The sequence below is a fragment of the Dyadobacter sp. CY347 genome, assembly GCF_021502655.1.
Lineage (GTDB): Bacteria > Bacteroidota > Bacteroidia > Cytophagales > Spirosomataceae > Dyadobacter.
In genome coordinates, this window is the sequence record NZ_JAKFFT010000002.1 from 403700 (window position 1) to 461370 (window position 57671).

The 57671-nt window shown below is 45.8% G+C and carries 44 protein-coding genes (2 of these 44 running past the window's edge); 13 read left to right on the forward strand and 31 right to left on the reverse strand.

The features are described 5' to 3' along the window. The 3 genes in view from L0659_RS02510 to L0659_RS02520 are tightly spaced (at most 2 nt apart) and all read right to left on the reverse strand, a layout consistent with a single transcriptional unit that may run on beyond the window. Positions 1 to 1141 carry the 5' portion of a HAMP domain-containing sensor histidine kinase gene (locus L0659_RS02510; RefSeq protein WP_235125232.1) on the reverse strand. The gene continues 227 nt to the left of window position 1, outside the view, so the window shows 1141 of its 1368 coding nt (coding positions 1-1141); its start codon is at positions 1139 to 1141; the stop codon falls past the left edge of the window. A 2-nt stretch (positions 1142 to 1143) separates the two neighbouring features. Continuing rightward, positions 1144 to 1830 (reverse strand): response regulator transcription factor, encoded by a 687-nt coding sequence (locus tag L0659_RS02515; RefSeq protein WP_235124015.1) that lies wholly within the window; start codon positions 1828 to 1830, stop codon positions 1144 to 1146. Further along, positions 1827 to 2867: an App1 family protein gene (locus tag L0659_RS02520; protein ID WP_235124016.1), complete on the reverse strand. Its 1041-nt coding sequence runs from the start codon at positions 2865 to 2867 to the stop codon at positions 1827 to 1829. Before L0659_RS02520 ends, L0659_RS02515 begins: the two co-directional genes overlap by 4 nt. A gap of 45 nt (positions 2868 to 2912) precedes the next feature. Between L0659_RS02520 and L0659_RS02525 the strand changes: the two genes are divergently transcribed. The 3 genes from L0659_RS02525 to L0659_RS02535 all read left to right on the forward strand — a co-directional run bounded on the left by L0659_RS02525 (position 2913) and on the right by L0659_RS02535 (position 6361). Then, positions 2913 to 3788, forward strand: coding sequence for a diacylglycerol kinase family protein (locus tag L0659_RS02525; RefSeq protein ID WP_235124017.1), 876 nt, complete (start codon positions 2913 to 2915; stop codon positions 3786 to 3788). A 112-nt stretch (positions 3789 to 3900) separates the two neighbouring features. Continuing rightward, positions 3901 to 5013 (forward strand): S9 family peptidase, encoded by a 1113-nt coding sequence (locus tag L0659_RS02530; protein ID WP_235124018.1) that lies wholly within the window; start codon positions 3901 to 3903, stop codon positions 5011 to 5013. A 13-nt stretch (positions 5014 to 5026) separates the two neighbouring features. Further along, positions 5027 to 6361, forward strand: a complete 1335-nt coding sequence (locus L0659_RS02535; RefSeq protein ID WP_235124019.1) for a GntP family permease — start codon at positions 5027 to 5029, stop codon at positions 6359 to 6361. A gap of 227 nt (positions 6362 to 6588) precedes the next feature. On the opposite strand, the gene sucC is transcribed toward L0659_RS02535, so the two are convergent. Then, entirely contained in the window at positions 6589 to 7812 is a 1224-nt protein-coding gene (gene sucC, locus L0659_RS02540; protein WP_026628290.1) for an ADP-forming succinate--CoA ligase subunit beta, read from the reverse strand. An 88-nt stretch (positions 7813 to 7900) separates the two neighbouring features. On the opposite strand from sucC, the gene L0659_RS02545 reads away from it, so the two are divergent. Next, on the forward strand, positions 7901 to 8563 hold the full coding sequence (locus L0659_RS02545) for an ABC transporter ATP-binding protein (RefSeq protein WP_235124020.1): 663 nt from the start codon (positions 7901 to 7903) through the stop codon (positions 8561 to 8563). Between the two features lie 79 nt (positions 8564 to 8642). On the opposite strand, the gene groL is transcribed toward L0659_RS02545, so the two are convergent. Both groL and groES read right to left on the reverse strand, forming a co-directional pair. Beyond that, a complete protein-coding gene (gene groL, locus L0659_RS02550) occupies positions 8643 to 10274 on the reverse strand; it encodes a chaperonin GroEL (protein ID WP_235124022.1) in 1632 nt (543 codons plus the stop codon). Between the two features lie 56 nt (positions 10275 to 10330). Then, positions 10331 to 10627: a co-chaperone GroES gene (gene groES, locus L0659_RS02555; protein WP_235124023.1), complete on the reverse strand. Its 297-nt coding sequence runs from the start codon at positions 10625 to 10627 to the stop codon at positions 10331 to 10333. A 230-nt stretch (positions 10628 to 10857) separates the two neighbouring features. Here groES and L0659_RS02560 point away from each other — a divergent pair, with 230 nt between their 5' ends. Then, complete coding sequence (locus tag L0659_RS02560; protein WP_235124024.1) at positions 10858 to 11565, forward strand: hypothetical protein; 708 nt, start codon at positions 10858 to 10860, stop codon at positions 11563 to 11565. A 69-nt stretch (positions 11566 to 11634) separates the two neighbouring features. Here the strand turns inward: L0659_RS02560 and secG are convergent, their stop codons facing one another. From secG to L0659_RS02590, 6 genes are all read right to left on the reverse strand, one after another. Further along, positions 11635 to 12033: a preprotein translocase subunit SecG gene (secG, locus tag L0659_RS02565; protein WP_235124025.1), complete on the reverse strand. Its 399-nt coding sequence runs from the start codon at positions 12031 to 12033 to the stop codon at positions 11635 to 11637. A 92-nt stretch (positions 12034 to 12125) separates the two neighbouring features. Beyond that, a complete protein-coding gene (locus L0659_RS02570; RefSeq protein WP_235124026.1) occupies positions 12126 to 12782 on the reverse strand; it encodes a hypothetical protein in 657 nt (218 codons plus the stop codon). Between the two features lie 52 nt (positions 12783 to 12834). Further along, positions 12835 to 13395, reverse strand: coding sequence for an LptE family protein (locus tag L0659_RS02575; RefSeq protein WP_235124027.1), 561 nt, complete (start codon positions 13393 to 13395; stop codon positions 12835 to 12837). Continuing rightward, positions 13379 to 14683, reverse strand: coding sequence for a sigma-54-dependent Fis family transcriptional regulator (locus L0659_RS02580; RefSeq protein WP_235124028.1), 1305 nt, complete (start codon positions 14681 to 14683; stop codon positions 13379 to 13381). The genes L0659_RS02575 and L0659_RS02580 overlap by 17 nt, the downstream gene beginning before the upstream one ends. Continuing rightward, positions 14680 to 16164 carry a tRNA (N6-isopentenyl adenosine(37)-C2)-methylthiotransferase MiaB gene (gene miaB / locus L0659_RS02585; RefSeq protein WP_235124029.1) on the reverse strand — a complete coding sequence of 495 codons (1485 nt, stop codon included), beginning with the start codon at positions 16162 to 16164 and terminating at the stop codon, positions 14680 to 14682. The genes L0659_RS02580 and miaB overlap by 4 nt, the downstream gene beginning before the upstream one ends. A 137-nt stretch (positions 16165 to 16301) precedes the next feature. Beyond that, entirely contained in the window at positions 16302 to 18788 is a 2487-nt protein-coding gene (locus tag L0659_RS02590) for a BamA/TamA family outer membrane protein (protein WP_235124031.1), read from the reverse strand. Here L0659_RS02590 and L0659_RS02595 point away from each other — a divergent pair. Then, positions 18788 to 19552 carry an RNA methyltransferase gene (locus L0659_RS02595; protein ID WP_235124033.1) on the forward strand — a complete coding sequence of 255 codons (765 nt, stop codon included), beginning with the start codon at positions 18788 to 18790 and terminating at the stop codon, positions 19550 to 19552. The genes L0659_RS02590 and L0659_RS02595 overlap by 1 nt on opposite strands. A 35-nt stretch (positions 19553 to 19587) precedes the next feature. On the opposite strand, the gene L0659_RS02600 is transcribed toward L0659_RS02595, so the two are convergent. The 7 genes from L0659_RS02600 to L0659_RS02630 form a co-directional block, all read right to left on the reverse strand. After that, positions 19588 to 20376 (reverse strand): queuosine precursor transporter, encoded by a 789-nt coding sequence (locus L0659_RS02600; RefSeq protein WP_235124035.1) that lies wholly within the window; start codon positions 20374 to 20376, stop codon positions 19588 to 19590. 48 nt (positions 20377 to 20424) lie between these two features. Continuing rightward, complete coding sequence (locus L0659_RS02605) at positions 20425 to 21669, reverse strand: pyridoxal phosphate-dependent aminotransferase (protein ID WP_304488757.1); 1245 nt, start codon at positions 21667 to 21669, stop codon at positions 20425 to 20427. A 122-nt stretch (positions 21670 to 21791) separates the two neighbouring features. Beyond that, positions 21792 to 22697 (reverse strand): BT_3987 domain-containing protein, encoded by a 906-nt coding sequence (locus L0659_RS02610; protein ID WP_235124037.1) that lies wholly within the window; start codon positions 22695 to 22697, stop codon positions 21792 to 21794. 10 nt (positions 22698 to 22707) lie between these two features. Further along, positions 22708 to 24282 carry a SusD/RagB family nutrient-binding outer membrane lipoprotein gene (locus L0659_RS02615; RefSeq protein ID WP_235124039.1) on the reverse strand — a complete coding sequence of 525 codons (1575 nt, stop codon included), beginning with the start codon at positions 24280 to 24282 and terminating at the stop codon, positions 22708 to 22710. A gap of 10 nt (positions 24283 to 24292) precedes the next feature. After that, on the reverse strand, positions 24293 to 27448 hold the full coding sequence (locus tag L0659_RS02620; protein ID WP_235124041.1) for a SusC/RagA family TonB-linked outer membrane protein: 3156 nt from the start codon (positions 27446 to 27448) through the stop codon (positions 24293 to 24295). Positions 27449 to 27684: 236 nt separating this feature from the next. Further along, positions 27685 to 29148, reverse strand: coding sequence for a SusD/RagB family nutrient-binding outer membrane lipoprotein (locus L0659_RS02625; RefSeq protein ID WP_235124043.1), 1464 nt, complete (start codon positions 29146 to 29148; stop codon positions 27685 to 27687). Positions 29149 to 29156: 8 nt separating this feature from the next. Beyond that, the gene (locus L0659_RS02630; RefSeq protein ID WP_235124044.1) at positions 29157 to 32435 is read right to left on the reverse strand and encodes a SusC/RagA family TonB-linked outer membrane protein; all 3279 of its coding nucleotides are present in this window, start codon (positions 32433 to 32435) and stop codon (positions 29157 to 29159) included. Positions 32436 to 32866: 431 nt separating this feature from the next. On the opposite strand from L0659_RS02630, the gene L0659_RS02635 reads away from it, so the two are divergent. Next, positions 32867 to 34195, forward strand: a complete 1329-nt coding sequence (locus tag L0659_RS02635; RefSeq protein WP_235124045.1) for an amidohydrolase — start codon at positions 32867 to 32869, stop codon at positions 34193 to 34195. A 7-nt stretch (positions 34196 to 34202) separates the two neighbouring features. On the opposite strand, the gene L0659_RS02640 is transcribed toward L0659_RS02635, so the two are convergent. The 8 genes from L0659_RS02640 to L0659_RS02675 all read right to left on the reverse strand — a co-directional run bounded on the left by L0659_RS02640 (position 34203) and on the right by L0659_RS02675 (position 42184). Next, positions 34203 to 35003 (reverse strand): SDR family oxidoreductase, encoded by an 801-nt coding sequence (locus L0659_RS02640; RefSeq protein WP_235124046.1) that lies wholly within the window; start codon positions 35001 to 35003, stop codon positions 34203 to 34205. A 6-nt stretch (positions 35004 to 35009) separates the two neighbouring features. Beyond that, positions 35010 to 35936: an LD-carboxypeptidase gene (locus L0659_RS02645; RefSeq protein ID WP_235124047.1), complete on the reverse strand. Its 927-nt coding sequence runs from the start codon at positions 35934 to 35936 to the stop codon at positions 35010 to 35012. A gap of 14 nt (positions 35937 to 35950) precedes the next feature. Further along, complete coding sequence (locus L0659_RS02650; RefSeq protein WP_235124048.1) at positions 35951 to 36229, reverse strand: Txe/YoeB family addiction module toxin; 279 nt, start codon at positions 36227 to 36229, stop codon at positions 35951 to 35953. After that, complete coding sequence (locus L0659_RS02655) at positions 36205 to 36528, reverse strand: DUF2683 family protein (RefSeq protein ID WP_235124049.1); 324 nt, start codon at positions 36526 to 36528, stop codon at positions 36205 to 36207. The genes L0659_RS02650 and L0659_RS02655 overlap by 25 nt, the downstream gene beginning before the upstream one ends. 25 nt (positions 36529 to 36553) lie before the next feature. Further along, positions 36554 to 36880 (reverse strand): DUF721 domain-containing protein, encoded by a 327-nt coding sequence (locus tag L0659_RS02660; protein WP_235124050.1) that lies wholly within the window; start codon positions 36878 to 36880, stop codon positions 36554 to 36556. A gap of 36 nt (positions 36881 to 36916) precedes the next feature. Further along, a complete protein-coding gene (locus tag L0659_RS02665) occupies positions 36917 to 39928 on the reverse strand; it encodes a glycoside hydrolase family 3 N-terminal domain-containing protein (RefSeq protein WP_235124052.1) in 3012 nt (1003 codons plus the stop codon). 98 nt (positions 39929 to 40026) lie between these two features. Continuing rightward, the gene (gene chrA, locus L0659_RS02670; RefSeq protein ID WP_235125234.1) at positions 40027 to 41169 is read right to left on the reverse strand and encodes a chromate efflux transporter; all 1143 of its coding nucleotides are present in this window, start codon (positions 41167 to 41169) and stop codon (positions 40027 to 40029) included. Positions 41170 to 41227: 58 nt separating this feature from the next. Beyond that, a complete protein-coding gene (locus tag L0659_RS02675; RefSeq protein ID WP_235124053.1) occupies positions 41228 to 42184 on the reverse strand; it encodes an isopenicillin N synthase family oxygenase in 957 nt (318 codons plus the stop codon). A 145-nt stretch (positions 42185 to 42329) separates the two neighbouring features. On the opposite strand from L0659_RS02675, the gene L0659_RS02680 reads away from it, so the two are divergent. The 4 genes from L0659_RS02680 to L0659_RS02695 all read left to right on the forward strand — a co-directional run bounded on the left by L0659_RS02680 (position 42330) and on the right by L0659_RS02695 (position 49731). Continuing rightward, positions 42330 to 42920, forward strand: coding sequence for an RNA polymerase sigma factor (locus L0659_RS02680; RefSeq protein WP_235124054.1), 591 nt, complete (start codon positions 42330 to 42332; stop codon positions 42918 to 42920). An 87-nt stretch (positions 42921 to 43007) separates the two neighbouring features. Next, positions 43008 to 44132, forward strand: coding sequence for a FecR domain-containing protein (locus tag L0659_RS02685; protein WP_235124055.1), 1125 nt, complete (start codon positions 43008 to 43010; stop codon positions 44130 to 44132). Positions 44133 to 44313: 181 nt separating this feature from the next. Next, positions 44314 to 47814 carry a TonB-dependent receptor gene (locus L0659_RS02690; protein WP_235124056.1) on the forward strand — a complete coding sequence of 1167 codons (3501 nt, stop codon included), beginning with the start codon at positions 44314 to 44316 and terminating at the stop codon, positions 47812 to 47814. An 18-nt stretch (positions 47815 to 47832) separates the two neighbouring features. Continuing rightward, on the forward strand, positions 47833 to 49731 hold the full coding sequence (locus tag L0659_RS02695) for a RagB/SusD family nutrient uptake outer membrane protein (RefSeq protein ID WP_235124058.1): 1899 nt from the start codon (positions 47833 to 47835) through the stop codon (positions 49729 to 49731). A 155-nt stretch (positions 49732 to 49886) separates the two neighbouring features. Here L0659_RS02695 and L0659_RS02700 read toward each other — a convergent pair whose 3' ends face one another. The 3 genes from L0659_RS02700 to L0659_RS02710 form a co-directional block, all read right to left on the reverse strand. Next, a complete protein-coding gene (locus L0659_RS02700) occupies positions 49887 to 50741 on the reverse strand; it encodes a sugar phosphate isomerase/epimerase (protein ID WP_235124060.1) in 855 nt (284 codons plus the stop codon). Between the two features lie 168 nt (positions 50742 to 50909). Next, the gene (locus L0659_RS02705; protein ID WP_235124061.1) at positions 50910 to 52286 is read right to left on the reverse strand and encodes a pitrilysin family protein; all 1377 of its coding nucleotides are present in this window, start codon (positions 52284 to 52286) and stop codon (positions 50910 to 50912) included. 40 nt (positions 52287 to 52326) lie between these two features. Then, complete coding sequence (locus tag L0659_RS02710; protein ID WP_235124062.1) at positions 52327 to 53646, reverse strand: pitrilysin family protein; 1320 nt, start codon at positions 53644 to 53646, stop codon at positions 52327 to 52329. A gap of 95 nt (positions 53647 to 53741) precedes the next feature. Between L0659_RS02710 and L0659_RS02715 the strand changes: the two genes are divergently transcribed. After that, positions 53742 to 54539, forward strand: a complete 798-nt coding sequence (locus L0659_RS02715) for an endonuclease/exonuclease/phosphatase family protein (protein WP_235124063.1) — start codon at positions 53742 to 53744, stop codon at positions 54537 to 54539. On the opposite strand, the gene L0659_RS26385 is transcribed toward L0659_RS02715, so the two are convergent. Next, the gene (locus tag L0659_RS26385) at positions 54507 to 56246 is read right to left on the reverse strand and encodes a VRR-NUC domain-containing protein (RefSeq protein WP_235124064.1); all 1740 of its coding nucleotides are present in this window, start codon (positions 56244 to 56246) and stop codon (positions 54507 to 54509) included. The genes L0659_RS02715 and L0659_RS26385 overlap by 33 nt on opposite strands. A 267-nt stretch (positions 56247 to 56513) precedes the next feature. On the opposite strand from L0659_RS26385, the gene L0659_RS02725 reads away from it, so the two are divergent. After that, positions 56514 to 57671: the 5' portion of a phosphoglycerate kinase gene (locus L0659_RS02725; RefSeq protein ID WP_235124065.1), read on the forward strand. The gene runs 33 nt beyond the window's last position; only the first 1158 of its 1191 coding nucleotides appear in the window; the start codon lies at positions 56514 to 56516; its stop codon lies off the right edge, out of view.

Below are 57671 nucleotides of genomic sequence, written 5' to 3' on the forward strand. Positions count from 1 at the left end.
TATCGTCGGACGAGATCAGGATTTTGGCTTGATGATCCGCAGAATATTTACACGCATTATCCAGCAAATTGGAAAAAACTCTTTTTAATAACTCCTCATTTCCTTCGATAACCGTCTGATTTTCATCCTCGGGAATGTTTTCATAATCAATTTCAACATGGTAATCCGGATTGATTGATAACAATTCCTCCTTAGCCGCAAATGCCAGATCTTCAATATGGATAGGGGCCATTTTCAGCTGTCCAGAATGCTCGTAGGAACGCGCCAGGAACAGCAGGTTATTGGTAATGCTTATAAGTCTTTCAGTGTCGGAAAAGAGGTTGGCAAAGACTTCGTCAAGGTCGGGATTGTTTTTGTTAAATCTCTGGCCCAGCTGAATTTCAGATTTGAGGGCCGCTAAGGGCGTTCGCAACTCATGGGAAGCATGGGAAACAAAGCTTTTTTGCTGTTCAAATGCATTGTGAAGCCGTACAAGCACCGTGTTGAAATTAATAGCGAGCTGCGCAATTTCATCTTTGCGATTGCCTTCGTCGAGTTTTTGAGAAAGATTCTGGGCAGTAATGAGCGAAACTTCATGATTGATCCTGCTGATCGGCCGCAATGCATTTCCTGCAAAATAGATTCCCAGCCCAACCGTAACCGCAATGCCGGCCAGAAGTCCCCAGCCGAGTGTTTCGCGCAAATTGGTCAGTTTGCTATGCCCAAAAGTATCATACGCAGAGGCCAGCACAATCAGCGGCTCACTTTGTTCTTCATACAAAAGGCCGATCACTTCGCTCTCGCCTTCATGAAATTCCATATAATCTTTCTGGCGGACTTCATCCAGCAGCGACGCCTTATAAGAGAGAAGCTTGTCATCCACACTCGAATAGATCAGCTCATTATCAGCGTTGAAAATCAGCACTTTCTCGTCCAGCATTTCTGAAAGCGTATTTTGGTCAATGGCTTTCAGCAAATGTTTGTCAATTCCTTTAACCTTTACCAGCAGCCGGCAAGTGGTGCGGGCGCGGCTTTTCAGGCGGTCGTAAAATTCTTCCTGCCGGTAATGTTCGGAAACGCTGTAAATGGTGATTGAAAACAATAGCAAGATCGCCGCCACGAGAAGCGTGAATTGAAAAGCAATGCGATCTTTAATTTTCAATGTCATTCTTCCTTCATAATGTAGCCCATGCCGGGACGTGTGTGAATCAGTTTGGTAGCGAAGTCCTTATCTACTTTTTTGCGTAAGTAATTGATATACACTTCAACAACATTCGTTCCCGGATCGAAATTAAGGTGCCATACGTGTTCGGCAAGATCCATTTTGGAAACAACTCTTCCTCTGTGCAAAAGAAAATATTCCAGTAAGGCGAATTCCTTGGCGGTAAGGTCGATCATGTTGCCGCCGCGGCTTACCTGCTTGGTTCCCAGGTTCATTTCAAGATCTGCGATACGCAGCACTTTGTCCGTAGTTTCCGGATTAATCAGGTCGGAAACGCGCAATGCTGCGTTAATTCTTGCCAGTAACTCCCTGAAATCAAAAGGCTTAACGATATAATCATCCGCTCCGCGTCCCAGGCCTTCCAGTTTATCCTCAATTTCTCCGTAAGCCGTAAGCATAATGATGGGCAGCGAAGGCTTGTAAATCCTGATCTGCTGGCAAACATCGTGACCATTCATTCCGGGCAAATTTACGTCCAGCAACACAAGGTCAAATTTTTTGTCCAGGGCCATTTGCTTTCCGGTAATGCCGTCGTGGGCAATTTCCGCTTCGATATTTTCAGAGGCCAGTCCGCGAAAAATATTCTGGGCAATCCGGCGATCGTCCTCAATAATCAGGATTTTTTTCATTGCAGGAGATCTTTTGATTCGATAATGGGCGCAATGGCCTCAATGGGAGGCTGAAACACAATTCCAGTGTCGAGGGAATGAATAATGGCTTTGTTACTGTGCGCAAAATAACATACATCAATGCCAAGTTCCTGAATGTTTTTCATATTCAAAAGCGTCTCGGGTTTAGCCCTTCGCCTGGTTTGCCGGATGTAAACCGCACGGATGTTGGCCGAAAAGTCCCGGCAGATCTCTTCATAAATTTCCGGATCTTTCTGAGAATCATCCCCCAACAGGATAAATTGCAGCTCGGGATAGAAGTTGATAATGTTATGGATCTTGCGCAGCTTATGGTCATGCGACCCGCCGCCCGTTGTCACGAAATCGTCCAGCCCTGACTTGATCGTCCTGAGCTTCAAAACAGCTTTCGGCAGACCGTTAAGCTCTGCAAAGCGGACGATCATATCATACAGATTCCATTCGCTGCTCGACACATAGAAGAAAATATTGCTGTCCTTATGCGGATGCGTACGGCTTGCGAACGAGAGCAGCTGATAATGTTTGACAACGTCGTCGAACGGCTTTCGCGCCTGTACATTTTTGGATAACAATACAAACAGCTTCCGGAAGGAACGTCGACTGTGAGAGATCAGGAAGGTGTCGTCAATGTCGGAAATGATGCCATAGGAGCTTTTGTACGGCAGAAAAAATTCTTCCTGCGCGCTTCCCTGATATCGTTTTCCATTCAACTCATCGTCAACGGTAACTTCATATTGATGCCAGCCGCTGGGCATCGGCTCCGTAAGCGGCACCTGAAAACGGAAGTATCCATCCGCCTCGGCCGTTGCTTCGGCCGTAATATTGCCCACACTGAGTACAACTTTTAAAAATGGAATGGCCTTAACAGAAAAGAGCTCAATGATCGTCCGGGCGTATCTGAACCCGCTTCTTGTATATTTTCGATCACCTGAGGGATATTTTTTGACGATATGCCCAAACACCACCAGCTCATTTTTATTGGCATATCCACGGTACAATTTTATGTCGCAACGTTTCATAACTATCTTTATCCCCGTACACTTGAAGTCCCTAATTTAGACAATATGTTTTCAGAACGAAAAGTTTTGTTGGTTGTAAATCCCATATCCGGCGATGTGAACAAGGATGTGGTTTTTGAAGAAGTAATTGAAACGGCCGCGGCAAAGGGTTATGATTTACGCATTTATACCACAACCGGCGAGCAAGATCTGGAAACGATCAGGGAAATGGTCGTTAACATTCAGCCTGAGCGTGTGCTGGTTGCAGGTGGTGACGGCACTATTTCGCTGACGGCCGAGGCCGTGCAGGGTTCGGATGTTGTGATGGGCATTATTCCGGTGGGTTCTGCGAATGGACTGGCGATGGATTTCGGTGTCACCGGCTCTATTGCCGAGGCCGTTGAGGTGGCATTTGGTGAAAATATTGTGGGGATTGATGCGGTGTGTATCAATAACGAGATCAGTCTGCATTTGAGTGACATCGGGCTTAATGCATTATTGGTTAAAAATTATGAAAGCAGCGACACGCGCGGGAAATTGGGCTATGCACGTGAAATGCTGAAAACATTAAGCGAACATGAAAATTTTCTGGTCAGAATCACTACCGCCGACGAAGTGATTGAAACAGAAGCGCTTATTGTGATCATTGCCAATGCACAGAAATATGGCACAGGCGTCACCATTAACCCCACCGGAAATATGTCCGACGGTTTTTTTGAGCTTGTTATTGCCAAAAAACTGGATTTCATAGAAACGGCAAAAATCCTCGCCGGAAGCACGGACTTTAATCCGGAAATCATGCGCGTCATCTCCGTTGAGCAGGCGACCATCGAATGTCCTGACAAGGAAGCACATTTCCAGATTGATGGTGAATACAAAGGAATGGTCAGGAAACTGGAAGCGCACATTTTGAAAGGATACATTAAAGTGGCGATTCCTTAATGCCGTTTTAACAGTAACCCGCGCTATGTTCCCTCTTTTGTAAAAATCTATCCACTCTCTTTCCGCCTGGCTGATGAAAGTTGTTTTAATGTGCCTGTTAAGTGTTTTCTGTATGTCTATCACATTGTTTGCGCAGCAAGCCGAGTTGTGCCAGGGCGCTTATTTTACCGAAGCGCAGGGACAGGAGTTTTTGGAAAAACATGCTGTCAAAACCAAACTGGAATGGGAAACACGCGCTGCCGCCATCAGAAAGCAGCTTAGGGAAGGAATGGATTTACAAACGATGCCTCCCAAGCCAACCTCCAAGCCCATCATTCACAGCAGAAAGGAAATGGATGGTTATTCGATCGAAAATGTTGCTTTTGAAAGCATGCCGGGCATTTATGTGACGGGGAATTTATATAAACCATTAAAAAAGCAGACGTCTTACGCAGGCATTCTTTGTCCGCACGGGCATGGTGAAAATCCGCACGGCAGGTTTCGGGAACAAACCCAAAAACGCTGTGCAACGCTCGCACGCATGGGTGCTGTGGTTTTTGTTTTGGATATGGTAGGGCAGGGCGATTCGAAATATTGTGAGCATAAAATGCCGAAAGCGCTCAAATTGCAAACGATTAATGCAGTCAGGGCACTGGATTTTTTAATGGCACAACCAGGCATCGACCCGGAAAGAATTGCAGTTACAGGTGAATCGGGTGGGGGAACGCAGACTTTTCTGCTGGCAGCATTGGATAACCGTGTTAAGGTGACTGCGCCCGTCGTAATGGTTTCAGCTTATTTCTTTGGTGGGTGCGTGTGCGAAAGCGGCCTCCCAATCCATAAAAAAAGTGATTACCAAACCAATAATGTTGAAATAGCCTCACTAACAGCACCGCGCCCGATGCTCCTTGTATCCGACGGTGGCGACTGGACCAAAAACACGCCCAATGTCGAATTTCCTTTCATTCAGAACATTTACGCCTTATATGGCAAGAAAGATCTGGTTGAAAATGTGCATTTGCCTGACGAAAAGCATGATTATGGCCCTTCAAAAAGGAATGCTATGTACGTATTCATGGCCAAACAGCTTGGGCTCGATCTAAAAGCTGTCACCGATTCGCAAGGTAAAATTGACGAAACTCCTTCAAAACTGCTTGAACAAAAAGATCTGGAAGTCTTCAATGCGGCGCATCCACGACCCAAGAATGCAGTGATGGGTGATGAGGCTGTTATGAAATTGCTGTAAAACCAGACATCCGATGATCATATTCATTGTTCTTGCAGCCGTTGTTTTCATTGTATTGAGTTCTACAGTGCTTAAAATGCATCCGCTGGTGGGCTTGCTTTTGGCAGCGATAGGCGTTGGCGTTTTTGCAGGCCTGCCCATTGATAAACTCGCTGAAACGATCGGCAAAGGTTTCGGGGAATTAATGTCGAAAATCGGGTTAATGGTCATTTTGGGCTGTGTGATCGGTGCCATTTTGGATAAATCCGGTGCTGCGATCAAGGTGGCGGATGTGATATTAAAATTGTTCGGTGAAAAACGCCCGGCTTTTGCAATGGCAGTAATCGGCGGCATTGTCGGAATTCCGGTTTTTTGCGATTCGGGATTTATTATTCTGCACAAGCTGAATCAGATCGTTGCAAAACGAACCGGAAAACCATTGGGAACCATTGCATTATCCTTATCAGGTGGACTTTTCGCCACGCATACATTGGTTCCGCCAACACCCGGACCATTATCCGCAGCAGGAAACCTGGGCATTGCAGATTCTGTGGGGTTGGTCATTTTAATAGGCTTGATCGTCTCCATACCAAGTCTTTTCCTCTCAACCTGGTTTGCCGAAAAGTTTGCAAGAAATGTGGCGATTACTGAAAACTCAACCGTCGAGCCGCCAGTGATCATTCACGAAAGCAGATTGCCACCCGCCTGGAAAGCATTCATGCCGATCCTTTTGCCCATAATCCTCATTACGCTGGCATCATTTGCAAGGATTCTGAACTTCCCGGAAATCTGGACAAAATGGCTGGGGTTTTTCGGAAGTCCGTTGATATCATTTCTCCTGGCCATCTTTTTCAGCTATTCCCTTTTCCCCGAATATGCAGCAGAAAGAATGATGGCATGCTTCAAAAGTGGCATCGAACATTGTGGGACAACATTGGTGCTGGTAGGAGCCGGAGGCGCTTTCGGCGCTATTCTGAAAGAAACAACATTAAAAGACATGGTCAGCGAATGGCTCCTGCACAACGAAATGTCCGGTGCGTATTTACTTTTCATCGCCTTCCTGATCGCCGCATTCTTCAAAACAGCACAAGGCTCAACTACATCTGCGATGGTGCTCACAACCAGCATTCTGGCGCCGTTACTAGCATCACTAGGCTTCATCACACCCATCCAAATCACATTAGTAGTCATGGCAGTGGGGAGCGGCGCCATGATCGTTTCGCACACGAATGATGCCTGGTTCTGGGTCGTATCGCAGTTTACGGGGATTTCAGCAAGGGATACTTATCGGACGCACACGATTTTGACGGGGTTGCAGGGGGTGGTAAGTTTTGGAGTGGTGATGTTGTTGTGGGTGTTGTTGGGCTAGGCCAAAACGCCTGTCACCCTGAGCGGACCGGGCCGCCGGGCGGTCGAAGGGCGTTACTCCTAGGTGATAACGCCCCTTCGACTACGCTCAGGGTGACAAGGGAGGTGGAGCGTTACTACCTAGGTGATAGCGCCCCCCTTCGGCCGCCCGGTACGCTCAGGGTGACAGGCGTATAAAAAAAGGAAGCCCGGTAAGGCTTCCTTTTGCAATTTTATTTTACAGTCTTCTTAAACCCCCAGCTCAGCCAGAACCTCAGAAACCTTAGCAGCAGCTTCTTTAAACTCAATCGCCGAAGAAACTTTCAAGCCAGACTCATTAATGATTCTTGCTCCTTCTTCTGCATTCGTTCCTTGCAGACGAACAATGATAGGAACTGGAATTTCTCCGATTGCTTTGTAAGCTTCCACAACCCCAGCTGCAACGCGGTCGCAACGAACGATTCCGCCGAAGATATTGATCAGGATTGCCTTTACATTAGGGTCTTTCAGAATGATACGGAAACCTGCTTCTACGGTGCGTGCGTTTGCGCCACCCCCAACATCCAGGAAGTTAGCCGGCTCGCCGCCTGAAAGCTTGATAAGGTCCATCGTAGCCATAGCAAGACCAGCACCATTCACCATGCAACCTACGTTTCCGTCCAGTTTTACATAGTTCAGGTTATTTGCGCCTGCTTCAACTTCCAAAGGATCCTCTTCGTTCGTATCACGCATTTCTGCCAGTTCTGGGTGACGGTATAATGCATTGTCATCCAAGTCAACTTTCGCGTCAACGGCAAGAATTTTATTGTCAGATGTTTTTAAAACCGGATTGATTTCGAACATCGCTGAATCACTCTCAATGTATGCTTTGTAAAGAGAAGTGATGAATTTCACCATTTCTTTGAACGCATCACCTTCAAGGCCCAAAGCAAAAGCAACTTTACGCGCCTGGAATGGCTGCAAGCCTACTTTTGGATCAATCCACTCTTTCATGATCTTCTCAGGCGTGTGCTCTGCCACTTCTTCAATGTCCATACCGCCTTCGGTGCTGGCCATGATCACATTACAGTTTCTGCCACGGTCAAGGAGGATCGAAAGATAATATTCTTTCGGCTCGCTTGGTCCTGGATAATACACGTCTTCGGCAATAAGCACTTTGTTAACACGCTTTCCATCAGGACCAGTCTGGTGTGTAACCAGCACTTTTCCCAAAATGTTATTGGATATGGTGCGTACATCTTCAACAGATTTCGCAAGGGCAACGCCACGTTGTTCTGTTCCAACGATGCGGCCTTTTCCACGACCACCTGCGTGGATCTGGGATTTTACTACATACCATTTGGTACCAGTCTGCTGGCTAAGCTCACGCGCAACTTCAACTGCCTTGTCCGGAGTGTCGGCTACGAGCCCTTCCTGAATACGCACACCGTATTTTTTAAGAACGCTTTTGCCTTGATATTCGTGAATATTCATGAGTATAAAAGTAAATTGGTATTTTCACGGCAAATTAAGGAATTAATCAAAACGGGCGTAGGTTTCAGTCCAATTATCTTTCTTCGATATGAATTTACTGCGGGCGAGCGGGATCAGGCGCACATATGGTTCTTTACAAGTGTTGAAGGGGATTGATCTGGAAGTGGAGCAGGGTGAGGTTGTTGCGATTGTAGGCCCTTCCGGTGCAGGAAAAAGCACGTTTCTTCATATTTTAGGCACATTAGACAGGCCGGAGCAAGGGCAGGTTTTCATCGAGGATGTCAATGTTTTTACGCAAAAAGAAAAGGACCTGGCCCGTTTCCGCAACGAGAAAATAGGCTTCATTTTTCAATTCCATAACCTGCTTGCGGAGTTTACTGCATTGGAAAATGCCTGTATGCCCGGTTATATCAATGGCACAATGAATGAGAAGGACATTCTGGACAGGGGAAAAGAATTGCTGGATATGCTTGGATTAAAAGACAGGGCGAATCACTTGCCCTCGCAGCTTTCGGGTGGTGAACAGCAGCGTGTTGCCGTCGCAAGGGCACTTTTGAACAAGCCGTCTATTGTGCTCGCCGATGAACCAAGTGGTAACCTGGATTCACATAATGCATTGGAATTGCATCAGTTGTTTTTCAAGCTGCGGGATGAGTTTGGGCAGACATTTGTCATTGTCACGCATAATGAGGATTTGGCAGCAATGGCGGATCGGAGATTAGTGATGCAAGACGGCTTTATGCAATCCTGATCTTAGCATTAAATTTTGCAAAAATAAAAGCCGCCCAGTTTCCTGAGCGGCTTTTACTATATATCCGAAAGGGGATGAATTACATCATTCCGCCCATTCCGCCGCCGTGGCTGTGACCGCCACCTGCAGGAGCTTCTTCTGGCTCGTCAGCGATTACACATTCTGTTGTCAACAACAGACCTGCGATCGATGCTGCGTTTTCAAGCGCAAGACGGGATACTTTTTTCGGGTCAATGATACCAGCTTCCAAAAGGTCTGTGTAAACATTGTCCTTCGCGTTGTAACCGTAAGCGCCAGTTCCTTCTTTCACTTTCGCAACAACTACTGAAGGCTCCTGGCCTGAGTTAGAAACGATTGTTCTCAAAGGAGCTTCCAAAGCCACGCGGATGATATTGATACCCGTTGTTTCGTCTTCGTTGTTTCCAGTGAAGCCTTCCAAAGCAGCAGTTGCACGAATGTAAGCAACACCACCACCAGCTACGATACCTTCTTCAACAGCTGCACGAGTTGCGTGCAATGCATCGTCAACACGGTCTTTTTTCTCTTTCATTTCAACCTCAGTTGCAGCTCCGATGTAAAGGATAGCTACACCACCTGACAATTTAGCAAGGCGTTCCTGAAGTTTTTCGCGATCGTAATCAGAAGTTGTATTTTCGATCTGCGCTTTGATCTGGTTTACACGGCCCTGAATGTCTTCAGAGTTACCTGCACCATTTACCAAAGTTGTGTTGTCTTTGTCGATAATTGCTTTTTCGCAAGATCCAAGATATTCCAAAGTTGCGTTTTCCAATTTGAAACCACGCTCTTCAGAGATAACTGTTCCGCCAGTGATGATCGCGATGTCTTCAAGCATTGCTTTACGACGGTCACCAAAACCAGGAGCTTTTACAGCAGCCACTTTCAAGGCGCCACGGATTTTGTTTACTACCAATGTAGCAAGTGCTTCTCCGTCAACATCTTCTGCTAAAATAAGCAAAGGACGACCCGTTTGAGCAACTGCTTCAAGAACTGGAAGCAATTCTTTCATTGAAGAAACTTTCTTCTCAGAAATCAAGATATATGGACGCTCAAGATCAGCTTCCATTTTCTCAGTATTTGTTACAAAATATGGAGACAGGTAACCACGGTCAAACTGCATACCTTCCACAGTTTTAACTTCTGTTTCCGTTCCGCGTGCTTCTTCAACAGTGATAACACCTTCTTTTCCTACTTTTTCCATCGCCTCAGCAATCATCTGACCGATTTCTTCGTCATGGTTAGCAGAGATTGTTGCAACCTGAGCGATTTCTTTTGAAGTAGAAATTACTTTTTTCTGTGCTTCAAGGTTTTTAGTGATGACAGCAACGGCTTTGTCGATACCACGTTTCAAATCCATTGGATTTGCACCAGCAGCTACGTTTTTAACACCGATTGAGTAAATAGCCTGAGCCAAAACAGTTGCAGTTGTTGTACCATCACCTGCAGAATCAGCAGTTTTAGAAGCAACTTCTTTCACCAACTGAGCACCCATGTTTTCGATAGGGTCTTTCAGATCGATTTCTTTTGCAACCGTCACACCATCTTTTGTGATGCTAGGCGATCCGAATTTTTTATCGATAACTACGTTACGACCACGTGGCCCTAATGTTACTTTAACGGCGTCAGCCAATGTATCAACACCGCGCTTAATTTTATCACGAGCTTCGGTATCGAAGAATATTTTCTTAGACATACTAATTAATCGTTTTGATTTTCTTGATTGAAATTATTTATTGGAATTAATGACAATTAAGCAATGATAGCATAAATGTCAGACTCACGCATGATCAGCACATCTTTGCCTTCATACGCCAATTCAGTCCCTGAATATTTTCCGTATAATACGGTGTCACCTACCTTAACGGTCATCGGCTCGTCTTTTTTACCCGGGCCTACTGCTACTACAGTTCCACGTTGAGGTTTTTCCTTTGCAGTATCAGGGATAATGATACCAAATGCTGTTTTTTCTTCGGCTGGGGCTGGTTCTACAAGAACACGATCAGCCAGAGGTTGTACGTTCACTTGTATTTCTGCTAAAGTTGACATAAATATTAAACGTTTGTTTTTTGATTGTCAGTAATAGATTTGACTGAAACAAGTAAGCACAATCTATGCCAGCAAGTTCTGGCTGACATTTTTTCCGGCAAGTGTGACAAATTTGTACCTAACCCTGCCGTTATATAATTATTAGAAGCAATTATATTGTCATGTTCGGCATAGGAATTGTTTAGCGAATGGAAATGCTTACATTTTATCGGCACCAAATTTAGAATCCCATGACAAACCTCCAAAAAAACTGGTTAACAGAAGGAATTTTCGATTTTGAGTACAAAAAATATGTCTTGCAAGCCTATTTACAGCACATTGACAGCCAGTTCACACTCAATAAGCTTCACCCGCATCTGCCAGATCTGCAATTCCATTTCGATTCCTGCATTCATATCCGCGCCACCAAAAGCGAGATCAAAACCTCTTTTCCGAAAAATGTCACAGGGGTGAACTTGAAGACATGGAAGCTGGAATACGAAGAAACGCATCACGACGATCCTTATCTGGAAGAACTGAATTATATCCTGGATTTTGCCATTCCACGTTTTTCACGCGCTTTGGAGCACGGTGCCGAGCGTTTCAGTGAAGTGGGGGAGAACATTAAAATATCGCCTGTGGGCATTGTGCCGCTAAGGCTGGAAGAAGGTTATCTGCTTTTTTTACACACATTCCAACCGCTGGTCAGTGTGTTTGAATATCAGCTGGCGCTCTATAATGAAATGAGGGAACGCTATTTAAAAACGACTTTCGTGGATACGGTCCGGATTGGGTTGGGAAATACGGTTTCGCAGATCAAAGTTGATCTTACCAGAAAGAACAAATCCCTGCCTAATCCTGCTACTTATATTGTTGAATCAAAATACGATTATCCCTTGCATGAGGCGCTTTTGCCTGTTGCCAAGAAGCTGATTTTAAAGCAAATGAACATTGCTTAATTGAACTTGTCCGAACACAAAAAAGGCTCAAGATGCAAATCATGAGCCTTTTTTAATGTCTTAAATATTTTATTTCGAGCTGTCCGCTGGTGCTGCTGGTGTAGCAGCAGGCGTCGTTGCTTCGCTTCCCGCAGGAGCCGCCGCTCCGGGCGCTGGTGCCGGTGCAATGTTTCCGCCAGGGATTACAGTATTTTGAGCTTTATCGACATTGACACTGTTGATGCCGCCAGTTTGTGCGGTTCCGCCAACGATAATGTATGAAGCCAGGGAAATCAGAATAACAGCGCCTGCAAGTCCCCAGGTGATTTGTTCCAATAAATCGGTTGTCTTTTTAACACCAAACATTTGGGTAGTTCCTGCTCCGCTAAACTCGCTGGAAAGTCCTCCTCCTTTTGAATTTTGTACCAAAACAACCAGGATCAACAGAACAGCGATGATCGCAACTAAGATAATTAAACCCAAATACATGCTTTATAAATATTAATAATGATAAATGACAAATTGATAATGAGCGAATTATTAATGACTGAATGAGTGAATATTTTTGTTACGCCCAATTTTCAGTTCATACGATATAACTCGCTTAATTTTTTCGCAAAGTAATTCCTTTTTTCTGGTTTTTTCAAGATCAATTTTTGGTAGAGGTCAATTGCCTTCTCAATTTTGCCTTGTCGAACCAAAATTTTTGCAAAAGCTTCGGTCTCAATGCTTCCCGCACCGGACTCTGCCACTCTGCCACTCACATCTACGGCGACAGGTTCGAGGTTGTTCTCCTGGCGGATTATGCGCGGGTTCTTTTTCATGAAACCCTCAATGATCTGCTGCTGCCTTTTCTGCTCCTCCGACCTGAGATTGGGGATGACAACCGTTTCCTGCTCCACAATGCTGATCAGGATATCCTCGCCGTTTTGTGGAACCGATTTTTCCTGCGCCTCGATCACTTCATCAATGTTGACCGTCGCGTCGTAACGCTCTGTGTCACTTTCGACTAACTGCTGCAATGCAACGCGGCTCAACGCGTAAGCGGCTGCGCGCGGGCGGGTTTCGTCGAGTTTCTCTGTTCCGGCGATGCTGGACGCTTTTGCCAATAAAGAATAGGAAATCTGGCAGTAAGGAAATGCCTTAATTGTCGCTTCAAGCGCTTCGATCACCTCCGTGCCTGCTGCGTGCGGATGCCTGACCAGATTGCTGAAAGCTTCCTTTTCAATGATGGACATATTGACCTTAAAATTTGGAATAAAAAATGAAGTTATGCAAAAGGATCATTTTCTACCAGTCCGCGGCAGATTTATTGAAGATCTGCTGCACCAGATTTTCCCGGATCGTCGGCAAAAGACGCGCTTCATTTTGGTTAAGCGTTTGATCCTGAGGGAAGTCGGCATAGTAAGTAAAAGACTGGTCAAAATTCTTCGTTTCGTCTTTTGCATTGGTATAACGAACCTGAACGGTGACATTCAAACGGTTCAAACCGGCCTGGTCGTTCGCAGTAGGGGCGGCTGCGAGTACGTCGTAACCTGTGATAGAGCCTTCCAAAACCAGGTCACCGCCGCCGGGCTGGCTGAGTAAGCTCGTATTTCGCTGGAAATATTCCTTTAATTCTTCCGTAAGTCTCTGCGGCAGATCCGAAGGTCCACCGGCCGTTCCCATCGTAAAATTGAGCACGCTGAATGTCTTGATATCAGGCGACAAGTTGGTTCCGGTAAAAGAATAAACGCCGCAGCCCGACATGAAAATGGAGCAATGCAGGACAAAAAAGAGCGTTAGTAACCTTTTGGTGTTCATCGAAACGCGCATTGTGGAAACGCTTTTTATTCTATTCTTCAATGTCATACTGCTTAATTTTTCTGTATAACGTCCGTTCCGATATGCCCAATGCACTTGCCGCGTATTTTCGTTTATTATTGTTTTTCCGTAACGCCTTGATGATCATTTCCTTCTCTTTGTCTTCCAGGGATAAGGATTCTTCCTCGGCCGTTACGTGCATCACGTCTTCAATTTCACTTCTTTCGTCGGAATATCTGTCCAGATCCACCGTGCGCGAAGGCACAGGTGAGAGCAGGCGTGCGGGTTCGAGGGTAGGCGTGTGGGAATGTGTTGCGGGCTCGGCCGTGTTCAGTGAGCTGAAAAGCTCCTGGTGATCTTTCAGGATTTCGCCTCCGTATTTTTCATTTTCCAAAACATTACGGACCAGCTTTTTAAGCTCCGTCATGTCCCGGCGCATATCGAACAGCACCTTATAAAGCAATTCCCGCTCGGAAAACGAACTGCCGGCCGGATCTTCGCCGGAACGTAAAGTGATCAGCGCCTTTCTGCCCGCAGGTTGAACGGGGTTCAGGTAATTGTTTAATGTCTCACGCGAAATTGGCAGTTCTTTATCCGTTTCCAGGATCGTGATCTGCTCGGCAATGTTTTTAAGCTGACGAATGTTTCCGGGAAAAGCATATTGCATCAGCAAAGCACGAGCTTCTGAATCCAATCGCACTGGTTTTGTCCTGTATCTTTCAGAAAAATCATTGGTAAACTTCCTGAAAAGCAGCAAGATATCTTCCTCGCGATCCCGCAACGGCGGAACATAAATGGGCACGGTATTCAGACGATAGTAAAGGTCTTCGCGGAATTTACCATTGTTCACAGCATCCAGCAAATTCACATTAGTCGCCGCTACAACACGCACATTGGTTTTCAGGACTTTGGAAGAACCTACGCGGATATATTCGCCATTCTCCAAAACACGTAAAAGCCTTGCCTGCGTTCCCAGTGGCATTTCTCCGACTTCATCCAGGAAAATCGTTCCTGTATTGGTTGTTTCAAAATATCCTTTTCTTGAATCCAATGCACCTGTAAACGCACCCTTTTCATGCCCGAAAAGCTCCGAATCAATGGTCCCTTCCGGAATTGCACCGCAGTTAATAGCGATAAACGGCCCGTGTTTGCGTGAGCTCAGGCTGTGTATAATTTTGGAAAAAGACTCTTTTCCGCTGCCGCTCTCGCCGGTTATGAGCACGGTAAGGTCGGTGGCAGCAACCTGCACAGCGACGTTGATCGCGTGGTTCAGCCCCGGCGACGTGCCGATAATTCCAAAACGGTTCTTTATTGCTTGTATTTCAGCTGGATTCATGAAACGGGTACTTTTTCAACCGCATAACCGCGAAGCGTCGCAGCGGTTGTGTCTGTAATTAAAACGTCGACATAATCGCCCACTTTGAAATTTTCGCGGGGGAATATGACTCTTTTGTTCTGGTCACTGCGTCCTGTAAAATCGTCCACAGACCTTTTAGAAGTGTTTTCAACCAACACTTTTTGCACTGTGCCGATCAGTTTCTGATTGCGTTCGAGGGAAATTCTTTGTTGTATATCAATGATTTCTGCAAGGCGACGCTGCTTAATGTCGGCCGGAATGTCGTCCGGATATTTCTTGGCTGCAAGCGTTCCGGGACGTTCGGAATAAGCGAACATATAGCCGAAATCAAAACGCACATATTCGAGCAATGACAGCGAATCCAAATGTTCTTCCTCGGTTTCACTGCAAAATCCTGCGATCATATCGTGGGAAATCGCACAATCATCACCCAAAATCCTGCGGATGCTGTCAATTCGTTCAAGATACCAGTCACGGTCATAAGTCCGGTTCATCATTTCCAGCACGCGGCTGTTGCCATGCTGGGCCGGTAAGTGAATGTATTTGCAAATGTTATCGTACTTTTTAATGGTATAAAGCACTTCATCCGTAATGTCTTTGGGATGCGAAGTGCTGAACCTTACCCGCAATTCCGGGCTGATCTGCGCGACCATTTCGAGCAGCTGCGCAAAGTTCACTTGTGTCTGCAATGCACCATTTTCGACATTTGTGGAAATTCCAGTGACGCTATTAGGTCCCTGCCATTTATAGCTGTCCACATTCTGGCCAAGCAGCGTAACTTCTTTATAACCATCATTGAACAGATCCTGTGCTTCCTTCAAAATCGAGAAAGGATCACGACTGCGCTCGCGGCCACGAGTCATAGGCACTACACAAAAGCTGCACATATTGTCACAGCCGCGCATGATGGAAACCAATGCAGTAACACCGTTGGAATTCAAACGGATAGGTGAAATGTCCGCGTAAGTTTCTTCTCTTGATAAAAACACATTGACGGCTTTCTGACCTGTTTCCGCTTCTTCCACCAAACGTGGCAGATCGCGGTAAGCGTCCGGGCCGGTGACAATGTCGACCATTTTTTCTTCATCCAGCAACTTCGCCTTCAAGCGTTCTGCCATACAGCCCAAAACCCCTATTAAGGTGCCTGGTTTTTTCTTTTTTATGACATTAAGCTGCCTTAACCTCGTCCTGACGCGTTGTTCAGCATTATCTCTGATGGCGCAGGTATTTAAAAATATCAAATCCGCATTTTCAACATCGGAAGTGGTGGCAAAACCGGCTTCACGCATGACAGACGCTACGATTTCGCTATCTGCAAAATTCATCTGGCATCCGTAACTTTCTATAAAAAGCCTTTTTTTATTTAATGCTGGCTCGTTTTCTGAAATACGGACGGTTTCACAGGCAACTTTGTCCTCCGCAGTCAATATTTTCAAAGTCTCCGCAATCCTATGTTCCATGGAAGGTATTTTAATGCATATAAATTGAAAAACCTGTCTGCAACAGATGGTTTAATCCAGGTTTCACAAACACAAATATAGAAAGAATTCGCTAAAAACTGACAAACTGTCATACAGCGAAAGAGGAAGGCACAAGATCAGAACGGATAGCCAACGCCCAGGTTAATGTTCAGGAAATTCGACTGGGTCCGGTTAAAAAGTCGGTTAAATTCGAGCTCATGCAAGACAAATCGCTGCAATGCAGGATCATAGACCTTGATCCCGAAATCGAAACGAAGTATAAAAAATGAAAGGTCATAGCGGATACCAAAACCGGTTCCGACGGCTATGTCGCGTAAAAGTTTATCAGGCTCAAACTTCTGCGAGTCCGTTGCAGTATTTCCCAGATTCCAGACATTGCCTGCATCTATAAATAAAGCGTAGTTAATGTCTCCGAAAAATTTAGCCAGAAAACCCCTCCATTCCAGATTTCCTTCCAAAAGCAGTTCGCCCGGAGATTCAATGGTCAGGCCAGTTGCAGTTCTCTTGGGTTCCGAACGTCCTGGTCCTAAGCGGCGTGGCAGCCAGGCGCGAAGGCTGTTTGAGCCGCCGGCAAAGAAATACTTTTCATATGGCGGGACTTTGTTGTCTCCATAACTGTAAATCGCGCCAGTATTTACCCTTGCCACGAATGCGGAACGCCTTCCTGCCGGCCAGTAACGGCGGTAATCAGCATTCCAGCGGATGTATTTATAAAATTGCAGACTGTCTTTGCTGTTCTTGCTGTCGCCAAAAACCCCTCTGATTAATTTTTTCTGATTTGGAAAAATGTTCAAAGACGTTCCCCCTGATTCCAAAGCCACCCGGAAATAATGTGCCTTCTTTTGCGGGCCCATTAATGCATTGGTATTGTAGGTAAAATTGAAATTAATGTCTGATACAAATGACCTTAAAAAGCTGTTATAGAGATTATTCCCCTGACTTTTAAGTGTATCCAGCAAATCCTGAAAGTCCTTGCGGGTATTTTGGGTGTTCAGAATGTTAAGGTCAACGAGCGATAAGTTGAACAATGTTTTATTCGTTGGCTGCCATGAATATGTTGTCGCAATTTTGACATTCGTCCGCGTGTATTCCGGCCTGTTCACATAATTATAACCTAATCCAACCTGCGTACGTGGGTTATAGCTGGCAGTTTGCTTTTGCAGCAGATTTGCGGGCGTTAGTAACCTCGGGAAAGTGAGGGAAGTGTTCAGGCCAATTTCTTCACTGCGATAAATGGAACTGTTGCCCAAAAACCCTGGAACGAGCTCAATCCCGCCGCGCAGGTTGGCCTCAAAATTCTCCAACCCGTTAAACACATTGCGGATCTTGTAAGAAAGATTGGCAAATGGTCCCGGCGCGCCTTGAAGCTGGATCACATTCAAACCAATATCCGTTGAAATCTGGTATTTTTCCAGCGGGATCACCTTGAAATAACTATTAATCCCATGTCCCGTTGAATCCAGGGTGTAAGTGTAATTGACAAACCTGAACTGATCGGTCAGAGAGAGCTGCTGCTGCGTGTCCCGCTCTTTTTGCTGACTGTAAATTGCGCCGGGCCGGACCTGGATTTTACTATCTAAAATTCTGGTAGCGAACCTTTTGTCCGAAAATGTATAATGAATCCCGCGAAAATTAACTGTGTCTTTTTTCACATAAAGTGAATCCGCTGAGCCGGCCGGTGGCAGCACTTCAAAGTGCACCGAATTGATTTTATAGCGATCTCCATTCTTGATCGTTGCCGGCATATCGACCCGAACTTTCACATCCACAGACTTAAAAAAGCTGTCAGTAGGCACATTGGTAATGGTGTCATTAATTAAATAAGAAATATTCTGACGCGAAAAACCGAGATAACCCTGGTTCCGGAGCAATGTTTCGATCCTGATCCGTTCTTCTTCAAATGAATCCCCATCATAGCGCTTTTTGGGAAGCAGTGCCGGATTTTTATTATTTGAATTAATAATGCTGTCCGCCATATTGTTACGCACCTGATATTCAATGTCGCGGATCATTGTTGGGCGTTTTTCCGCGACATAGTAATTCACCCTGATCCTGTTGAATGTCGTATCCGTAGAATGGCTAACGGCGGCTTCAAAAAAACCATTGTTATAAAGATATTTCTGCATTTTTTCAGCATTCTGGACAACCTCGCCCGGAATGAAATACACGGGCGCTTCTCCCAAAACCCGCATCCAGAAATTTCCCTCATCCACTCGCGTCTGCGCTTTTTCGAGCTTTTTGGCATAACGCCGCTGAATCTTTTCGAGCTTGCGCGGAGAATTTTCGTTTAAGCGGGATTCATTTTGATATTTTTGTGTGATTTCAATTACTTTCCGCTGTTTTTCCTCGCGGTTGTAAAACAGCTCACCAAAGCGGTAAAGGCCAACGTAGGGGAAAAAAGGCAAGCCCAGAAGGCGTCTGTTGGGTTTTTGCGGAATTAATGCTTCGAGTTCGGAGTCGTTGATGACCTGGTTTCCTTTAATGGAAGAGTTGCCAAGATAATAGCTCTTGGATTGGGAGTCGGGGCGGCGTGCGCAAGACGATAACCCTACAAAAATCAGGAAGAAATACCAGCTATATGTAATCTTAGAATTGATATTCAATGCTGTCAAAAAATCGTATAAAGTATATTAACTCGCTTAAAATCAAAAAGTACCGGCAACTTCACCAGTCTTTCATTGTGGAAGGGGCCAAGAGTGTGCTGGAATTGCTCGATTCTGATTTTACCATTGAGTTTGTGTTAACAACACAGGAATTTGAACAAAAATACGCAAGTATTTTAAGCAGGCATAACACAATTACAGAAACCGTAACCTTGCAGGAATTGGAAGGACTGGGTTCTTTTCAAACCAATGATTCCTGCCTGGCTGTTGTTAAAACGAAGCAGAATGATTTTTTGTCTCCTGACAAATCAGAATATGTGCTCGTTCTGGACGACGTTCGCGACCCGGGAAATCTGGGTTCAATTATCAGGATTGCCGATTGGTATGGCATCAAAAAGATCATTTGTTCCAATGATACGACAGATGTTTATAATCCGAAAGTGATTGCCGCCAGCAAAGGATCATTTACCAGAGTAAGCCTGTTTTACACAAATTTAACTTCCTACATAACGGAGAACGCTGCTGATAAGCCTGTTATAGGCGCTTTTTTGGGCGGAGAATCACTTTATGATTTCAAGTTTTCGCCAGCAGGCGGCTACATTGTAATGGGCAACGAGTCCAATGGGATCGGGAATGCAGTTGAAAAGTTCGTGACCAATAAGATCACAATTCCCAGGGTAGGAGAGGCCGAATCGTTGAATGTAGGCATTGCTACGGCGATAATGCTCGATAACCTCAGGCGGCAGATTAATATTCCGGCTTGAATTTCGACATGAATGTTGCCACTCAATGCTACTTTTTATTCGTGTGCAGCTTTGTGTGAAAGCGCGTCAGCGTAATCTTTCCCCAAATATTTATCGATAAAATAATGCGCTACGTAAAGAAGGGGCGTGAGCAGGATCGCAACTAATCCTTTGTATAAATAATTGATCGTGCCGACAGAGAAAACCTGGTTCAGGTCCCAATTTCCGAAAACGTAAAAAGCAATGGTGATCACGACAAAACTGTCTATCAGCTGAGAAAACATCGTCGAGCCAGTTGCGCGGAGCCAGATAAACCGGCTTCCCGTTTTCCTTCTTAACCATGAAAAAACAGCCACATCTAGCAACTGGCCTAATAAAAACGCTACGATCGAGCCGATCATTATGCCTAATCCCTGATTGAATATTTTTGAAAATGCATCATTGATGTTAAACACATTGCCGGCTTTGTCGGTGTTGTTGATGTCCAGCCAAAATTGAGCTGGCGGCAATAATGTGGCTATAAGAATTGTGATAAAAGTGTAGGCAATAAAGCAGGCTGTCAGAAACGAAATGCGTTTTACGCCTTTTCTGCCGAAATATTCATTGATAATATCAGAAGTGATAAACACGATCGGCCAGTTAATAACACCAGCCGTCATATTGAAGTCGAGGCGCTGACCGGCTATGAGCAGTTGCGCGGGCGGGATCCCGAGCAATGTTTCCACCGAAAATATTTTACCGCCAATGATCTCGGCGATCAATGCATTGGTTAAAAATATCCCGCAAAGCAGCAAGAACAAACGCTGCCGCTTTGCCTCCTGGACACTGGTATTTTCAATGGTCATTTATCTGGACAATAACTGCTGATAGGGATCGGTTAATGGTCTGCTTACTCAGGCGATTACATCTTCCACGGTCCGGGTAGACAAAATCCGATGGTTTTCAAGGAAAAACTCAATCTTATCCATCGCCTGGTTCAGTTCGTCGATTGTTGGTAAAAACACAATCCGGAAATGGTCGTCGCTGATGTAATTGAAACCGGTTCCCGCCACCACGAGCACTTTCTGGTCGCTTAGCAGGTCGTAAACGAATTGCTCGTCTGTTTTTAGGCCAAACTTTTTAAGATCGATTTTTGGAAAAACATATAATGAACCTTTCGGTTTCACACAAGTTATGCCTGGAATCGAAGTAAGGCGGTCGTAGACCAGGTTCATTTGTTTGTGCAGCCTACCCGTTGGAACAACCAATTCCTTAATGCTTTGGTAACCTCCTAATGCAGTCTGAATGGCATATTGTGTAGGCACGTTGGCGCAAAGTCGCATGCTCGCCAGCAGCAAAATCCCTTCAAGATAGGACTTGGCTTTTTGCTTTGCACCGCTCATGACCATCCATCCGCCACGGAAACCTGCCGATCGGTAATTCTTCGACAGTCCGCCATAACTTACACAAAGCGTGTCGGTCACGAATGTGCCCATCGGGTAATGTACGGCTCCGTCGTAAAGGATCTTGTCATAAATTTCATCGGAAAAAATGATCAGACCGTGTTCTTCTGCAATTTTGGCAATGCGTATTAACACATCCTTTTCGTAAACAGCGCCGGTAGGGTTGTTCGGATTAATGAGGACAATGCCTTTGGTTTTTGAAGTGATTTTCTTTTCAAGATCGTCGAGGTGCGGGTTCCAGTCTGCCTCTTCATCACATACGTAATGCACTGGGGTGCCCCCGCTTAATGCGATGGCCGCTGTCCAAAGCGGATAATCCGGCGATGGAACGAGCACTTCGTCCCCCGGATTCAGCAGCGCCTGCATAGAAAGCAGAATAAGCTCGCTGACACCATTGCCGATAAAAATATCATTTATTTCAACATCCTGAATCCCAATAGTTTGGGTATAATGCATAACTGCCTTTCTGGCCGCAAATAATCCTCTGGAATCTGAATAGCCCTGCGCATTGCGGAGATTCATGATGATATCGTGGACAATCTCATCCGGAGAGTCAAATCCGAATGGGGCTGGATTGCCGATGTTCAGGTTATGGATTTTATAACCCAGGCTTTCCAGTTCCAATGCTTTTTGATACGTAGCGCCACGAATCTCATATTTAAGATTATTCAGGCGCTGGCTTTTTAAAAATTCCATGGATTTCAGATAGGATAACCACCAAAGTTAAAAAAAACGGTTGTAAAAAAAATTAGCTGGCCCGAGACAGACCAGCTAATTTCAAACTATTACGTAATAAGGAAGTGCATTGTCTTCAATTCTTATTTTCTCACCAGGATCTCTTCGGTTACCCGCCATCCGTTGCCACCCATGTAACCATATCTCAAATAGAAGGTTTTGGTTGCAGGGTCGTAGGTGTTGTTTGCTTTTGAAGCATTCGCCCAGGCCGGTGTATATGGAGAAGGCAAAGCAGTGTCAAACTGTGTATAAGGCGCTCCTGCTGCTCCGGCGGCTGGTGTAATGGTTACTTTGTTTGTTTTTGGATCAATGGTCAAATTGGCATTGTAGCCCGAACCCCCCAAATCACCGAGTTCTACTGAAACCGTTGTTGGCGAAACAGTTACCATTGGTTTGTCTTTCGCAACCGCTCTTGGTGCTGTCGGGTGATAAACATATCCCGTTGCTGCGTAAGTCGCGTCGTAAATGTTCTTAGCCTTAACAGCCAGCAGGATCGTTCCGAAGTTGCCGCTAACTACGCCCGTTGAAGCGGATTTGATCTGGATCGGAAGCACATAGCTTTTGGCAAAATCAAACTTCGACGGTTTCAGCTTGATCACAACTTCTGCTCTGCGCTGTCCTTTTGGAATGACAACGGATGCAGGAATGGTATAAAGGTCCGGCGTAATCGCTTCGAATGCTTCTTCCTGCTCTGCATTATACTGCGTTACGGCAGCTGTATCCACGCCCAATGTTACGGTAATGTCCTGCGGTGCAACATCTGCTCCGGAGTAACTGACTTCAACCGGATAGTCGGCTTCCTCAGCCAGATCAAACGACTGAGAATAAAGTGCATAAGTGCTGCCGGAAGGTGATACGAAGCTGGACGGGTTTTTAAACTCAACGACATTCGTCGAGGTGTCCGGATCCAGGTTCATGTCGTCTTTCAGGCAGGATGTAATGGCCACACCAAAGAGGAAAAGGCCAGCTATTTTTATTGAATAGTTCATATCAGATTGTTCAGTTAGGATCCCAGAAGATCAAATCAGTAAATGGGTTAATCACTCTGTAATTTCCAGCGTTGTACGACTGCTCGGAAGTTGGGTAAAGAATTCTGGAAGGAAGCTTGTCGGGACGCGTTGATGTGGACAGCAGCGAAGCAATGTTGTGATAAGCGTCGCCATTTGGCTGTGTCACCGGGTAGCCTGTTCTTCTGAATTCATTGTAACCTTCCTCGGAGTTGATCATATTTACCGCGATCCATTTTTGCGTGATGATCGCTTCCAGGCGTTGCGCTGGTGTTGTAGCCAGCTTAATGTTCACCAGATAGCTGGCTGCATTTGCAACTTTGTAAGCAGCTACGTCAGCTGTTACATTTTTTCCAGCTGCAACCACATTGGTCACATCTTTGTACAGATAAGTGTATGATGCGGCGATACCGGCGTCAAAACTTGCGGCAAAATCGCCTGTGATGAAACCTTTCAATCTTGCTTCTGCCTGTAAGAACTGCGCTTCTGCAAGCAGCATCAGCACTTGTCCCTGGCTTGGGCCTTTCAAAACACCCAGTGCGTTACTAATGCTGGAAGCGCTGCTGAATGTGCCGGTATACCAGGTAGAATAGTTGGTAATGATCGTTGGCGCATCCACTTCGTTTCCAAGCTGGTTTACCGGTGTATTGGTTTCGAAGTTTTTGAAGATCACTTCGCCTCTTCCCGTGTCCTCCAGCTTTTGACCCTTGTAAAATCCGAAAGCGAATTCGGTAGGGATGCGGGAAGAGTTAGAAAGCGTGCCCGTTGTCTGATATCCCCAGGAATTCCAGAGTGGGTTTGGTTTATCTTTCACATAGCCCGGATTTACAATCGCATCGTCCGTGATGAAGCCAAGTGTTTTGTCCAGCGCAGCAAATTTTGTGGTTACAAAAGAAGAAAGTGCAGGCACGCCAGAAACACGGATCAGAATACGAAGCTTTACCGTGTTGGCAAATTTCTTCCATTTTTCCATATCACCGCCAAACATTGGATCGGAAGATGAATTCAGTGCCGTTGGAAATTCTGCCCCATCAATCTTTGCAATCGATTCGTCAAGTTTAGTAATAAGATCCTGATAAATCGTTGCTGCGTCGTCATACTTAGGCGTCAGGTTCGCATTGTTTTGCAAAGCCTCTGTGTAAGGAACGTCACCGAAGGCATCCACTAATTTCTGGAAGTTATAAGCAACCATGATCTGTGCCGCTGCACTGGCATAGGCCTGCGTATCGTCGCCTTCCGTCTGATCGATCACATATTTGTAATCATTCAGGTTGTCATACGCATTGACCCACAGTGCGTTATAGTCGTTCGGGATGATCTGGTAGTTGAACAAATTACCAAAACCTGAAAAACCTCCCGCATTGGCCATGTAGCCACCGAAATGTGCACCATAACCGTTAAACTGGTTCGATACAGAAGCCGTCCCGGTGATAGCAGCGGGCAAAACCAGCAGGGCTTGCACACTTGTTGCCTGGTTCGGGTTGGTATTGATATCGAGATAATCTTTACAAGATGAGAGGACTGTGATTAGCAGTACCAGCATCCAACTGATGTTATATCTTTTCATTATTGTTTAATTAGAATGTTAATGATAATGTGCCACCGAAGTAACGCGCCGGCGGTGTTTGGCCAAGGCTGGTGAAACCGACAGCATTGTTGTCTGCTCCGTTTGAACTATACTCAGGATCGGTGTACAGGTTTGATTTTGGGGCCCATATAAAGAGGTTTCTTCCCTGAACGCTGACGCTGGCACCTTTGATCACTTTTGTTTTTTCAAGCAATCCGGCGGGCAGCTCGTAGCCAATCGATGCCTCACGCAATTTCCAGAAACCTGCCGAGTTCGTAAAATTCCGGCCTATGTCTCTATTTCTGGTTGCATCCGTCCAGAAATCAGCACCACCACTTCTTACAGCAATGTTGGTGTTCTCGACAAATTCACCTTCTGCATTCTCATAAGAGGAATTTGGAATCACAAAACGATCCCTGTTGTACCAGCCCGTACGAACCCCAGCACCGGAAAAGTCAAATCCACCGGAAACTGAATTGTAGATATAATGTCCATTGCGATACTCAAACAGCAGGTTCAGTCTTAACTTTTTGAAGGTAATACCTCCATTTACGCCCAGGATGTGCGGCGGGTTGGTGATGCCAACATCATGGTATGTACCATCTGTCGAAGGATAACCCGTTTTTGCATCAACAATAATTCTTCCCTGATCGTCGCGTCTGTAATCCGTTACCTGAAGAAGCGGGAAAGGCGAGCCTACTTTTGCAATAACCTTGGCAGGAGAACCCGAAGAACCAACGCTCAGCTCGTTAGATTGTGCAGATAGGGAAAGCACTTCATTCTGGTTGTAAGTGTAATTGGCGCTCAAATCCACTTTTAGTCCCGAAGCAGTTTTGATCGGGGTAATGTGCAATGTTGCTTCAATCCCTTTGTTTTCAACCTCTCCAATGTTCGTCCTTAATGATCCGAAACCCGTAGAGTTTGGAATTAAAACGGTGATGGTTTGGTCAACGGTGTTGGTTTTGTAAAAAGTAAGACCACCACCAATGCTCCATGGACGGAATTCAAAGTCGATACCACCCTCAAGGCCTGTTGTGATCTCCGGTTTCAGGTTCGCAGAAACAAGCACGTTATCCTGAACAAATCCGGCACCACTTGTATATGGGTAACCAAAAGCTTGGGAGAATGTACTGCTCAAAGAGTAAGCACCCAGGTTATTCAATGGAATTGGGCCAAAATCTCTGTTGTTACCTAAGTTAACTTGTCCAACCTGTGAGTAACCTGCACGGAATTTCAAACTTTCAAGGAATTCGGAGTTTGCAAGTCCGGGGATCGCGTCGCTTGCAATAAAGGAAATGTCCGCAGAAGGATAGAAGAATGAGCGGTTTTCTTTCGCCAGGATCGAACGCCAGTCATTTCTTCCTGTCACGTGCAGGTAAAGGAATTCTTTAAAACCAAGACGGGCTTCACCATACACACCAATTTGACGTGCTTTGTAATTTCCTTCGTTTGCGATCGGCGGGTTCAAGCTGTTACCGATGTTATACAGTCCGTCAATAACAAGACCGTTCGCAACAACACCCATTGCCTTGGTTGCGTTTTCGCGAACTGTTGTTCCAACCGCAACATTCAGGTTAAATGAAGGAGTCAGGTTTGTTCTGAACTCAGCCAAAAAGTCGTTGACAAACTGAGTTGTGTAACCTGCATAATCAGTTACCAATCCTGCAATGTCTGTTTTGGAGCTTCCTGAAATGCTTTTGGTATAATCTGTATATGTGAATTTGCCTGTGTAAACTTTTCCTGACAAGTTACGGCCGCTCATACCCACACGATACGTGAATGTCAATGGTTTTACCGGGTTCCATTTCAATTCCATGTTCCCCTGCAGATAGTCATTCCGCTGATCCCAACGGTTGTTAGACAATGTAAAGTAGGGATTCTGGTAATACTCATTGAAATAGCCATTAGGGTTAGCATATGGGTTGTTCTGCCAATCTTCATATTGCGTAACATCCACCTGACCGGGTGACATCAGCATATTTTCGTAAGCAGCTGCCGTATTGCTGCTTTGTGCAGTACGACCAGCAATAAAGTTTGTGTTAAATGATGCAGTCAGGTTTTTGTAAATGTGACGCACCACGTTCGCACGTACGCTGTATCTTTTATACTTGTCATATGGAACAGTTGATTTTTGATCAAAATACTGTGCTGACAAGTAGAATGTGCCTTTTTCATCACCTGTCGTCACACTTAGGTCAGTTTGATTAGCCACACCTGTGTTCCAGAAGTCCTCGCGGAAATTTTTCGTTGAATAAGGAACAGATTGAATAGAGCCATCCTGTAATGGCTTACCAATGTTCACCATCGATCCGTCGTATGCCGGACCATACTGCTGGTTTTCGTACGGCGTATACGTAGGTACATCATCCGGTGTTGTTCCCGATCCGAAACCGTTTTGCAGCTGAGGTAAAAAGCTTACTTTTTCAAGTGTTGTGGTGTTGGATACTTTGAACTGCGTTACCCCCGATTTTCCTTTTTTGGTAGTAACGATCAAGGCACCGTTGGATGCATCGGAACCATATAATGCGGCTGCACCTGCTCCATTCAAAACCTGGATATCGTCAATATCTTCCGGGTTAAGGTTACCCAGGATATCGTTTGTTGATATAATGTTGTCGATTACAACCAGCGCCTGGTTGTTACCGGTCAAGGAGCGGTTACCGCGAAGTACGAGGCGGTAGTTCGGGTTCACCCCGCTGCTCACACCCATAACCAGCAATCCCGGCACACGGCCTGCAAGGCTGGCCGCCACACTAATGGGTTTGCCTTGGACAATGTCCTGCGCTTTTACGGTCGTCGACTGGTTACCCAGCTCGCGGCGTTGTGCCGTTAGACCACCGGCGGTGATCACGACTTCATTCAGCGCAAGTTCGTCCAGCGCCAAAACAACATCGAGTTTTCCTGATGAAGGTGCTTTCAGCTCCTGGTTCAGGAAGCCGACAAAAGAAAAGATAAGCGTTTGATCCGGGCGCGCATTAATGCTGTATTCGCCTTTATCATTGGATAATGTTCCGGTGTTCGTGCCGGCAATTCTGATTGATACGCCGGGAAGAAGTGACCCGTCGTCCTTGGAAGTAACCGTCCCGGTTACCTCCCTGCTTTGGGCGAATGCCTGGCTGCAGAGCAGCAGCAACCCTCCCAAGAAGAGTAGTAGATTTTGTTTCATTAAGTTAGGTTTGTTATTAAAATGCTTACGTAAAAATAATTATTGTTTAGACAATTGCAACTAGCAACGCACCTTTTCTAGATTAAAATTTGTCCGTAAAGGAGTTTTCGTTGATTAAATTTTACAAATGCCATATTACTCAAAATTTAAGGCATGTTTGGGAGCCTTATTGGGGGAAGGGCATAAAAAAAGGGGACAAAATGTCCCCTTTTTCTGTATGTCGGTAAGCTTCAAAATTAAAACTTATCCCACCACAATTTAGTCGTTACAAGGTCTCCACCAATTGCACCGGCAGCTGATTCGCGGTTTACACCGTTCAGCGTTTGCTCATTGATCGGGTAGATCATTCTTACAGGGATAGCTAGTCCGGCAGGAGCGTTACCACCAGTTGGAGGAAGCAATTTTGGATAATCCAATCTTCTCCATTCAACCCATGATTCCCATCCTCTGTTATACAATGCCAACCATTTCTGGAAGCCGATTTTTTCTTTGTAACTAGCTCCTGCTGTTGCATAAGCCACTTTTGGCTGCACAAGGTAAGCGGTTGTTGCAGCAGTAATGGCAGCAGCTGGCTCACCGATATTGTTCAACCAATATTCAATGGAAGCACCAACGGCTTTGTTATAATGCGTAGCAGCAGAACCTGTGATAAAACCTCTCTCGACAGCCTCAGCAAGCAAGAATTCAACCTCAGAATAATCCAGCAAAATTCCTTCCAGATCCGGCTCAATAATATTGTCGCCTACGTGAGAGAATGCGGAATAAGTGTTTGAAAAACCATAGTTACCACCAATATACACGCCATCTTCGTTAGGTGTGAAGAAGGCAGGAAGTCTTGGATCTTTCAAATCTTTCAAAGGATTGAGAATGGTTGCAGAGGCAACGAAATCCTGACGGCTTGAATACAACGGGTTCAAATTCTGAGCAATTACGTTGTAGTTCGGCGGGGTGTCGATGTATGGGAACGCTGCGATATCATTGTTAGACGTGAAAACATTTGCCGCCGCTTGTGCTACCAGTGTTTTTGCCTTAGCAGGATCACTGTCCGCAATGATCATTGCCAGTTTCAATTTCAATGAATTGGCAAACTTAGCCCATTGCGCGTTGTTACCCTCATAAAGCAAGTCACCATTTGTAAAGCCTACGCCGGTTGTGCTGAATTTAGGAATCGCAACATCCAGACGGGCCAGCAAGGCATCGTAAACAGTTTTAGCATCGTCATACTTTGGAAGTACGTTATCAGGATTCAAAGCTTCCGAATAAGGGATGTTACCAAAAGTATTCACAAGTGCAGCCCAGGCCATTACTTCAACAACTTCGATCTGTGCCAATTGCACGTCTCTGTTTGCAGGAAGAATGAACTCGTCTGCATTCAGCAGTCTTCGCGCTTCGTTCAAATCGGAAATTACACCTTTGTAAAGCCCCTGCCAGAAAGCCTGAGGAACTGTACGCGCTGTTACGTTGTAACGAGGCTCATCCAGGTAAGTGGTTGTTGCCCAGTGTTGTACGTACAAGCGATAGTTATTAACGTTTACGTTAGGGCTTGTCAATGTATCGGCAAGGCCTTTCAAAGCATTAGAGAACAAATTCACCGGTGGCACCTCCGAAGGGCGCTTCTGGTCAACATTGTAGTCGTCCAGGCTGTCGACGCAAGCGGTCATCAGCAGGATCGGTAGAAAGAAAATGATTAATCTTTTCATACTATATTTTAGAAACGGAATTTAACATTGAAACCATAACTTCTTACCGCCGGATAAGCACCACTTTGGTAACCGCCTGCACCGTTCAGCAAGCCTGAGCCCAAACCTTCTTCCGGATCTTGGAAATCCATGTTTTTGTGAATGATCCAAAGGTTACGTCCGATTACTGAAACGTCAATTCCTTTGAAAGCGCGCAATTTTGCAACGAAATCTTGTGGCAAAGAGTAAGTCAAGGCAACTTCTCTCAATTTAATGTAGCTCGCATCGTAGATATACATCGCACGTGGAGGGTTGGTTGGGTAACCATAAGCCGTGTTTCCGTTACCATCTGAGTTTTCAGCTCTGATGTCGTTAGGGCTGCCATCAGCCTTCACGCCCGGGAACAACACACCACCTGGGCGATCTGTCAGACCAAGTCTTTTGCCATCTTTATCGTAGTTGTAAGCAGGATCTCTTTTTGGGTTACCCAATTCGTTCACGCCGGCAGTGATCGGATACATACCTGTTCCTTCTCCATACCATTGATCCAGTGACCATACATCTCCACCATGACGGATGTCAAGCAAGAAACTCAATGAAAGTGATTTGAATTTCAAGTTGTTGCTGATACCACCAATCCAATCCGGGTTAGGATTACCGATAATTTCGGCAGCACTGGCAGTTGCGGCATACGTACCGTTCGAGCGAACTATTTTCTGACCATTGTCTTTATGGTATTCGAAGTTCGTTCCGCGGATAATACCAAATGGCTGTCCAACAGCAGCATTCAGAGATACACCACCTTGTAAGTTGGCAACAGGAACGTTTGTTACACCTTCATATAGGCTGATAACCTCGTTTCTGTTACGTGCAAAGTTCGCGCTCACTGTCCATGAGAAGTCAGCCGTTTTTATCGGCGTTACATAAGCAGAGATCTCGATACCTTTGTTTTGAACCTCTCCTGAGTTGATATACTTGAAAGCAAATCCTGTCGCAGCTGAAACAGATACGGGAAGAACTTGGTCAAGCGTTTGTGAGCGGTAGTACGTGAAGTTAAAACCTACACGATCGTTCAGGAATGCTGTTTCCAATCCGAATTCATAGCTTTTAGTACGCTCTGATTTCAGGTTAGGGTTGTTTTTTGTGTTACGCAATGTAAAGTATGGAGTGGATCCGATACCAGTTGGTTTGTCATAAACATCCAAAACACTTCCCCATGGAGCATCATTACCAACTTCCGCGTAGTTAGCGCTCAATTTACCCATTGTCAACCAGTCAAATTTGAAGCCCGGAAGGTTTGAGAAGTTGAAGTTGGCACCGATCGCAGGATAGAAATACGTGTTGTTATCTTTTGGAAGCGTCGATGATTTATCTTGTCTTGCTGTAAGGTCAAGGTTAACCAGATCTTTGTAACCAAATGAAGCCTGAGCATAAATACCATCCACACCAATGCGTTGGTAAGTTTCAGACGGCGCTTCGATCGCATTGATAGAGTTCAGCAGGGAATAAAGTCCCGGTACAACCATACCACCATTCGTTTTCGCTCTGATCGCGTTCAACTTCGATCTGCGCATGCTTCCACCCGCCAAACCTGAGAAGTTAATATCTTTCGTGATGGCTTTACGGAAGTTAACGATTACGTCCAGGTTGGTTTCATTGAAACCTCTGTTGTAACGGCTGTATTCCGCAGGGCTTGAACTGTTGAATGCAATTCTTTCTTCCTGGAAATCCTGCGTTCCGTTGTATGCAAAACGACCTGTAATGTCAACCCACGGAGCAAGCTTGTAAATAGCCTGTGCATAACCGAAGAAGTTATCACGCGTATCGTTCGAATAGTTTTGGTAACGGGAGTAGTATGGGTTTTCAGAGTAGATCGGGCCGTTTGTGTCAAATGGTCTTGTTGGGCTCGCCCAGTTCCATGTTACGTTCTGCTCGTTTCTGAAATAAGCGTCTTTTTGTTCCAATAAATCAACGTTGGTCTGGAACCACTGTCTGAACTGTTGGTTAGGGTTTTTACCATCATAACCTGTTCCGTAACGACCAAGACCTTTGATCTGGGAATAGTTGGCATTAGCCTGAACTGACAATTTTTTCGACAAGTCAAAAGAAGCCGAGAAGTTGAAAAGGTTCTTGCCCAACTTACTGTTTGGAAGCACGCCTTTCTCATCATTTCTTGTGTATCCAACTTTAAAAGTTGAGTTATCACCTCCACCGGTGATGCTTACGCTTTGGTTTGAGTTGACACCAGTTTCATAAAATTTGTCCGGTCCGTTTGCAGCAGCAACCCATGGAGTCATTTTCTGATAATTCGGTGAACTTGGGTCAAGTGCATCCCACTGGTAAACCATTACATTCGGGTCGAATTTAGGACCGAAAGAAGCATCTGCATCAAACAATGTAATGTTTCCTTCTCCTGAACCCAGGTTACCACGGTAAAAACGCGTTTTTGCGCCGTCACCATCGTATCCTGCACCATATTCTTTCTGATATTTCACGAAAGTCGATTTGTCGATCTTACCCCAGGTAACACCGCTGTTCACAACCACGTCGAAGCTATTTTTACGTCCTTGTTTGGTGGTGATCAAAATCACACCGTTGGAAGCACGTGAACCGTACAATGCTGTTGCAGCTGCACCTTTCAAAACGTTTACCGAAGCAATGTTGTCAGGGTTGATATCCGCTGCGGCATTACCGTAGTCAGTTCCTGCGCGACCTGTCTGCTGATCGGAAGTGTTGGTGTTGGCATTGGAAACGGGCACACCGTCGATAACCCAAAGGGCCTGGTTGTTACCGGTAATGGATTTAAAACCACGGATAACCGCGCTGGTCGATCCACCCATGTTGTTGTTTGTTTTAATGTCCAGACCAGCCACTTTACCTGCCAGTGCGTTCATTACGCTTGGGTTACGCGCCTGCGTGATTTGTTCAGCGTTAACCTGCTGAGCGGCGTAAACCAGTTCATTCCTTTTTCTTTCCTGGCCTAATGCCGTTACAACCACTTCCTGCAACTGGCTTACATCATTCTTAAGCGAAATGTTAATGTTGGTCTGACTTCCTACAACGGCTTCCTGAGTCTGGAAACCGATAAAACTAAACACCAATGTAGAGCCTGATTCTGCATTAATCGAATAAGCTCCCTGCGCATCTGTGGTAGTACCGCGATTAGTACCTTTCAAAGAAATGTTCACACCCGGTAGTGCCGAGCCATCATCAGCGCTGACTTTACCCGTCACGGCGCGATCCTGGGCGAATACCTGTGCTGTCAATAGCAGCAAGCATCCCAGTAGGGTTAATAGAGTCTTCCTCATACGTGTTAAAAGAGTTAGAATTGTTATGTTAACATAATGTTGCAAAAATAATTATTAGTTTAACCATTACAACCTTTTAATTGCAATTTTTCAAAATATACTTTGGTGTCCGCCGCGTTTTTGACAAATATTATACCTGGGATAGGGCATTTTTTGCGATTTTTTTAAATGTTTGATTGATGTAAAAACCAGGTTACTATTATATTTTTGTTAATGATATGGTGCTTTTATTAACTTTTTCGTATCATTACCGCACAGCGGTTTTAAGAATAATAAATAGCAAACTAGTTTGACGTTAGGGATATACGTTTGCCTTAATGAGAATGAATCTAAATTATTTTCTTATAGAATTTATTCGTTGCAAACCGTTGACTAAATTCTTTTTATTTTGGATTATTCTAATAAATAGGAGTTTTCATAACCTTTCAATTATGCTCAGAACTATACTTTGCACCGCGCTGATCATCTCCTCCCTGCACGTTCATGCGCAGTCCGGTTTATCGGCCTCAATTGATCAGAAAGCACAATCGCTGGAAAAAAAGCTTATTGAATGGCGGCGCGATTTTCACGAAAACCCGGAGCTGGGTAACCGCGAATTCAAAACTGCCGAGAAAGTTGCGAACCATCTGAAACAATTGGGCATTGAAGTCACGACCGGCGTAGCCCATACGGGTGTTGTCGGGCTGCTTAAAGGCGGAAAGCCGGGGCCTGTCGTAGCCCTGAGGGCTGATATGGACGGACTGCCTGTGACTGAGCGTGTGGATGTTCCGTTCAAGTCCAAAGTTGTAACTGATTATAATGGTCAGAAAACAGGCGTCATGCACGCATGCGGGCATGATACACACGTGGCGATCCTGATGGGCGTTGCGGAAGTGCTTGCAGGGATGAAGAATGAGATCCCCGGAACAATCAAATTCATCTTTCAGCCAGCCGAAGAAGGTGCGCCGGAGGGCGAGGAGGGCGGTGCGAAACTGATGGTTAAGGAAGGCGTTCTGGACAATCCCGCTGTTGAAGCGATTTTCGGGCTCCATATTGATGCATTAATAGAAGTTGGTAAGATCGCCTACAAGCCGGGCGCGACGATGGCAGCGGTCGATTTTTTCAGCATTGACGTGAAAGGAAAGCAAACGCACGGCGCCTATCCATGGTCCGGCGTAGATCCGATTGTGACCTCGTCTCAGATCATAATGGGGTTGCAGACCATCGTAAGCCGCAATTTGAACCTCACGCAGGCGCCCGCTGTAGTAACTGTCGGAGCGGTCAATGGCGGCATCAGGCAGAACATTATTCCGGAAAGCGTGAGAATGATCGGCACTGTCCGCACATTTGACGAGGGCATGCATACGTATGTACACAAGCGCATGAATGAGATCGCAACCAACATTGCGGAGAGTGCGGGTGCGTCGGCCAAGGTGAATATCAATGTCATGTATCCGGTGACATTTAATAACGAGGCGTTAACAGCGAAAATGATCGGGACGCTGGATAATGTGGCTGGAAAAGACAATGTAAATTTAATCCCGGCCAAAACAGGTGCCGAAGATTTCTCGTATTTTCAGCAAAAAGTCCCCGGATTCTTCTTTTTTCTGGGCGGTATGCCGAAGGGGAAATCGGTGGAGGAGGCAGCGCCGCATCATACGCCTGACTTTTATGTGGACGAAGGCAGCCTGGTATTGGGTGTGCGTTCGCTGAGCCGTTTGGCCACGGATTATTTGCAAATGGCTAAATCAAGTGATGTAAAAAAAGGGAAAAGCAAGTAAAACAGTTTTACTCCGGAATGTTTTTTCGCACCTGATCAAACAGCAGATTTGGTAAAAAACGCTTTACATAAATGGCGGCAACTTCTTTAAGTCCGCCTATATAAATTTCCTTTTTATCCTTTTTTACAGCGTCGAGAATCCTGCGCGCACATTCTTCTGCGGGAATTCCTTTCGCCTGATTGGAGTCCATTTTGCCAAATTTACTTCCGGAAGCATCCATCGCATTCAGCGAAATATTTGTGCGGATATAACCCGGGCAAACCGTCGTTACTTTAATGTTATCATCATAACCCTCGGCCCTGAGCGAATCATAAAAGCCGTGCAGTGCATGTTTGGCAGCATTATAGCCCGATCTCATGATCGTTCCAATTTTCCCTGCAACGCTGCTGATCACGATGAAATGCCCGCTTTTTTGCTTCATCATATAAGGCAAAACCGCCTTGGTGATTGCGACCGTGCTGAAAAAATTCACATTCATCAGTTTCTGATAAACATCCAGCGCCGTATCATTCACATAAGAACGCTGGCTTACTCCCGCATTGTGGACCATTATATCGATCCGTCCGAAATGTGCAATAACGCGCTCGGCCGCTCCTTGCGCTTTGTCAAACTGCGTTACATCCATGGGAAGCACCAGAACGGAAGTCTCTGGTAGGTCTGTTAATTGTTTCACGCGTTGCAGCTCATCCTCGCGTCTGGCGGTCAAAATGAGCTTAGCACCTTCTTTCGCAAACGCAAGCGCCATCGCTTCGCCGATTCCCGAAGATGCGCCGGTTATCCAGACAACCTTATTATTAAATGTGTCCATACATGACTAGATCTTGGAATTTGCAAATTGGAAGGAAACTTCTTCGCTGGTAATGTTCAGGAAAGCTTCCATACCAACGCCCATTGCGCGGTTGTCACCAACATGGCCAACCGGGAAATTGAAACAAACCGGATAATCGAACCCGGCAATGTGTTCGTGAATGATCTCGTAGTAAGTTTTACCGAATGTCGGGTTGCTGTTATCCTTCATATCCGTAAACTGGCCAATAATAAGCCCGGCCAGCTTATCAAATTTACCCGCCCGTTTCATCTGGATCATCATGCGGTCCAGGTTATAGAGATATTCATTAATGTCTTCAATGAAAAGGATTTTACCATCCGTATCAACGTCCGTTTCAGAGCCTATCAAATGTGCCAATATGCAAAGATTACCGCCCACTACTTGTCCATTTGCAGTTCCTGGTCGGTTCAGCTCATGGTTTGCAACCTGGTAATGCGGCATTTCGCCAAACAACATTTGCCTGAGCGATTCCTTCGCCAATTCCGCACCGTCCGTCGTGATCGACTTAGCCATAGGCGCATGTAAGCTGGCATAGCCAGCATCATATATCCGGGAAAGGATCACAGTAAGGTCACTAAACCCAACAACCCATTTCGGATTTTCAAGAAATTGATTAAAATTAAGCTGATCCACGATCCGGGAGCAGCCATAACCACCGCGGGCAGCAATAACAGCCTTAATTGAAGGATCATCCAGCATCGCTTGCAGATCCGCGAGACGCACATCATCCGGTGCTGAGAACTGGTTTGAAGCAGTTTTCAAAGTCTCGCCCTCAACCACTTCAAGACCCCATTCACGCTTAAAAATATCAATCCCAGGCAAGACATCCTCATAATTCAAAACACTAGCCGGAGCCACAATGCCAATTTTATCGCCGGGTTGAAGGAAGGGAGGGAGGTTGATTCTATTCATTAAAAGATAATATGCTAGGGCTCGTAGTGACCCTTCATGGAAATAATAAAAACCGTCTGGTCTTCTATTCTGTAAATAATCCGATGTTCCTTATCGATTCGTCTCGAATATCTTCCCGCCAGATTGTGGCGCAACAACTCAGGTTTTCCAATTCCGGAGGCCGGCGTTTCCCTGATCGATTGAATCAACTTTTCAATTCTCTTAATGTGCGTTTTCCGGCCAGATTTATGCCAGAATTCTAAGTGTTGCAGCGCGAGATCGGTAAACTTTATTTTGAAGTTACCAGATCCCATAAATTTTCTCCTTCTTTTAGTTCAGTAGTGCGACCCTCTCTAATTTGCTTTTCGCCATCCTCGATCATGGCTACAAATTCAGGATTGTATGTGATATCATTAGGGCTAATCTTCACTCCCTTCCCATCCTGAATATCTTTTGTGCCTTTCTTAATTTTTTCAACAAACTCAGGATTATATGGACTTTCTGCCTGCTCTTCAAAAGAAACGTGGGCATTTTTCAAGAGATCCTTAACAGCTTGGAGAACTTTCTGATCTTCCGTATTAATGAATAGTGTTGTCATAGCTTTTTTTTTCAAACCAAATTAAAGATAGTATAGTTTACTAAATAAAAACCACTTCTTCCAGCAACTCTGAACCCATTTCGCGGTTAATGAGCTCGATGATCTTTGCCTTGGCGCGGAAGAGTTCGTCGCGCAGCGGGGCGGATTCTATTTGTAGAAAAAGGGTCTTTTCTTTGATGTAAACCGTTTTTGTGCGGGTTGCGATCGCGGAACCCATGATTTTTTCCCAGTGGGCAACAACGTACGATTGATCAAATCGGTTACGGAGCCGGTATTTGTCCAGCATTTGATCAATAGCGTCTTTCAGCGGCGTGACGCCAGGCCGCCGGGAAGCTTTTTCTTTGTCAAACCGATAATGTTGCGCCATAATTGAACTTGTGAATCCTGCAAATGTAGGAAGTTATCAGAGCCCGGCGGTTGCTTCAGGGTTTACTTTTTTCAACAATTCCTGATACACCACATCCATGATCGCCGTGCGAATGTTGAGCTGCGAAATCTTATTATTCTCCCGAGTCGGGTAAACGCGGTTGGATAAAAATACATAATTAAGCTTCCATGCCGGATCTGCCCAGGTCATGATCCCGGTATAACCCGTGTGCCCAAAGCTCGAAGGACTCGCATATTTCGGCGCATTTCCTGAATATTTGAAAGAAGGCTTATCAAACCCGATCCCACGGCGACTTCCCATTTCAGGATATTGGTAACGCGTAAATTCAACCAGTGCATCCTTACTCAACAACTGCTGACCGCCATAATAGCCCTGCTGCAAATACATTTGCCAAACCTTCATCACATCATTCGCATCTCCAAACAACCCCGCATGCCCGCTCAGTCCGCCTAACATGGCAGCCGCCTCATCATGGACCTGACCATGCAATTGCGTCATCCTGAAAAATGTATCCCGCTCTGTCTCAACAATGTCTTGCAGCTTGTAAAAACGTTTCGGGTTGAATGTTAATGTATTAGCACCCAATTTGTGGTAATAATGGTTTTTCAAATAATCCTCAAAATTTTCACCCGACAATGTCTTAACGATCTGAGGATAAAGGATAAACGAAAGATCGCTGTACACATAGCCTTCTTTTTCATTCAATGGAGAATCACGAATGGCCTTGAAAATCTTTTTATCATAGTTTTTGAAGATAAAAAGGCTGTCACCCACAACAGAAGTCGGATATTTCTTAGACTGTTTGGTGCTGAAAGTTTTCTTTTTCCAACTGCCATCCGCGTTCTGCGCTTCTTTCCAAAGGACGATAAATGCCTTTAAACGAGCACTGTGCGTCAAAACGCGGCGCCATTGCAGGTCTGCTTTGTTGGAACCTTCAAAATCCGGCAAGTAATCCTTCATTGTGGCATCCAGATCAAATTTTTTCGCGTCCCATAGACTCATTAATGCCAGTGTGGAAGCTGTGATTTTGGTTACAGAGGCCAGGTCGTAAAGGTCCGTCAGTTTTACATTCGCATTTCCTTCATAGGTGTGCTTTCCATATGCTTTTCTGAAAAACACTTTGCCATCCTTCGCCAGCTGCACCACGCAGCCCGGCGTTGCTTTTTGCGTAACCGCAAGGTTTGCAATAGAATCAATTTTATAAGTAATGACCTCAGAATCAAGTCCAAGCTCCTCAGGAATGGTGTATTTCAACCTGCCAATAGCCGGCGTTTCAATGCCGGCATTATACGGAAATTGCGCATTGACAGTCACCGGCAATTTTCCCTGCGCCGGAATGGCACCGAAAATCAACTGTGCCGACAGATCCTGCGTGTAAGGCGTTAACTGGTACGCCATGATCAATGCACGTGCACTTTCCGGCTTCAGTATTTTGTTCAAAGCATAAGGATTTCCAAAAATAGAAACGACTGCCTTGTTGGAAGCGATCAATTCCTGCAAAACGGCACTCATCTGTTCCGTTAAGCCATAATTGGTCCTTGGCGAAATGCTTCCTAAATGAACGCCTACGAGTAATAGATTGAATGCTTTTAACTTTTCACGCAGCTCAGCAACTTGTGTTTCGGTTGCTTTTGCAGGGATAAAAAAGTGCTCAACGGTCGTGTATAAGCCTAATGTTTTTTGAAAAGTCGTTATTGTGTCGGCGCCTAATGATATGGAAGCGATTTTCAGCGTGTCCAGGTCACGCAGTGGCAGTAAGTCTTTGTCGTTTTTGAGGACTGTTAGGGCTTTTTCGGTTAAAAGACGGTTCGTGAGTTCTGCGGCTTTTGGGTTCAGGTCTTTGTATAAATTGTTGAGATCAACCGGTTTATAATGGTTCAGGCCCGCCCATGCTTTGGCTTGCAGCACTTTTTTGCAACGCGCGTCAATTTCCGCCTGCGTTATTTTTCCTTCCGCAATGCTTTTCTTGATTTCAGCAATCGACTTGGCAACATCCTCGGTAAATTCCAGCAGATCCATTCCGGCTTCGAGGCCCATTGCGTCGGCTCTTCCGTTCGGGAAATATTTGGTTACCCCTTTCATATTCATTGCATCGGAGTAAATAAGCCCGTCAAATCCAAGCTGTTTTCGCAGCAGATCGGATACAATGGGTTTGGAAAGGGTCGAAGGCAGATTCGGCGTTTTATCCAGCGCAGGAATGCTCAAATGTGCGATCATCATCCCGCTTATGCCGTTGGCGATCAATGCTTTGAAAGGATATAATTCGAGAGAATCAAGCCGGTTTGTATTGTGTGAGATCAAAGGAAGATCATAATGGGAATCTACGCCCGTGTCGCCGTGCCCGGGAAAATGTTTGGCGCTGGTTAACAGGCCGTTATCCTGCATTCCCTTCATGTAAGCGACGGCTTTATCCGCAACTTTGTATTTATTTTCTCCAAAAGACCGGAAGCTGATGACTGGATTGTCGGGGTTATTATTCACGTCAGCGACAGGGGCAAAGTTAATGTGCATGCCCAGGCGTATGGCTTGTTTGGCCAATTGCGCGCCCATTTCATAAATCAGGTCATTACTTCCCTGGATCGCACCCAATGTCATTTGATAAGGATATCTCACTGTGCTGTCAATGCGCATGGCAAGGCCAAATTCCGCATCCATGGCAATGAGCAACGGCACTTTTGAAATCGATTGATAATAATTTGTCAGCTGCGCCTGGGGAACCGGCCCACCCTGAAAAAACACGATCCCACCCACTTTATTTTCCCGTATCAATTTCTCAACAACCGCCGGATTACTCGTTTTAGGATCAATAACCGCCCTTTTAACATCAGAAACCGCCGCCACCATAATCAACTGCGCAATCCGCTCATCCGGCGTAAGCGTAGCAAAAACCGAATCAACCCACTGCCGCGATTCACTGGCAGCATTCTGCTGCAAAAAAGCGGGTGAAGCTGCGATCTGGGCTTGCAAATCTGCGTTTAAAAATCCGGATAGGAAGAGAAATGGAAGTAGAAAGAGAATTTTTTTCATGAATTGGACATAATAGGAATCAGTTTCCAAAGTTTGGAAAACCAATTGATTAATCCAATGGAAACTATCGCCTGCCCCAATGTTTGGCACAACAGCCCCTAAAAAACCAACCCCAAAACCAACCCTGCAATAATGATCACATAGGAGGGCACTTTGGAAAATGTGAGGACGAGGAGGGTGCAGATGACAGTGAACAGCGGTTGCCAGTGGCTCATCATGGGTTGAAATAGGGAGATGGCGGCCGCGATGGTGAGACCGCAGCTGGCGGCGTGGATGCCTTCGAGAGACGCACGGATTCCTCTGTATCTTTTGAGCTGAGCCCAGAATGGATAAGCAAAAAAGATGAAGAATGTACCAGGAAGAAATATCCCTGCCGTGGCGACGAAACCGCCAATAATTTGCCCGGTAATGCCTGCTGATTGGAGGGAAATGCTTCCTACAAATGTCGCTATGGAGAAAACGGGCCCCGGTACAACCTGCGTCAGCGCCATTCCAGCCAGGAATTCCTGGTCGGTGAGATAATGTTTAAATTCTACAAACTCGTTATAAAGGATCGGGATCAGCACCTGCCCGCCGCCGAACACCAGACTGCCATTCCGGTAAAAGTTCTCAAAAAGCCGCACAGGAAGCGAATTGGTAACCTTACCCACAACCGCAGCGACGATCAAAACAGAGATCCAGAAGATAATGGGCCTCCATAAAATCCGGATCGGGCCTTTTTCCATCACTTCATGCTTTTTGAAATTAAGCGACGCTACAACGCCCCCGGAAATAATCAGCACAGGCGTCATATAGGGCGATGGATACATGTACGCGAGGATCGTGGAAATGATCAGAAACGACCAGCCTTGGGTGTTATGGATCACTTTACGAGCTATAAATGACGCGCCATACATTAAAAAGGCCACCGCCATTGGCCCTACAAACTTTGTGAATTGTAAAGAAATGGAGTTGCGTTCCAGATAATGAATGCCAATCGCCGCCATCGTCATCAGGATCATGGCGGGCAGCGACCACACGATAAGTGTTAGGTAAGCAAGCGGTTGTCCGCCGATTTTAAGTCCGATGGCAGTGACCGTCTGCGTGGAGCTTGGACCAGGCAAAACCGAGCATAATGCCTGCAATTCGAGCAATTCCTCTTCGGTAATGTACCTCCTCTGCCTCACCAGCTTCTCGATCATCATCATTAAATGCACCTGCGGGCCTCCGAAAGCGGTTAGGGACAACAAGAGGATGTCCATCAGGTAAATGATGTAACGAAAGCGGCGGATAGGAGGATGGGCCAAGCGTTTTTAGAGGTTATTTTTTTAAACCCAGTTCTCTCAACCGCTCATCCAGAAATTCACCCGCAGTCATGTCGGTGTATATTTTAGGAAATTCGTGTGTGATGCAACTTTCCAGGCTTGTGAGATCCATATCAGCCCTTGGATGCATAAAAAACGGGATAGAATAACGGGAAGTGCCCATTTTCTCGCGTGGCGGATTCACGACCCGGTGAATGGTGGACTTCAATTTGTGGTTGGTAAGCCGGTCCAGCATATCGCCTACATTCACCACGATCTGATCCGGAAGCGCAGTGATCGCGATCCATTCTCCATCGCGGCGAAGCACTTCCAAGCCTTCTGCGCTGGCGCCCATCAGCAATGTGATCAGGTTAATGTCGCCATGTGCAGCTGCGCGAACCGCTCCTTCCGGCACAAGTTCCGGGTTTGGAATCGGGAAATAATGTAATGCACGAAGCAGGCTGTCCCCGTTTTTTACCTTGTCTTCAAAATAATCCTCCGGTAAATTCAGGTAGATTGCAATGGCGCGCAGGAGCATTTTGCCTGCATTTTCGAATGTGCGGTAAACTTCTAATGTATATTTTTCAAATTCGGGAAGCTCTTCCGGGAAAACATTGGAAGGCATGCTGCCGATCGGCTCAGGCTGGCCAATGTGGTAAAATTCCTTCAAATCCGCCACTTTAAAGCCTTTCGCGGTTTCTTTTCCTTTGCCAATGTATCCTCGCTGGCCAAACAATTCTGCAAATTCATATTTCTTCTTCACTTCGTCCGGCAGCGCGAAAAATTGCTTCACGGTTTCATAAAGCTCATTCCTTAATGTATCGCTGAGTCCGTGATTTTTTATTGCTACAAATCCAATGTTGGTAAAGGCATCACCCAGGGCAGCAACAAACTGCTTCTTTTGTTCAGGGTTTCCTGAGGTAAAATCGGCCAAATCCAGCGATGGGACTTGATTTAATAATGCTGGTTCCATAAAATCCTTTTTTGCTGCAAAGTATTATAATTTTGAATTAAAAACTTGCGGCATGAACTGTAAACACAAGTTTTGAGGTATGTTTTTTATGTATACATTACATTTTCTTTTTCAAATTTTGGACCTGCTCATTTGATACACCGCTATGACAGACATAGATCCGGGAAATGACCTTTGGGAGCGTTTTATTTCCGGGAGTTCTTCGGCATTCAGCGAACTGTATGATGCTTATACAGACATTCTATACAAGTTTGGAATGCGCTATACCGATGATAGTGAACTCGTTAAAGATTGTATCCACGATCTTTTCATCGATCTGCACACCTATCGCGGGAACCTTGCCAAGCAGGTGAATGTAAAATTTTATCTGCTCAAATCATTTCGTCGAAAAATCCATGCAGCCCACCGCAAATCCAGCCTGCTGAATTTCAACCGCTGGAATTCTGATGATACATTTGGTGTCAATGCATTTGCATTCAGCATTGAACATGAAATGATTGTGGATGAAAAACAGCGCGAAATGCTGGACCATCTGGCCATTGAAATCAACCAGCTTCCCGAACGGCAGCGCGAGATTCTTTATTTGCGGTTCAATCAGGATCTTGAATATGAAGAAATAGCTTCCATGATGCAGATCTCTGTCCCGACCTGCCGGACATTTATTTACCGCGCCTTGAAACAGCTGCGTGGCAAGCTGGAATTCGGCTCCATTGCCCTGATTTTCTACTGGGCGTAAAATATTTTCTTTTTTTGTTAAAATAATCCTTTTTCGGAGTCTATATCCTGCCGAATGTCTTCTCTTGTAAGTCAAACAAGTTCTTAAATGAAAAGAAGATTACGTAAGTGCCAGGATCAGCCCGAATCCGAACAGGCGGAATGCTCAGAGGAAGAAAAGAAAATTGTTGCCCATACAAGGATTTTGATGAAATCGTTGCAGGAGCAATCCTTGCCTGTTTCAGAAAAAGAGGCGGTGCGGCTGCGCGTGGAAGAGACGGTCAGACAAAAAGGTGAGCGCTCGTTCAGCAAGGTTTGGCTGGCTATGGCGGCATCCGTTGCGTTGTTATTGGTTGCAGGCTCGGGTTACCTTTTGCTTCGGAATAACACCGGCTCGGCGATGCAGGAGGCTGCGTCCGGATTAACGCCCGACACGGAAGAAACGCGTTTGCAACTTGCCGATAAACGGATCATTCATCTTCCCGAACAAAACTCAGACCTGATATATGAAGAAAATGGTGCCCGTATCCAGATTGATTCGGCCTCCGTCGTGGAACAACAGGTTGCGGAGGCAGAACAGGAATTTAACACGTTGGTAGTGCCTTATGGCAAAAGGTCGACCATAACGCTGGTTGACGGCACCAAAATCTGGCTCAATTCGGGTTCCAAGCTGGTTTATCCTGCACAGTTTGATAGCAAAACCAGGGAAGTTTACCTCGAAGGCCAGGCCTATTTCTCGGTGTCTCATTCCGACGAAGTGCCATTTTATGTGCATACCAAAAATATCAAGGTGCAGGTGCTCGGGACGGAGTTTGACGTAAGCGCATATGAAGATGATCCCCAAACTTCTGCTGTGCTGGTGAAGGGAAGCATTGAACTTACGGCCAATCAGAAATCATTATTTGGCTCGAAAAAGAGAAAAATGACCCCGGGAACAATGACGGCCTACGATCCTGCAACGTCGGAACTGCAAACTTCGGGCGTCAATGTGGAATCCTACATTTCTTGGAAAGAGGGTTACCTCATTTTTAGCAAAACGCCGCTTGCGGACATTTTTAAGAAACTCTCGCGCTATTACAGCACTGATATTTCGCTCGGAAGTGCTAAGGCGCAAGGCGTTACATTTTCGGGAACATTGGATCTGGGAGAAAATATTGCGCCGGTGCTGGAATCCATTGCGCTCACAACATCGCTTACATATCAGCAAACAGAAAGGAGGGTTATATTCAGATAGCGCATCATCAGAACAAAAAAACGGAAGACGCGGCAACGTCTTCCGATAGTCACACTTGCCGGCAAGCAAGTGATTTTTAAACCATTGTATCAACAAAAGTCGTATCAAATTTATGAAAAAATTTGACCATTCAGGGTATTGCCCTCTGGGAGAATTACACCCAAAAAAATTGCTCAGAATTATGAAATTAACGATTCTACTCTTGTGGATCGGGATGATGGGCGTACATGCGACGGGTTATTCGCAGAAAAGCAGGATGGATGTCACGATCCGGAATGGTAATCTGGGCGCGTTGTTTAAGCTGATTCAGGAAAAAACCGATTACCGGATTTTTTACAGGGATGGCCTTTTTTCGGAAGCCGAAGAAGGGAGTCTCAACCTTAACCTAAAAAATGAAACAGTGCCTGCAATCCTGACGCGGGCATTGAAAGGCTCAGATTTGTCTTTCAAAATAATAGGAAAGCAGATCGCGGTTTTCAAAAAGGATGAAGAATCACGTTCCAATGCTATCAAGTCACTTCCTGCACCCGTGGCACCGGTTGAAAATGTGATCCGGGAGATTACTGGAACCATTCAGGATGTGAAAGGCCAGCCGCTTCCCGGCGCAACTGGGATTGTAAAAGGGACGGATAAGGGAACTTCATCGGACGCAACGGGCAAGTTTACTATTGAGGCGGAGCAGGGTGATGTGCTGGTGATTTCGTTCATCGGCTATCTGGGCAAGGAGCAGGTTGTAGGCACGCAAACATCTGTTAGCATTCAGTTGGAAGAGGATTTGGGCGGCTTGGAAGAAGTGGTGATCGTCGGGTTCGGATCGCAGCGAAAAGCAACGATAACAGGCTCCATTGCCACCATTACAACCGAGGATTTAAAGCAAAGCCCGACTGCGAGCATTACCAATGCATTGGCCGGGCGGCTTCCTGGGCTTTTTGCCAATCAGTTCAGCGGCGGGGAGCCGGGTGTGGACCGGAGCGACATTTTTATCCGCGGCACGGCCACCTACGGAAACCAGGCACCGATCGTGATTATCGACGGTCTGGAAAGAAGCATGGATTACCTGGCCCCATCGGAAATTGAAACATTTACCATCCTAAAAGATGCCTCAGCAACCGCGCCTTATGGGGTAAGAGGTGCCAATGGTGTTATTCTTATTACAACAAGAAGGGGAAAAGTGCAGGATAAAGCGACGGTGAATTTTAAAGCCTCCGTCGGGATCAATCAGCCGGTGCAGTTTCCTGAATATCTGGGATCAGCGGACTATGCCATGCTTTATAACGAAGCCCGACGCAATGATAATCCGGACGTAGATCCATCAACATTGAATTTGTTTTCAGAAACAGCAATAGCCAATTTTCGCAAGGCAAAAGGCGACAATTCAGACGGTTTGGGCTATAACTGGAACTACTTCGACTATGCTTTCAAACCCGGCGTGCAGCATGATTATAGTTTGTCTATTAGCGGTGGATCAGTAAGGGCCAGATATTTCGTGCTGGCCAATTACTTTCAACAAGATGGAAATTACAAGCATACGGATCTTGGCCCCAACAACACACAGGCCGTTTTCAAGCGCTACAATTTCCGGTCGAACATTGATATAGACATTACGGATAACTTTTTCGCCAGACTGGACATTGGTGCCAGGATCACAGACAGGAATGCGCCGGGAACCACAGCCGCTAGGATTGTAGAGATGGCCAATACGCAGCCCTCTTACCTGCCGATCACACTGGAACCCAACGGCAATCCTGCCAACCGCGTTTACGAAACCAATAACCCGCTTGGAATGCTTTACGGCGATCAGATTTATCGTTTTAACATTCTAGGGGAATTGAGCCGCACTGGTTTTTTAAATGATAAAAACACTTATCTCAACGGATCATTTTCACTAGGTCACAAGCTGGATTTTATTACAAAAGGGCTTTCCATCGATGGGATTTTCTCCTATGATGCTTCTGATGGCGGCTGGATCAGACGGGACGTGACGAGTTACTCGGAAGGTTACCGCGAATATCCGGGTTATGCCACATTCGTTCCTGAGGCGGGAAGCGACATTTACCGCGAGCCGGGCATTTACACGGGAGCTTATAAGTCAGGCAATAAATATGACATTGACCAGACCATCCGCAATCAATTCGACAAAAAGGACAGCGAAAGCCGCTCATATGTGCAGGCTAAGCTGGATTATCTCCGCAATTTCGGCTTACACGACGTGACCGGGATGGTGCTGATAAACCGTTCGAAAAGGATCATTAACAATCAGGTTCCATTTAGTTACCAGGGCATCACGGCCAGGGCGACTTACGGTTATGATGATCGCTATCTTTTTGAGTTCAATGCGGCTTATAATGGATCCGAAAACTTTGCGAAGGGCAAGCGTTATGGATTTTTCCCGTCTGTTTCTGCGGGCTGGGTGCTTTCCAAAGAGCAATTCATGAGCAGCACGCAAAGCTGGCTTAATTCATTCAAAATCAGAGGTTCATATGGTCTGGTAGGAAGTGATCGCGTGCCGAACGACAGGCGTTTTATTTATCTTCAATATTTTGGTGGCAGGGATGGCGACTACAATTTCGGAACGGACAATTTCGGTTCCGGCGCTGGCGGCTATCTTTCCGAAGGCGACCTCGCTAACCCTGATCTGACATGGGAGAAAGCCAGAAAAGCCAACATTGGGATTGATGCCACATTCCTCAAACATTTAACCGTAACCGTGGACCTGTTTCACGAGCATCGTTACGACATTATTACGGACATGAGCGGCGGCAACAAGCTTGGTTATCCGGACATTGTGGGTAAGGATGCGCCTTATATCAATTCGGGGATTGTTAACAACCGCGGTTTTGATTTGGAAGTGGGCTGGTCGGGGAGCATTGGGAAAAATGCAACTTACGTTATCCGACCTAATCTCTCTTTTGCACGCAACAACATTGTGTTCATGAATGAGATCCCTTATGCCATGCCTGGCCGCGCTAATACGGGCAAGCGTATTGGTGAACATTTCAATTTTGTATTTGACCATTTTGTAAAAAATCAGGAAGAGGCCAACGATTTGAATGCCATGAATTCGGGCAGTGGTTACCAGTCCTGGGGAACATTGCGGCCCGGGGATGTGGTGTACAAAGATCTGAATGGTGATGGCAGAGTGGATGACCTGGGTGATCGCACGGCGATGGGCAATCCGCGTAACCCTGAAATTATGTTCGGTTTGCCGGTCGGTGCCAAATATAAAAACTTCGATTTCAGTATGTTATTCCAGGGCGCTTCGCGGGCTTCTGTGCAGTTATCCGGTGCGGCGGTTTATGATTTTCCTTTGTTCAATCAGGATAAATATGGTAAAGTAAAACCCATGCATTTGGACCGTTGGACCCCGGAAACGGCCGAAACGGCGACTTATCCAGCCCTGCATTTCGGCGATCATAGCAACAATAAGAATCCCAACAGCGGCTTGTTTTTGTATGATTCAAAATACGTCAGGCTTAAAACTGTCGAGTTAGGTTATAATCTGCCCAAAGTAGCGATTAAAAAGATCGGCATTGACCAGGTCAGGTTTTACGTCCAGGGGCTTAACCTGCTGACCTGGGATGGGCTCAAAAAGGTTGATATGGACCCAGAAACCAGGGAAGGGACGGGCGATTGGTATCCGATCCAGAAGGTGCTGAATTTTGGCGTTGATGTAACATTCTGATTTAAAAACCTCGCATTTATGAATACGAAAAAAATATATACCATCATTATCTTTTTCACTTGCGCATTGCTTTCAGCTTGTCAAGAAGATTTTTTAGATAGAAAGCCGGATGACCAGGTGGATGCCGAGCAGGTTTTTACGCGATATAACAAGACAAACCAGCTCATTACCGACTTGTACGACAATGCAAAAGGCTCCAACAGCCCGCTCGTTTTCTTCTCCCACTTTTCTACTGCGCCCGTTACGGATGAAGCCGAAGGTTCAACAGCGGAAGGAAGTCTTACCAACAAATTCAACAATGGCGACTGGAATGCGAACTTAATGCCCGCCGGAAGCAGCAGGGGACAATATTGGTGGGACTTATATGGCAGGATCCGGAAAGCAAATGTGATCCTGGAAGGCGTGCGAAAATATAATACGCCTGATAACCCGTTGCAGGCGGGTGACCTGAACAAAAGATTGGGTGAGACTTATTTTTTGCGCGCTTATTTTCACTTTCTGGCAGCCAGAATGTACGGGGAAGTGGTTTACGTAACCCGCACCATCAGTCCGAGTGACCCGATGGATTTCAAGCAGGAATCATTTCATGCCACAGCCAGCAAAATTTACCAGGATTGCGATTCGGCTATGGCTTTGGTGCCTGCAAGCTGGGGCGGAGCTGATTTTGGCAGAATCGATAAGGGTGCTGTTTTGGGTTTGAAAGCCATTGTAGCCTGGATGGCGGCCACACCCATGTGGAATGGCGGCACTTTCCCGAATGATACACGTGCGTTTGCCGCGGAATATGCGTACAATGCGGAACGCTGGAACACGGCCAAAACGGCTGCCAAAGCAGTAATTGACTTCAAAGTGGAAGGGCGCCAGCGTTATTCCTTATACCAGGGGCACGATGCTGCTGACTTCCGGGATGATGCGGGTGTCGATAACAACAATTCAAAAGTGCCTGCGCGGCTTTGGGATTTGTATCACAATATGGAAGCGTTTCAGAATGAGGCGGTTTTCTTTGTGACACGTGACAAAGACAACAACTGGCAAGGAGACATTTATCCGCCAAGCTGGGGCGGCAGCTCGCGACAAATGCCCGTTCAGGAGCAAGTAGATGAATATGAATACATTGCGCCCAATGGTTTTGGTTATCCGATTTACGCTGCAAGGGCGAAAAAGGATGGTTATGACGATGCTAATCCCTACGAAAGCGTAAAACGCGATCCCCGTTTTCACCGCGACATTGTTTACCACGGCTCTACATTCAAAGGAAAAGTGATCAATACTGCATCCGGCGCCGACAAAGTAGGCGCAACCAACTCAACGACAACAGGTTATTTCCTAAGAAAAATCTTACGCGAATCTTGGAATCGGGACAAAAGCTTCTCCATCAGCGGACCACCGGTCTGGCGCCTGCCCGAATTCATCTACATATATTGCGAAGCAGTAAACGAAACTGCCGGCCCCAATGCTGAAATTTATGATATGCTGAACATGGTGCGGAAGCGATCATTCATGGCACCCATCCCTGTTGAAGCCAAAGCCAGCAAGGCGCTGATGGACGAATACATCAAGCGTGAAAGACGGGTGGAGCTCTTTTATGAAAACAACAGGATCTGGTCAACGCGTTTATATCTGGATGCCAGTTCTCCAAAAGAATTAGCCAAAGAACAGGCATGGCAGACGGCAGGCAGCACCAATGACCAGCGTTCACAAAATGCATGGCCCTATCCCAAAGCACAACGCATGATCAACGGAATGAAGCCGGTTGAAGATCCGGCCGGGAAGATTGTAGTGGAAGGCAAAAAATACAAAATGCAACGCTACTTCATAGAAAGCCGTGTCTTCGTAGCCCCTAGGCATTACTTATTCCCGATCATGCAAGACGAATTACAGAAAACACCAACTTTAAAGCAGAACCCGGGTTGGTAGGGGGTTGCTAGTTCTGTCACCCTGAGCGGACCGGCCCGCCGGGCGGTCGAAGGGGGTTGTCATTGGCCCTGTCACCCTGAGCGGAGTCGAAGGGGCGTTACTACTTGGTGGTAGCGCCCTTCGACTCCGCTCAGGGTGACAAGGCCAGTGACATCCTACTCCTTAATCCCCTTAATATAAGCGATCGTCTGAGGGATTTGCTTTAAATATGAAGGGCTCTCATCTTCAATGAAATAATGCTTAATTCCTACCTTCTTAGCAGCTTTCAGCGTTGCCGGAATGTCAATCGAGCCGGTTCCTAGTGCTACGTCGTTCGTGGTTGGTGTGCCTCCGGACAGGTTGCCTACTACGCCTTTTTTAAGATCTTTTAAGTGCATTAGCTTCCATCTCGTTGGATATTTCAGGAGCAACTTTGCGGGATCCTGACCCGGAAATGCGGTCCATAGCACGTCCATTTCGAAATTTACGTATTCGGGATTTGTATTTTTTACGAGGTAATCAAACAGCGTTCCGTCTTCATAAGGCTCGAACTCGTAGCCGTGGTTGTGGTAAGTCAGTTCAATGCCCGCTTCTTTCAGCTCTTTTCCTGCCTTGTTAAAGTCAGCGACTGCTTTTTTAGCGGTTTCGAGATCAAATTTGCCTTTGTGAGGAATCCAGGCAACCATGACGTATTTAGCGCCCAGCACTTTCGCATCCTTAATCGTCTGTTCGCTGCTTTCTGCCAATTTGTTGTAATCGGCACCGATGGAAACCATCTTAATGCCGCGCTTGTCCAGCTGCTTGCGCAACTCTTCGGTAGTCATTCCCTTGATCGGGCCGCCTTCCAATTCGGTAACACCCAATGACTTAATCGTGTCCAATGTCGCCTCAATGCCTTTGTCCCAGCTCCCGCGGAATGTGTAGGCTTGCAAGCCAATTGGGTTTGTGTAGACATTGCCTTGCGCGAAAAGGTCAGTCTGGCTCGTCAAGGCTGCGGCTGCAATGAGACAGGTTTTTAACAGTTTGTTCATATAATATTGGTTTTGTTTTTACTTGTTAGTAGCGCGCTTCGGCCGCCCGGTCCGCTCAGCATGACAGGGCTCGTAGCGCACGTGATAAAAGTTACCCGAACTGTCAGGCTGAGCGGAGCCGAAGCCACGTCACTCCTTGGATTAAAAGTAAGCACGGATCAAGTTATACTAAAACCCATCCGCCTTGATCTGCTTTTCGGTTACATCGCCGTATTTTTTCACAGCATCCCGGATTTCGCTTGCTTTGCCTACCATAACGAATTGAAGCTTGTCTTTTGGGAAATAAGCTTCAATTATTTCTTTGGTTTTGGCTGTTGTGAGGCCGTCGACTTGGGTTTGGAATGTATTGATGAAACTTTCGTCGAAGTTGTACACGTGCATGTCTGTGAGCAGTCTTGCTAATGCGCCTGCGGATTCGTATGCAGGTGGGAAGCTGCCTTTTACGTAAGCTTTGGCCGATTTCAGGATCTCATCGTTGATCCCGGTTTTGTGCAGACTATCCAGAACTTGCAGCGCCATATCCACCGCCGGCACCGTTGTTGAGTTTTTTGTAAATGTGCTGATCGAGAATGTTCCTGCAAATTTGTAACGCGTGAAACCACTTCTCGCCCCATAAGTAAGTCCTGAATTGACGCGTAATGCATCGTTCAGCCACGAAGTAAAACGGCCGCCAAGAATGGTGTTCACAACCAAGACAGGAACATAATCGGCTGAATTATAATCAATTCCTTTGCCGGCGATGAGGAATGTTGTTTCTCTCGCGTCCGGCTTATCAACGAGTAACACACGGCTTTTGTCGAATTCCAAATCTGGCGCAACGCGTTTCACCATTCGGTAGGGGGCTGTTTTCCAGGAGCCAAACATCGCGGTTACTTTTTTCTTCATATCAGCTGTTTTGAAGTCACCCACAATGGCGATGGCTCCGCGGCCGGAAGTGTAGTTGCTCTCGTAAAACGCCTTTGCGTCGGCCGGGGATAGCTTTTCAATGGTCGTGGGTGTGCCGCTGGTGGGCGTTGCGTAAGGAAAATCTTTGAACATGAATGCATTCATATAAGCATTGATCACCGCCCGCGGGCTTTCCTTTTCCCGAACCAGTTCCTGAGTAAGACGTTGCTTGTGCTTGTCAAATTCCGTTTTGTCAAAAACAGGGTGCATGATCACTTGCTGAATAATGTCAAAAAGCTTCTCTTGGTCTTTGGTCGCAAAAGAAGAAGTCAAACCGGCCATATCTTTCGATGCGTACGTATTAATGCTCGCGCCCACAAAGTCGGTCATTTCTTCAATTTGCGGTTTGGTATATTTTTCAGTGCCAAAAAGCAGTGCATCAGCGGTTAGGCCTGCGAGTCCGTAACGCTCTCCATCATTGATAGAACCGGCGTCAAAAACGGCTGAAACATTGATCAGCGGAACTTCGTGCTGCTCCATCAGGAAAATGGTCAGGCCGTTTTTCAGTTTGACTTTTTCAAAAGGCGGGACTTTAAAATTGTTTTGTGCCGAGGCCGAAAGCGTGAACAGCGCCAGGAACACAAATAATATCTTTTTCATATTTCAAATGTTATGAATGAATTTCGGTATGAAGCGTATGTTATTTCGATTTCTCAGGAAGTAAGTATCCTACCGTGCGGTTGCGTTCGGTGAAATACTTGGCGGCAACGCGCTTAATGTCTTCCACGGTCACCTTTTTATACAGATCCGGCGCTTCGAACATCTTTTTATAATCCCCAAAAAATACGTCGTAACTGCCCAGACTATTGGCTTTACCGTTAATGGTTTCCAGCGTACGATAAAATTCCATCAGCTTCTGGTTTTTAACCTTTTGCAGCTCTTCATCTTTCACGCCATTTTTAATTACCATATCAATTTGATTGTCAATTGCTTTTTCTAAATCTGTCGCGGTAACATTGTTTCCTGCAATAGCATAAATGATAAAAAGACTCGGGTCGAAACTCTGATCTGTGAAACTGGAAACATTGGTTGCCAATGTGGAATCCATCACCAGTGACTTAGTTAGTCTGGAAGAATTTCCGGAGGTTAACAAGCTGCTCAGTAAATCCAACGCGTAAAAATCCTCATGTTTCGTTTCAGGCACGTGGTAAGCCATCAGAATGTTCGGAGTTGCAATGTCTTTGTAGGCCGTCACGCGTCTTTCGCCATTCTGCTGCGGCTCAACGGTCCTGATCTTTGGCGGCAAACCTCTCGCCGGAATCGGTGCCACGTATTGGTCGGCCAGCTTTTTCACCTGCTCCAAAGTCACGTCGCCCACCACAACCACCGTCGCGTTATTGGGCGAATAGTAAGTTTTAAAATAGTTTTCCAAATCCTCCTGCGTCCAGCTTTTAATGTCGGATTCGAAGCCGATCACCGGGAACATATAAGGATGCTCCTGAAATGCCACCGACTGAACGAGCTCACCTATCAGCCGGTAATTACTGTTTTCCAAACCTGTGCTGCGTTCAGAAAGCACCACGCCACGTTCGCTTTCCACCATTTTCGGATCGATGGAAAGGCTTGCAATGCGGTCGGATTCCAATTCGAAAATGGGTTCTAATGCGTCTTTTTGAAACCAATCGGTGTACACGGTCACATTTTCCGTGGTGTAAGCGTTGTTGGAACCGCCGTTGGCTTCCATGAAACGGTCAAATTCCTTCGGGCCGAAGTTTTTGGAACCATTGAACATCATGTGCTCAAAGAAATGCGAGAGTCCCGTAATGCCGTGCACTTCATTGCGCGATCCCACTTTCCAGAACAGATACATGTTCGCATTAGGGATGGATTTGTCTTCCAGCACCAGGAATTTCATGCCGTTCGCCAATGTGAAGGTTTTGACATCCTCCGGTTTGGTTTGTGCAAAAGACATCCCGAAACCTGCCATAAGCGCGGCGGTCAGCAGTATTTTCTTTATCATTTGATTATGCTTGTTAATTGATGTGTAATGATAGCAAACGGATTTAAATCTATCCACTACTTTTGGGTTCTTGATATCCTAATCCTTAATTCTTTATGAAAAATAGCTTTTTTAGTCTGCTTATCCTGATTTCCATCGCTGTATTTGCAAATGCAGGCACAGACAAACCAGTTAAAAAATACAAGTTCAAGTTGATGACCTACAACATTCACCATTGCAATCCGCCGTCTGCCGGGGATAAAATTGATGTGGAAGCCATTGCGAAGGTTATTAATGCTGAAAAGCCCGATTTTGTGGCATTGCAGGAAGTGGATGTCAATACAGAACGTTCCGGAAAAGGAAAGAACCAGGCGCAGCAGCTTGCCGAATTAACAGGGATGAAATTTTATTTTTCCAAAGCCATTGATCATCAGGGAGGTGATTATGGCGTTGCTGTTTTGAGTAAATATCCGATTGAAGATTCGGTAAGATATGCCTTGCCGATCCATGCCGACAAGCCCGAGGAAAACCGGACTGTCGCGGCCATCACGGTAACTTTGCCTAACAAGAAAAAAATCATGTTCGCCAGCACCCATTTGGGCTTAAAAGAGCCTAACCGCCTTTTACAAGCGGAGACGATCATGGAAAAGCTAGGCAAAACAACGTTGCCTATTATCCTCGCTGGCGACTTTAACGCAGTTCCAGAGAGCCCCGTAATCGCCTATTTTGACAAATATTTCACCAGAACCTGCTCCGACTGCAAACCAACAATTCCCGTAGAAACGCCTAACAAAACGATTGATTTCATCATGTATAAGCAGGGAGGTAAGTTGAAGGGCGCTGATACAAAGGTTATTGACGAAAAATACGCTTCGGATCATTTACCCGTTGTCGCCAGTTTCGAGATCGATTGACACGACATCTTTCAGCCATTTTACACGGACAATGCGGCTTTGCACATTGTGCTCTTTAAAGAAATGCTGCCAATGCAACTGCCTGGACGACAGGTGATCCGTTGGGGATTTGATCTCGATAAATGCATATTCCGTTTCATTCCAAACCAATAAGTCGGGGAAACCGCGCGTGTTTTCCCGCAGGTTTAGTGCAATTTCCATCATCACCAAATGGATCTGTTCGGGGCTTAGGAGCGAAATTAACACAAGCACTTTTTCCAATGCGCCTTCGTACCAGGGCACGAGGACGTTGGTAATGCCGTATTTATCCATGTAAGTCTGCGTAACAAGCTCTTCGATAATCTCCTTCGAATGTGCCGCTTTCAGCCTTTCTTTGAGCTGATCGGCCCTTTTGTAATAAAAATCGGGAAGGAAGAAGTCGGTAGGAACGCGTTGCAGCGGGTTGTGAATGGTTTGCACATTGGTGTCATAAATGGCATCCCAGAACAGCAGTCCGAACAGCGTGCGCCAGGGCTCGTTTTCGCTGAAAAATGCCTGGTAACCGCGTTCCCTGTAATAATGTATGGCGCCCAATTCCACCTGGTAACGATACATAATAGGCACTTCAATGGCCTCTGCGGCTTTCAGGGCTTGCGTGGTGCGCTTAATGATGCGGCTCTTTTTATTTTTGATCCTTTCATGAAAATCCATGCTGAAATAGCGTTCATCCGCATTTTGCGGATTTTCGGCGATTTCTTCACAAAGCGCCAGTGCTTCATCGATTTCACCTAAATTATAAAGCAAACGCACGCGACGCTCCCGGGCCGGGGCATCATTTGTGAGCTGATAAATGCTGAGTGCCTGAGACAACATTTTCTTCCGTTCCAGCCACGCGCTAACCCTGAGAATGAACATGTTGAATGATGGAATGGCCTTCGGGCTAAGCCCTGTCCCGCTGCCGACGTGCCAGTTCATAAACCAGTCGAAAATGTCTTCGGGCGGCAGATCGGCTTTGAGCTCGTCGAAAGTTTCCTTCATGAGCGACACCATTAATGTGTCGTCCACATCTTTCCGCGTCTCAAACTGAATGGCTAAATGTTGTTCATCAAAGGAATTGAAGCGGACATGACCCAGATCGCGGATCACGAATTCGGTCATATCTGCATTTCGGTTCCCAAAAAACAGGAATTTCATCACCATTACTTCGGCTTCATAGGAAACCTTTACAACCGGTTCGTGCGCTGTTATGATCTCGCAAAGCGTTTTAAAATCATATTCATGCATAAGCCATCGAACCAGATCGGGCTTTTTAATGCTTTTGGAAGGCATAATGTCCGGCCCCAGGATCTTGGTGAAAAGCAAATGTTCCGGCTTGGTGAAAAGCTCCATAATTTCCGAAAACCGGACTTCATGCGCGTCGCAAATTGACTCTATAAAGTTTTTTTCAAAAAGCTCATTAAGGACCGCGGGAATGTCTTTTATTTCGGAATAGGAGAGGTTATTGACCCTGAAAAACGATTTACTGCGGTTGCTGAAACGGATGAACAAGCATTGCGCATCCTCAGAAAGTGAGTCGTAATCATTCAAAAAACGCAGCTCATTTTCGTTCAGGACATGGGCGTAACGCTTCTTGACAAATTCCAGGACGTAACTGAAATATTCGTGATAATATTTGGGTGGAAGATCCGTCGGAAACTCGATATTCTGCACAAAAGGATTCGGAAGCACTTCGATAAAAACGGATTGTTGCGATTCAATTTAAAATTAAAGTTACCAAATTAAAGCCTTTCAACGAAGAAGGATGGCCTACTTTTTGCCTTTATGCATGGATTCTTTGAAGCACATTAAAATTCCGTTAATTGGTTAAATTTTTGAAAAATTGATAGTATAAATTGCATTATACCTATTGCAAATGCCGTAATTTCTTGATATCATAGTATATTATAAAGAAATTGGATTACATTTGCTGACTATGGAAAACAATTTTACCTGCCCATGACAACATTAGATTCGTACGATTTTTCAGGCAAAAAAGCCTTAGTCCGCGTGGACTTTAATGTTCCGCTTAATGACAAATTCGAGATCACGGACGACACCCGGATCAAAGCAACAATCCCTACTATCAATAAGATTCTCAATGATGGAGGTTCTGTCATTCTGATGTCACACCTGGGACGCCCGAAGGATGGACCGACTGAAAAGTATTCCCTGAAACACCTGGTTAATCCTCTTTCGCTCATTCTCGGCAAAACTGTAAAGTTTGCGGACGATTGCGTTGGACAGAGTGCTACGGAACTTGCGGCATCTTTGAATGCAGGTGAAGTTTTGTTACTGGAAAACCTTCGTTTTTATAAAGAAGAAGAAAAAGGCGACGAGGCTTTTGCAGAAAAACTTGCGAAACTAGGCAATGTCTGGGTTATGGATGCCTTCGGAACTGCGCACCGTGCGCACGCGTCAACGGCTGTGATTGGTAAATTTTTTACGGACAAAGTTTGCGGTTATGTAATGCAGGCTGAACTTGATAACGCTGAAAGGCTTCTGGAACATTCAGAAAGACCATTCACAGCAATCATGGGCGGCGCTAAAATTTCCGATAAAATATTGATCATCGAGCGACTGATTGATACGGTGGATAACCTGATCATCGGTGGCGGAATGTCTTATACATTCTCAAAGGCACAGGGTGGCAACATCGGAAAATCGCTTTTGGAAGCTGATAAGCAAGAACTTACGCTTGAATTGGTTAAAAAGGCGAAAGAAAAAGGCGTTAACCTGATCCTTCCTGTTGATTCGGTCATTGCAGATAAATTCAGCAACGATGCGCAGCGTAAGGTTGTAGCAGCAGGAGAAATTCCTGACGATTGGGAAGGTTTGGACATTGGTCCGGAAACAATCAAGATTTTTTCAGAAGTAATTAAAAACTCAAAAACAGTTCTTTGGAACGGCCCGATGGGTGTTTTTGAATTCCCGAATTTTGCACAGGGAACCAATGCAATCGCCGAATCGGTGGTTGCTGTGACGGAAGAGAACGATGCATTCTCACTGATCGGTGGCGGTGACTCGGCTTCGGCGATCAACAATGCTGGTTACGGTGACCGTGTGAGTTATGTGTCAACTGGTGGTGGTGCATTGCTTGAATATATGGAAGGCAAA

Excerpts from the sequence above, each read along its gene's own strand:
- L0659_RS02570 (WP_235124026.1), bottom strand. The coding sequence starts at position 12,782 with ATGTCCATCATTGAAAAGGAAGCTTTCAGCAATCTGGTCAGGCATCCG.
- L0659_RS02525 (WP_235124017.1), top strand. The coding sequence starts at position 2,913 with ATGTTTTCAGAACGAAAAGTTTTGTTGGTTGTAAATCCCATATCCGGC.
- L0659_RS02690 (WP_235124056.1), top strand. The coding sequence starts at position 44,314 with ATGAAATTAACGATTCTACTCTTGTGGATCGGGATGATGGGCGTACAT.
- L0659_RS02605 (WP_304488757.1), bottom strand. The coding sequence starts at position 21,669 with ATGGAATTTTTAAAAAGCCAGCGCCTGAATAATCTTAAATATGAGATT.
- L0659_RS02530 (WP_235124018.1), top strand. The coding sequence starts at position 3,901 with ATGTCTATCACATTGTTTGCGCAGCAAGCCGAGTTGTGCCAGGGCGCT.
- L0659_RS02705 (WP_235124061.1), bottom strand. The coding sequence starts at position 52,286 with ATGAAAAAGATATTATTTGTGTTCCTGGCGCTGTTCACGCTTTCGGCC.
- L0659_RS02695 (WP_235124058.1), top strand. The coding sequence starts at position 47,833 with ATGAATACGAAAAAAATATATACCATCATTATCTTTTTCACTTGCGCA.
- secG (WP_235124025.1), bottom strand. The coding sequence starts at position 12,033 with ATGTATTTGGGTTTAATTATCTTAGTTGCGATCATCGCTGTTCTGTTG.
- L0659_RS02645 (WP_235124047.1), bottom strand. The coding sequence starts at position 35,936 with ATGAATAGAATCAACCTCCCTCCCTTCCTTCAACCCGGCGATAAAATT.
- L0659_RS02535 (WP_235124019.1), top strand. The coding sequence starts at position 5,027 with ATGATCATATTCATTGTTCTTGCAGCCGTTGTTTTCATTGTATTGAGT.
- L0659_RS02545 (WP_235124020.1), top strand. The coding sequence starts at position 7,901 with ATGAATTTACTGCGGGCGAGCGGGATCAGGCGCACATATGGTTCTTTA.
- L0659_RS02675 (WP_235124053.1), bottom strand. The coding sequence starts at position 42,184 with ATGGAACCAGCATTATTAAATCAAGTCCCATCGCTGGATTTGGCCGAT.
- L0659_RS02640 (WP_235124046.1), bottom strand. The coding sequence starts at position 35,003 with ATGGACACATTTAATAATAAGGTTGTCTGGATAACCGGCGCATCTTCG.
- L0659_RS02600 (WP_235124035.1), bottom strand. The coding sequence starts at position 20,376 with ATGACCATTGAAAATACCAGTGTCCAGGAGGCAAAGCGGCAGCGTTTG.
- groES (WP_235124023.1), bottom strand. The coding sequence starts at position 10,627 with ATGTCAACTTTAGCAGAAATACAAGTGAACGTACAACCTCTGGCTGAT.
- miaB (WP_235124029.1), bottom strand. The coding sequence starts at position 16,164 with ATGGAACATAGGATTGCGGAGACTTTGAAAATATTGACTGCGGAGGAC.
- L0659_RS02595 (WP_235124033.1), top strand. The coding sequence starts at position 18,788 with ATGCTGTCAAAAAATCGTATAAAGTATATTAACTCGCTTAAAATCAAA.
- L0659_RS02580 (WP_235124028.1), bottom strand. The coding sequence starts at position 14,683 with ATGAATCCAGCTGAAATACAAGCAATAAAGAACCGTTTTGGAATTATC.
- L0659_RS02685 (WP_235124055.1), top strand. The coding sequence starts at position 43,008 with ATGAAAAGAAGATTACGTAAGTGCCAGGATCAGCCCGAATCCGAACAG.
- sucC (WP_026628290.1), bottom strand. The coding sequence starts at position 7,812 with ATGAATATTCACGAATATCAAGGCAAAAGCGTTCTTAAAAAATACGGT.
- L0659_RS02650 (WP_235124048.1), bottom strand. The coding sequence starts at position 36,229 with ATGGGATCTGGTAACTTCAAAATAAAGTTTACCGATCTCGCGCTGCAA.
- chrA (WP_235125234.1), bottom strand. The coding sequence starts at position 41,169 with ATGGACATCCTCTTGTTGTCCCTAACCGCTTTCGGAGGCCCGCAGGTG.
- L0659_RS02630 (WP_235124044.1), bottom strand. The coding sequence starts at position 32,435 with ATGAGGAAGACTCTATTAACCCTACTGGGATGCTTGCTGCTATTGACA.
- L0659_RS02665 (WP_235124052.1), bottom strand. The coding sequence starts at position 39,928 with ATGAAAAAAATTCTCTTTCTACTTCCATTTCTCTTCCTATCCGGATTT.
- L0659_RS02520 (WP_235124016.1), bottom strand. The coding sequence starts at position 2,867 with ATGAAACGTTGCGACATAAAATTGTACCGTGGATATGCCAATAAAAAT.
- L0659_RS02660 (WP_235124050.1), bottom strand. The coding sequence starts at position 36,880 with ATGGCGCAACATTATCGGTTTGACAAAGAAAAAGCTTCCCGGCGGCCT.
- L0659_RS02515 (WP_235124015.1), bottom strand. The coding sequence starts at position 1,830 with ATGAAAAAAATCCTGATTATTGAGGACGATCGCCGGATTGCCCAGAAT.
- L0659_RS02680 (WP_235124054.1), top strand. The coding sequence starts at position 42,330 with ATGACAGACATAGATCCGGGAAATGACCTTTGGGAGCGTTTTATTTCC.
- L0659_RS02625 (WP_235124043.1), bottom strand. The coding sequence starts at position 29,148 with ATGAAAAGATTAATCATTTTCTTTCTACCGATCCTGCTGATGACCGCT.
- L0659_RS02560 (WP_235124024.1), top strand. The coding sequence starts at position 10,858 with ATGACAAACCTCCAAAAAAACTGGTTAACAGAAGGAATTTTCGATTTT.
- L0659_RS02575 (WP_235124027.1), bottom strand. The coding sequence starts at position 13,395 with ATGACATTGAAGAATAGAATAAAAAGCGTTTCCACAATGCGCGTTTCG.
- L0659_RS02715 (WP_235124063.1), top strand. The coding sequence starts at position 53,742 with ATGAAAAATAGCTTTTTTAGTCTGCTTATCCTGATTTCCATCGCTGTA.
- L0659_RS02610 (WP_235124037.1), bottom strand. The coding sequence starts at position 22,697 with ATGAACTATTCAATAAAAATAGCTGGCCTTTTCCTCTTTGGTGTGGCC.
- L0659_RS02620 (WP_235124041.1), bottom strand. The coding sequence starts at position 27,448 with ATGAAACAAAATCTACTACTCTTCTTGGGAGGGTTGCTGCTGCTCTGC.
- L0659_RS02700 (WP_235124060.1), bottom strand. The coding sequence starts at position 50,741 with ATGAACAAACTGTTAAAAACCTGTCTCATTGCAGCCGCAGCCTTGACG.
- groL (WP_235124022.1), bottom strand. The coding sequence starts at position 10,274 with ATGTCTAAGAAAATATTCTTCGATACCGAAGCTCGTGATAAAATTAAG.
- L0659_RS02615 (WP_235124039.1), bottom strand. The coding sequence starts at position 24,282 with ATGAAAAGATATAACATCAGTTGGATGCTGGTACTGCTAATCACAGTC.
- L0659_RS02635 (WP_235124045.1), top strand. The coding sequence starts at position 32,867 with ATGCTCAGAACTATACTTTGCACCGCGCTGATCATCTCCTCCCTGCAC.
- L0659_RS02710 (WP_235124062.1), bottom strand. The coding sequence starts at position 53,646 with ATGATAAAGAAAATACTGCTGACCGCCGCGCTTATGGCAGGTTTCGGG.